Raw genomic sequence first — 56,629 nt, forward strand, 5'->3', positions numbered from 1 at the left:
CCACAGAATGAGAGGCGTGTAGTATGGTGCTCCATCCGTTTCCTCCTGGTTTCCCAGCGTAATATACGGGAAGCCGAAGAGGATGTCCAGCATTTATTTATCGCAGGGGATCAAGCTCCGTCAAAAACGGGTAATGCTCCCCACGTCTCTTCACTCTGATTCGCCGCCATCGTAGAATTTGTGGTACTCAGCATTAAAAGACCCACAAGAATAACCGTTTTCATTTGTAGTACTCCTTTTTATGTGTATTTGTAGCTGCTCAACTTGTTATTGAGCAGTTCACGCGCACGCGCGCGTGAACTGCTCATCCCCCCAAATGGAATATTTCTTCCGAAAACCTCCGGCAAACATCCGAACTCTTCTCCTTGATGACCATGTAGCTACTTCCTCCCGAGTTCGGCCGAGCGGGCGGTGGCCGCGTCGACGGCGCCGATCACCGCGCCGCGGAATCCGCTTTGCTCCAGGGAGGCGAGGCCGGCGATGGTGGTGCCGCCGGGGGAGGTGACCTTCTCCCGGAGGATGGCCGGGTGCTCGCCGCTCTCCATGACGAGCTTCGCCGCGCCGAGGACGGTCTGGGCGGCGAGTCGGGCCGCTACGTCGCGGGGGAGGCCGTTCTTGACCCCGGCGTCGGAGAGCGCTTCGATGAAGGTGAAGACGTAGGCCGGGCCGCTGCCGGAGAGGCCGGTCACCGCGTCCATGAGCTTTTCGTCCACCACGCAGCTCGTCCCGACCAGGTCGAAAATCCCCCGCGCGAAGGAGAGGTCTTCGTCGATGGCGTGGGTGCCGCGGCTCAAGGCGGAGGCGCCGTGCAGGACCAGGGCCGGCGTGTTCGGCATGACCCGGATCACCCGGACCGGCCCGTCGCACGCCTCTTCGATGGCGGCGGCCGTTACCCCTGCCATGATGGAGATGAGGAGCTTCCCGTTGAGGGAGCCGGAACCCATTCCGGCGATAACCCCCCGGAAGAGCTGGGGCTTGACGGCGAGGATGACGGCGTCGCTTTCAGTCACCACGTCGGTATTTTCAGCCCGCGCGTCGACGCCGTAACGGCTCCGCAGTTCCTCCCGCCGGGCCGCCACCGGTTCGGCGACGAAGATGTTCGCCGCCGGCACCCGTCCTGCGAGGAGCCCCTTAATGATCGCCTCCGCCATGTTCCCTCCGCCGATGAACCCGAGTTTCCGACCCTGAAGCATGATATTTCCCCTTCCCTGTAGGCGCCGCGCGCGTTTATTTTCAACAGCCTGCTGATGTATTATGTGGTTTTCACCGTAATAGAGCCGTCCCCCCGAAATGTCAAGCCGGATGATGGCGGCGGGTCGACAAGGGAGCCGTTTTTCCGCTGTGCGGCGAAGCGATTTCGGTGCAAAAACGCCATTGTATGAAAAAGGTGTGACGGCCCGAAAAAATCGTTGACACCCGTATTCCTTTGTATTATAAACCACCCCTTGTGCGCGCGTGGTTAAACAGAAAGTTTAGAAATGCTAAACCAGCCGCCTTACAGAAAGTTTAGAAATGCTAAACTCGTCAAATGACATAAAGTTTAGCATTTCTAAACCCGGAGGAACGCGTGAAGATCGGCGAGCGGTTGAAGCGGCTCAGGATGATCAACTCCCTCACCCAGGAAGAGCTGGCGAGTCGGGCTGACCTCACCAAGGGGTACATCTCCCAGCTGGAAAATGACGCCACCTCTCCCTCCATTGCCACCCTGAAAGACATCCTCGACGTCTTCGGCGTCAGCATGCAGGAGTTCTTCGGCGACCCCATCGGCGAGGACGTGGTGTACGGCAAGGAGGCGCGGGTCCAGCCCTCGGCCGGCGACGAGAAGATCCGGGTGGAGCTCCTGGTCCCCGGCGCCCAGAACCGGGAGATGGACCCGGCGCTGGTGACCCTGGCCCCCGGCGAGGAGATGGACGAGCAGAATTTCCACGAGGGGGAGGAGTTCGGCTTCGTCCTCCTCGGGAAGATCCAGCTCCGGCTGGACGACAAGGTCCATACGGTGAAGAAGGATGAGTGCTTCTATTTCACCTCGGACAAACGCCACACGGTGAAGAACATCGGCAGGGGGCCGGCGAAGATACTGTGGGTCGTGACCCCGCCAACCTTTACGTACTAGAAACGGAGGATTCGAATCCATGAGCAAGGTACTGATAATCGGAGCCGGCGGCGTCGGCCAGGTCGTGGCCCACAAGTGCGCCCAGCGCCGGGACATCTTCAGCGAGATCACCCTGGCCTCCCGGACCAAGGCCAAGTGCGACGCCATCGCCGCCCAACTGAACAACAGCATCGCCACCGCCCGGGTGGATGCCGACAACGTCCCCGAGCTGGCGGCGCTCATAAGGCGTGAGCAGCCGAAGCTCGTCATCAACGTGGCCCTGCCATACCAGGACCTGACCATCATGGACGCCTGCCTGGAGACCGGGGTCGACTATCTCGACACCGCCAACTACGAGCCGCGGGATACCGCCAGGTTCGAGTACTCGTGGCAGTGGGCCTATCAGGACAGCTTCAAGAATGCAGGTCTCATGGCGCTCCTCGGCTCCGGCTTCGATCCCGGCGTGACCAACGTCTACACCGCCCTGGCCGCCAAGAAGTACCTGGACGAGGTGCAGGAGATCGACATCATCGACGCCAACGCCGGGAGCCACGGCCAGCCCTTCGCCACCAACTTCAACCCGGAGATCAACATCCGCGAGGTGACCGCCCCGTGCCGCCACTGGGAGAACGGCCAGTGGGTGGAGACCGGCGCCCTGGCCACCAAGCGTTCCTTCGACTTCCCCGAGGGGATCGGCCCCATGAACATCTACCGGATGTACCACGAGGAGATGGAGTCGATCGTCAAGCACATCCCGACCATCAGGAAGGCCCAGTTCTGGATGACCTTCTCCGACAACTATCTCAAGCACCTGGAGGTGCTGCAGAACGTCGGCATGACCCGCATCGACGAGGTGGAGTTCCAGGGACAGAAGATCGTGCCGCTCCAGTTCCTGAAGGCGGTCCTCCCCGACCCGGGCTCCCTTGGGCCGCTCACCAAGGGGAAGACCTGCATCGGGGTCATCGCCCGGGGGCTGAAGGACGGCAAGCGTCGCCAGGTCTACATCTACAACATCTGCGACCACGAGGCCTGCTTCAAGGAGGTCGGCTCCCAGGCCATCAGCTACACCACCGGCGTGCCGGCGGTGGTCGGCGCCATCATGATGCTGACCGGCAAGTGGCACGCTCCGGGCGTCTGGAACATGGAGCAGTTCGATCCCGAGCCGTTCCTGGAAGTGCTTGGGCCGATGGGGCTGCCCGAAGTGGTTGTTGAAGGGGAATGGCCGGTTTTGTAGGGGCGAACCTCGTGTTCGCCCTTCCATATGCGGAATCGGCTTAAAAGCGGGCGATCACAAGGATCGCCCCTACTGACTGACGTTTCCTGAGGGGAACCAATGATCAAGCGGAGCAATCTCCCGGGTGACATTTTTTCACGCATAGATAATCTGGGCACCTTGTTCGGCCGGGATGAACGGATCATTTTTGCCTATCTCTTCGGAGGTCTGGCAAAAGGGGCGCTGAAACCTCTTTCCGACGTGGATATTGCCGTGTACCTGGCTCCGGGGACGGCGGAGGGGACCGTAAAGATCGAACTGTCCGGCTCCATCTCGGACATTCTGGGTACCGATGAACTCGACCTGGTCATCCTGAATGATGCTCCCTTGAGTCTCGCCGGGAGGATACTCGCCGCCCGGCAGGTCATAACGGACAAGGAGCCGTATCTGCGACACGCCTTCGAGTCCCGCATCATGCGGGAGTTCTTCGATTTCAGGCGCAAGGAGGAGGCAATCCTCCTGAGGAGGTTCGCGTAATGGTTGATGTGGCCCTCGTTCTGCGCAAGCTGGCGTCGCTGGACGATTACCGGAAGCAGATCTCCGAATTTTCCGCGATTACGGTGGACGACTATCGGAGCGACTGGAAGGTCCAGCGCATCGTCGAACGGACTCTGCAGATGATGATCGAGCTCTGCGCCGATATCGCCGGGCATATTATTTCAGACCGTGCATTGAGGACTCCGGAAACCTATGCCGATACCTTCCGCGTTCTTGGGGAAAATGGCATCCTGACGGCAGAGCAGACCGCCGTCATGGAAAAGATGGCCAAGTTCAGGAATATCGTGGTGCACCAGTATGAAACGGTTGACGCGGAGATCGTCGTGCTCATCCTGCGGAAACATCTCGACGACTTCCGGCTTTTCTCCGATGCCATCGCGCGGCATCTCGGCGTAAAGACAACGACATGACCGGCATCGACATCGGCAAAATCCTGAAGCTCGCCCCATCCCCCGCCTACGTGGTGGACCTGGGGCGGCTGCGCCACAACCTCGCCATCCTGGACGAGGTGCAGCGTAGGAGCGGAGCGAAGATCCTCATGGCCCTGAAGGCGTTCGCCATGTGGAGCGTCTTTCCGGTCATCCGGGAGACGTTGCAGGGGGTCTGCGCCAGCTCCCCCTGGGAGGCCCGGCTCGGACGGGAGGAGTTCGGCCGCGAGGTCCACAGCTTCGCCGCCGCCTTCAAGGAGAGCGACGTGGTGGAGCTGCTTGCCACCTCCAACCACCTGGTCTTCAACTCCTTCAACCAGCTGGAGCGCTTTCGGCCCCTCTGGGAGAAGGAGCGGGGGCGTGTGTCGGTGGGGCTGCGCGTGAACCCCGAGCACTCCGAGGGGCACACCGCCATCTACGACCCCTGCGCCCCCAAGTCGCGCCTCGGCATCCCCCGGCGGGAGTTCGAGGGGAAGTCCCTGGAGGGGGTGGAGGGGCTCCACTTCCACACCCTCTGTGAGCAACTCTTCGAGCCCCTGGAGCGGACCGTCCGGGTCTTCGAGGAGAAGTTCGGTGCGTTCCTCCCCGGCATGCGGTGGCTGAACCTCGGCGGCGGGCACCACATCACCCGCGATGGATACGACATCGACGCCCTGGTGGAGCTCATCACGTACTTCAAGGGGAAGTACGGCGTGGAGGTCTACCTGGAGCCGGGGGAGGCCATCGCCATCGGCACCGGCATCCTCGTGGGGGAGGTGCTGGACGTGGTGGAGAACGAGATGGAGATAGCCATCCTCGACGTCTCCGCCACCTGCCACATGCCCGACGTGCTGGAGATGCCCTACCGCCCCGGCATCACCGGCGGCTTCGATCCCGGCGCGAAGGCCCACACCTACCGCCTCGGCGGTCCTTCGTGCCTGGCGGGGGACGTCATCGGCGACTGGTCCTTCGAGAGGCCGCTGAAACCGGGCGACCGGCTCGCCTTCGAGGACATGTCCCACTACACCATGGTGAAGACCACCATGTTCAACGGGATCCAGCACCCGGCCATCTGCACCTTCGAGCCGGAGACGGGGGAGTTGAGGGTGGTGCGGAAGTTCGGGTACGAGGATTTCAGGAGCAGGCTGTCTTAGGGGGGCGATATCTCGACGCCGTGTCCTCGAAACCCTGCCTCAACGTAGCGCTGCTACGCCTCGGCACGGTTTCTGCGGGCCGGCGCCGATCTGGCCGAAATCTCCCGCCCCGTTGGAAAAAGCAGAGAAGTAAAACAAGAAAAATATCGTTACAGCGGCGTCAGATTTGCGATGATTCCGTTGGCGGAGAGGAGGAAGGCCCCGCAGGCGTAGCAGCGCTACGTCGAGGAGCCTGACGACGAGCCGACGGCGGAAGGGCGCAAATATGGCGGCGCGAGGAGAGCATATGGAACGCTGGTCGATCAACGACTCCGCCAAAATCTACAACCTCCCCAACTGGGGCGCCGATCTCTTCTCCATCAACAAGAAGGGGAACGTCTGCGTTCATCCGTCCCCCACGTCGAAGCATTCCATCGACCTGCGGGCCTTGGTGGACGACCTCATCAAGCGCAAGATCAAGCCCCCGATTCTCCTTCGGTTCATGGACGTGCTCCAGGGGCGGATCGCCGCCATCAACCGGGTCTTCAGGAACGCCATCGAGGAGAACGACTACCCGGCCAAATACCAGACCTTCTACCCCATCAAGGTGAACCAACAGCGGCAGGTGGTGGAGGCCATCGCCAAGTTCGGCAAGCGTTACAATATCGGCCTCGAGGTGGGCTCCAAGCCGGAGCTGGTGATCGGCATCTCCTTCGCCACGGGGAACGGCATTCCGATCATCTGCAACGGCTACAAGGACACCGAGTACATCGAGACCGTCCTCTACGCCACCAAGATCGGCTACGACATCACCATCGTGGTGGAAAAGATGTTCGAGCTGGAGAAGATCATCGCCCTCTCCAGGAAGACCGGCATCAAGCCGAAGCTCGGCATCCGGGTGAAGCTTTCCTCCAAGGGGACCGGGAAGTGGGCCACCTCCGGCGGCGAGGATGCCAAGTTCGGCCTGAGGATGTCGGAGATCATCGCCGCCATCGGCCTTCTGGAGCAGAACGACCTCCTCGACCGGGTGAAGCTGATCCACTTCCACATCGGGAGCCAGATCACCAAGATCGACAAGATCAAGAGCGCCCTCATCGAGGGAACCCGCGTCTACGCCGAGATGCGGAAGCTTGGGGTCGGCATCGAGTACGTCGACATCGGTGGGGGGCTGGGGGTCGACTACGACGGCTCCAAGTCGAGCTACTTCTCCAGCGTCAACTACTCCATCGAGGAGTACGCCAACGATGTCATCTACCAGATCAAGAACATCTGCGAGGACGCCGGGGTGGAGTGCCCCAACATCATCTCCGAGTCGGGGCGGGCCACGGCGGCCCACTACTCGGTGCTGGTGACGAACCTCCTCAACACCAACACCGCCAACGTCATGCCCGACTTCGAGGAGACCCTGAACGGCGCCGAGAAGCTGGCCCCCACGGTCAAGAAGCTGGTGGACATCTACAAGAGCATCGACCGCTACTCCCTGCGGGAGGACTACCACGACACGGTCCAGCTCATCCAGGAGGCGGTGAGCCTCTTCAACCTCGGGTACCTGACCCTTAACGAGCGGGCCATGGCCGAGTGGCTCCACGGCAAGATCCTGCGCAAGATCAACGGGATCGTGGAGAAGATCAAGCCGATTCCCGAGGAGCTCCAGAACTTCCAGCTGTCACTGCGGCAGACCTACTTCGCCAACTTCTCGCTTTTCCAGTCGATCCCCGACTCCTGGGCCATCGACCAGCTCTTCCCCATCGTGCCGATCCAGCGGCTTAACCAGAAACCGGACGTCATGGCCTCCATCGCCGACATCACCTGCGACTCCGACGGCGAGATCACCAGCTTCGTCGGCGAGAACGGCCGGACCAAGTACCTGCCGCTCCACAAGATCCGCAAGGACGAGGACTACTTCGTGGGCTTCTTCCTGATCGGCGCCTACCAGGAGATCCTGGGGGACATGCACAACCTCTTCGGCGACACCAACGCCGTGCACGTCACCTTCAACAAGAAGACCGGCTACAAGGTCGACACCGTCATCAACGGCGACGCCACCTGGGAGAGCCTGAAATACGTCCAGTACAAGGGACCGGAGATCCTGAAGCACGTACGCGACAACCTGGAGAAGGACGTGGCCCTGCGGAAAGTCACCATCGAGGAGAGTAGCCACTTCCTGGAGCTCCTCGACCGGACGCTCCTCGGGTACACCTACCTGGGGGAATGATGCGGCCGTGAGGCGGTGAGCGCCTCGCGGGAAAGATTGCGGAAGGTAGAAGCGCCCTTGATGTTCCGGCTTCGGAACGTCAGGGGCGTTTTTGTTGCAACAAGGAGCGGGGAATACCACCAGCCGCGGGCGGTGCCGTCCACATCAATCTTCCGGAGAGTCGGGAGGGTATTCCGGATTCGGCTCGCCGCGGAACGTCCAGTAGAGGAACAGCAGCGACGGGACCAGGACGGCTGCGCCGAAGGGAAGGGCCGCGAAGACCGCGACGAGCGTGGCCCGGGGCGCTGCCGCCGCGGCGAGGGAGAGCTGGCCGATGAGGATGTCGGGATACATCGCGGCGCAGAAACCGGTGATCGTCAGGGCGACGGTCCCGGCGGCGACGACCTGCGCCCAGGCGTAGCGGCGCTGCCAGAGCAGGAGCTGGGTCGTGGTCCCCGAGATCACGGCCAGGGCCACGATGGGTGTCGCCCATGAGGTGAGGAGCCGGGCGGCGAAGAGGGGGGCATCGGCCAGGGCAACGGGAATCTCCACCGCGGTCAGGATGCCGAGGGCGAGACCGCCGATCACGCCCCGTGTTCTGAAGTCGTCCTGCAGCTCCCCTCTGGTGCGCACGGTCATGTAGATTGGCGCCAGATAGGCGCAGACGGCCATCCCCACCACTCCGCCGACCAGGGTGAAGGGGGTGGCCCACGACCACGCCTCGATGTTAACCCGGCCGTCTGCCAGGGTGATCTTCCCTGTCGCCGTGGCGGTTACCGTCATGCCGAGGGCAAAGGGGGTCAGGATGCTCGATATTTCGAACGCTCTCGCGATGAGGGGGACCCCTCTCACCGCCCGCCTGCCGAAGTGGCGGAAGGCGAAGGCCGCACCGCGGAAGTTGATGCCGACCAGGGCGATCACGAGCGGGACCAGCAGGGCGATAAAGAGGGCCGCAAACCCTTTCGGGAATGCGGTGAAGAGGGTGACCACGACGAAGATCAGCCAGATGTGATTCGTTTCCCAGACGGGGCCGATGGCATGGAACAGGTTCTCCCGCTGTTCCCTGGCGCGGGGGCCGGAGGCGAAGGCGGTCCAGATGCCGCCGCCAAAGTCCGCACCGCCGAAGAGCGCATACATGACCAGCCCGAACAGGAGGACCGCGGCTGCGAGGTTCTCAAGGGTTGACATGGCGATCCTCCCCGGTCCAGTCGCTGTCGCCCGCCTCGTGGGTCGGGCGGGGGAGGAGCCACAGGAGGCCCAGGGTGAGAGCGACATAGACCGCCAGGAAGGTGACGAACACGAGACCGATGCCGGCGTTCGGCGTCACCCCTTCGGCGACGCGCATGTGCCCCTGTACGATCCAGGGCTGGCGGCCGAATTCGGTGACGAACCAGCCGCTTTCCAGGGCGATCATCCCGCAGGGGGAGGCGAGGAGGATCCCCCGCAGCGGCCACTTTCCGACAGGAACTTCCCGCCGGCGCCAGCGCAGCCACCAGAACCACCCGGCAGCCGCCGTCATGATGAAGAACGAGCCGACCATCAGGTCGAAGAAGGGGTGAACGAGGCGCGGATCGGGGATGGCATGGGGGGGAAAGGCGTCGAGCCCTTCCACCACTGCGTCGGGGTCGCGGTGGATGAGAACGCTGAGGAGTCGGGGGAGTTCGATGCCGTACAGGACTTTCCCGGACGCGGGGTCGGGCCAGCCGCCGATGATGAGCGGGGCGCCCCTCGTGGTCGTGAAGAGCGCCTCCATTGCCGCCAGTTTGGGCTTCTCGTGCCGGGCGAGAAACCGGGACGCCCAGTCGCCGGAGATGAGCATGAACGGGAGACAGACCCCGGCAATCGCCAACGACAGCGTGAGGGCGCGCCTGTTGAAGTCGGTGATGCGCCCGCGCAGGAGGGCTGCCGCATAGACCCCGGCCGCGGTGAAGCCGGTGGCGACGTATGCGGCGAGCGTGCCGTGAACCGCCTCGTGGGCCCACGCGGGGTTGGCCAGGGCCCGAAGGGGATCGACGTCCGCGAGCCGGCCGTTGACGAGACTGAACCCGGCCGGGGTATTCATCCAGGCGTTGGCGCTGATGACGAAGGCCGCCGAGGCGGCGGCGGCGATCGTGAGGGGGATGGTGGAGAAGAAGAGCATCCGGCGGGAGAGCCGCTGTTCCCCGTAGATGTAAAGGGCAAGAAAGACCGCCTCGGTAAAGAACGCAAACCCTTCCAGCCAGAAGGGGAGGCCGATGAGGGGGCCGCTGAAGGCCATGAACTCCGGCCAGAGAAACCCGAGCTCAAACGAGAGGATAGTGCCGGAAACCGCGCCGATGGCGAAGAGCACTCCGGCAGGGCGCACCCAGCGGCGGGCGATATGGTGGTAGACCTCGTCGCCGGTCCGCAGCGAGAGCGCTTCCGCGATCATCAGCATGAAGGGGAGGCCGACCCCGATCGTCGCATAGATGATGTGGAAGGCGAGCGAAACCCCCATCAGGGCGCGGGAAGAGAGCAGGGAATCCATTCACGCCACGTCTTATCGGTTCTTGAAACGGGACATCATCTTGTCATACTGGGCGGACAAATCTTCCAGTGCCTTTTGCGTTTCGGCCTTCGCATTGTCCCAAGCTTCGCCAGTCGCCGACTTGAGCTTCTCCAGGTTCCTCTCCGCCGCCTCTTTTTTCTCTTTCATAATCATCATTTCCTGGTCGAACTTTTCCTTCGCATCCATTTTCAGGTCGGCAGCCTTCTCTTTCATCTCGTCCATTTTCTGCTCGAGCCCCTTGAGCGTTCCCTCCGCCTGCTGCTGATACGTCTCCTTGTCCATCTTCTGATCATCACCGAACGCCGGAAGGGCGCCCGCGCATATGAGGCAGAGTAATGTCACAACTATCCATGCTCGTTTCATCTTTCATCTCCTTTTCTGGTGTGATAGACCTGCCGAGAGTCAATCAGTTGCAACGATTTATCTCTGCGCCGGTTCTGTTTACTATTGCAAAGAATTGATCCAAGTCAAGGGGACCGACCAGTCCGCGAAAATCGCTTTATCGGGGTTGAAAGTAAATTCTTCCCAATGGTTGTCAATGAGGCAAACGTGTGCGAGGATCATTTTCCGGTGGAAATCGGCAACCCGTCCGGCAATCTCCCCTTCCTCCGGGTGCACGTGGGAAAATGCATCGAATCGGCGCGATCTTAAACGGCCCGAACATAATCTTTACCTTTGCCCCGGGGTGAAGAGTGTGCGATAAGTGAGTCTCAGCCCGGAAAACCACCGGAGCCCTGCTGTGTGGAGCCGGGGCGATTGTGCGGCACACTGTCACATCGGCATGTGCGATCTCAAGGAGGATGCGTGGAAGACCTTAAGGTGAGCGGGCTCGTGCGCCTGGTGGGAGCGGGGGTGAACCTCGTCTATGTGGTGACCGACAACGAGCGGCGGACCGAGCAGATCGCCGTCCAGGCCACCTCGCGGGTGAAGGGGGCGGGTACGCCTTACCTCTGGACCTGCACCGACGGTCTCGTGCGCGACGGGGCCGCGGCGGAGGGGACCGACGATCCGGTGGCGGCCCTCGACTTCGCCATCGCCCAGCCGGGACCCCTGGTCTTCATCTTCAAGGATCTCAGCTGGTTCTGGGGGGACAATCCGTACATCATCCGGAAGGTGAAAGAGTTCGCCCACCGGGGAAGGGGGAAGGTCCTCCTCATCCTCGGCGAGAGCGAAGCGGTCCCTCCGGCGATACGGGAGGAGCTCGTGATCCTCCACCAGGGGCTCCCGACCATCGACGAGATCAAGGCGTTCCTGGAGCAGATGAAGGGGCGCGACCAGTTCCTCGCCCGGTCGTGCGAGGCGGACCCGGGCCTCATCTACGACCTGGTGGTGGCGGCCCAGGGGCTGGACCTGGCGGACATCGAGCGGGGAATGCGGATAGCAAGGGCCGCCGGCGGCATCGGAGGGGGCGCCCTCGTCATGGCGCTCTTCGAGACCAAACGGACGATCATCCGCAAGAGCGGCATCATGGAGTTCGTCATCAACGATGCCTCTTCCGAGCAGGTAGGGGGGATGGAAAACCTCAAGCAGTGGATGGAGCGACGGGAGCGGGCCTTCGGCCTGGAGGGAATCTCCTCGGGGACGAACCTTCCGAAGGGGATCCTGATGATGGGGATCGCCGGCTGCGGCAAGTCCCTCTTCGTCAAGGCGATTGCGGCCACGTGGCGGCTGCCGCTGATACGGCTCGACATGGCGGCGGTCTACGACGGGAGCTACGGCACCCCCGAGTCGAGCCTGCGCAAGGCGTTCAAGACCGCCGAGGCGATCGCGCCGTGCGTCCTCTGGATCGACGAGATCGAGGCGGGGATATCCAGCCAGGGGTTCAAGGCGGAGGGGGGGCCGGCGTCGCGCATCCTCGGCTCGTTCCTCACCTGGATGCAGGAGAAGCGGGCGCCGGTCTTCGTCGCCGCCACCGCCAACGCCATAGAGATGCTTCCGGCCGAGGTGATCCGCAAGGGGCGCTTCGACGAGATCTTCTACGTGGGGCTCCCCGACCCGCCGGCGCGGGAGGAGATCTTCCGCATCCACCTGCAGAAGCAGAAGATCGACCCCGCCGCCATCGACGTGCCGCTCATGGCCGGCTCCACCAAGGGGTTTTCGGGGGCCGAGATCGAGCAGGCGGTGCTGTCGGCCTCCTTCGAGGCCCTTACCGAGAAGCGCGCCGTGACCCAGCAGGATCTCATGGCGGCCATCAGCCGCACCGTCCCTCTTTCGGTCACCATGGCGGAGCAGATCAAGAAGATCGAGGCGTGGGCGTTCAAGCGGGCGGTACCGGCCTCGGGTAAGTTTGCGTAGGGACTCGGGGCTCGGGACTGGCAACAAACCGCGAGCCCCGAGTCCCCAGCCCCGAGGTTTTTCATGCTCAACGGTATTTCCGCCAACGTCCTGATCCTGGGGCTCGTCAGCTTCCTCACCGACGTCTCCAGCGAGATGATCTATCCGCTCCTGCCGCTCTTCCTCACCTCGGTGCTCGGGGCGGGGCCGGCCTTTCTCGGGGTGATCGAGGGGGTGGCCGAGTCGACCGCGGCGCTCCTCAAGCTCGTCTCCGGGATCGCCTCCGACCGGGTGCGGAGCCGCAAGTCCCTGGTCTTCTCCGGCTATGCCCTCTCCTCAGTCGCACGTCCCCTCGTGGCGGCCGCTACCTCTGCCGGGGCGGTGCTCGCCGTGCGCTTCGCCGACCGGGTGGGGAAGGGGATCCGGACCTCGCCGCGGGACGCCCTCATCGCCGATTCCACCGATCCCGCCCTGCGGGGAAAGGCCTACGGCTTCCACCGGGCCATGGACCACGGCGGGGCGCTCGTCGGGCCGCTGGTGGCCACCCTTCTTCTCACCTGGTTCGTGAAGGATCTGCGGACCGTCTTCTGGCTCGCCGCCATCCCCGGGGGGCTGGCGGTACTCCTCGTTGCCGTCCGGGTGCGGGAGACCGAGCGGCGGCAGACCGCCAACGGGAGCTTCCTCGGCTTCGTTCCCCGGGGAAGGCTGCGGCGCTACCTCTTCGTCCTTCTCATCTTCACCCTCGGCAACTCCTCCGACGCCTTCCTGCTCTTGCGGGCGGGGGAACTTGGCGTATCGGTGGCCCGCATTCCGCTCCTCTGGACCTTCTTCCATCTCGTCAAGATGGCTGGCTCCACCCCATTCGGGTCGCTTTCCGACCGGATCGGCCGACGGTGGGTGATCGTCGCCGGCTGGGGGGTCTATGCCCTCTCCTATGCCGGGTTCGCCCTGGCGACGACCGAAGCCGCCTGCTGGCTCCTCTTCGCCGTCTACGGGCTCTTCTACGCCATGACCGAGGGGGTGGAGAAGGCGCTCCTGGCCGATCTCGTGACGCCGCAGGAGCGGGGGGGGGCCTTCGGCTGGTACAACTTCGCCGTCGGCGTCGGGGCACTGCCGGCGAGTCTTCTCTTCGGGTTTCTCTGGGAAAAGGTCGGGCGGGGGGCCGCCTTCGGCTGTGGCGCGCTGCTGGCGGCGGTGGCGGCCCTTCTTCTGCTCACCGTCGTGGGGGAAACGAGGCGGGAGCCCTTTCTTGACAACGGTCCCTGACCCTCTATCATGGAGTGGACGGCCGCGCCGTCCCATTTGCCGTCATTTCCCGTCGAGGAGGAATCATGAAAACCGTTTGCCGTCTGCTGCTGGCCATCTCGCTCGTTACCTCCTTCACTGCCGGTGCCGCCACGGCCGCCGGGGATCCCTGGGTGCTCATCGACGAGGACCCGATGCTCTCCAATTACTTCTACGACCGTACCTCCGTGAAAAAGGGGGACGACGACCTGGTGACGGTCCGGACGAAGGCCGTCTACACCGGGGAAGGAAAGAGCGATGCCCTCGACACCATCGGCCATCCGAAGGGGTTCGAGGATCTGAGCGCCACGGTATTCCTCTATGCAATCAACTGCTCCGGCGACATGAGCCGGTTAGAGAAGGTTACCCACTTCGACAGCAAGGGTGGCACGATCAAGTCGTACGACCTGGCCGGCAAGACCACTTGGGAGCCGATCGAGGCCGACACCCGCATGAGCCTCCTGCGCGACGCCGTCTGCAAGTAGTCTGAAGCCAGGCCCTCCACATCCCTCCTCCTCCTCCCCCTCAGTGAAGGGGAGGAGCCCCCTGAGTGGAAGATTGCTCAACGAGGTTTTGCCCTCTCGGTCAAATGGCTGACTTTTTTCTCTGTTGACGTTTTTTTGACAACACTCCCCCCCTTATTCTCACCGATAAAACCTGCCATTGCCCCTCAGTCCGTCTCTCATTAACATTAAACCTGCCCTGTTATTTCGAGCAGTTCACAAGGCTCAAAAATTAATCTAAAGTCTCCCGACGTCGTTGCCGATGAGTTTTCCAGGCCCGTTGTTTTTCGGGTCTGATATTTGCTCGATTGTCATGCAGGTGAGCCGCGCACGCGTGCGCGGATTTTTTTGGCTGCCGGTGTAAGTAAGCGCTTACATCAGTTGCCCGGCGGAGGCTGCTGATGACAGGTGGCAAGGTGAAAAAGTCACTCGGCCCGTATGATTCCACCCACGAGAGGATTCTGGAGACTGCCCTGGGCCTCTTCTCCACCAAGGGGTACCAGGGGGCGTCGACCCGGGAGATTGCCCAGGAGGCAGGCGTTGCCGAGGTGACCCTTTTCCGGCACTTCCCCTCGAAAGAAAGACTCCTCCAGGAAGTTCTCTCCCGCTTTTCGGTCCTGCCGTCACTCAAGGCGTATATCCCGGCGGCACTGGAACTGCCATACGAAGAAGCCCTTACCGGGATGGCGGACCACCTGTTCGATACCCTGGTCCAGATCAAGGACTGGGTCAGGGTCATGCAGGCCGAGGTGCAGCGCTCGCCGGAGAAGCTCCTGACGGTTTTTCACGGTTTCATCGACGATCTCTTCGATACGTACGCCTCGTTTTTCCGGGAGTTGCAGCAGCGGGGCAACCTTGGCGATTTCGATCCCGAATACGCCGCCCGGGCGTTTCACGGGATCGTTTTCTGCTACTTCAGCATCGAAGAGCTCCTGCACCGCAAGCAGTACAAGGCGAACGACCGGGGGGAGGCGATCCGTCAGTTCATGAGGATCTTCGCCCTCGGCACGGTCAGCCGGCCGGCCGATAGATAAGACGGGTTTCCCCCGCGGCACCGGCCACGGGCACATCTACACGTGATCCACGGAAGGGGGTGAAGTGGCGGCAACGGCCGCGAGCACGGATTCGAGCAGTCTCGTCTGATTTTTCATCTGAAGGAAAGGGGGTCCACTGAATGGGAATCAAAGGGTTCACACGGTTGCTTCTGCTGGCATCCGCCCTGTCGGCATCGAGCGGCTGGGGGGCGGAGATCCATGGCAGAAGCTCAACCCAGCTCCTCTGGTTCAACAACTACTTCAACGACAGGAGGCAGGTTGAACTCGGGGAGTACCTGCGTCTGTCGGTGACGAACCTGGACAAGGAGGGGAAGGCGTCCCTCTACGGTTACGGCCGGGTGACGCAAGACCTCAACAACGGCGACGGGTTCAACTCCCGGCTCTACTACCTCTACGGCGAGTACCGGGATCTCTGGAACAAGGTTGACATCCGGCTGGGGCGGCAGTTCATCAACCAGTCGGCAGGGTCCGCCATCGTCGACGGCGGGCAGATCGACCTCAAGAACGTAGGTCCCGTCGGCCTCTCGGTCTACGGCGGGCGCAACGTCATCTTCGGTTTGGACCACGAGGCGGGCCACGGGGGCGATCTCGCCTTTGGCGCCGCCGCCTACCTGCAGGGGTTCAAGGACACCGACCTCGAGCTGAGCTGGTTCCGCAAGTGGGACCGGTGGGACATCGCCCGCGACACCCTCGGGGCGAGCTTCAAGCAGTACCTGTTCAACAACGTGCGGCTGTACGGCAATACCCGGTACGATCTGGTCTCCGAGACCTTCAGCGAGGTGCTGGCCGGGGTGAAGTACTACCCCTGGAGCAACCTGATCTTCACCGGCGAGTGGTACCAGAGCTATCCGACCTTCGACACCACCTCGATCTACTCGGTCTTCGCCGTTGACCGTTACCAGGAGGCCGTCTTCCGCGCCGACTACACCATCAACGACAGGATCGCCGTCAACGGCGGCTACACCTCCCAGTGGTTCGAAGAGGGGGGGCGTGGCCACATCTATCATCTGGGGTGCAGCGTGCGGCCGGTGGAGCCGCTGCAGCTCAATGTCGAGTATGACAACAACCAGGGATACAACGGCAAGACCAACGGCGTTCTGGTCGATGCATACTATGACGTAACCCGGGCGCTGCAGCTGGCCGGCGGTTTCGGCTACGACGTCTACAAGCGCGACGTCATGAACAACGACGAGATTGCCCGCACCTACTGGCTCGGCGGCAAGTACCGGCTGAGCAAGGGCATGGCCACCTCGCTGCGCGTCGAAAACAACGTGAATGCCCAATACGAGAGCGATACTCAAGGGCGCTTCGTCTTTGACTACGACTTCTAGAAAGGGGGGAAATCCGTGAAAAAATGGTTTATCGCACTCCTGCTCCTGGCGGCGTCGACCTTCTCGGTCCAGATGGCCCTGGCCGACAAGGTGGCGCACAAGGAGTACGCCTCGACCCCCATCGCCGACTGCAACTCGTGCCACAAGGAAGAGGGGGTCGCCCCGAACCACGACGCCGACTGGGTCCGGGGCCACCGGGTCCTGGCCAGCAAGGCGGGTAGCAACTGCGCCCAGTGCCACGTCCAGCAGTTCTGCCTCGACTGCCACCAGGGAGGCGGAATCGACGCCAAGCTGTCGACCCGCAACTACCAGCGCGACTACGTCCCCAAGAGCCACCGGACGGATTTCATCATGATCCATCCGATCAAGGCCCTGGACAATCCCCAGACCTGCACCCGCTGCCACGAGCCTTCCTACTGCAACGAATGCCACAGCCGCTACCCGAAGGGGGCGCTACGGATCAAGTCGCACCTGGGAGGACAGACCTTCATCTGGAACAGCGAACACGCCGCCGAGGCCCGCAGGAACCTCCAGTCCTGCCAGACCTGCCACCCGGACGGGGACGTCTGCATCAAATGTCACGGCACCACGGCGAAAGGTGGGTCGGGGATCAATCCGCACCCGAGGAACTTCAAGGGTGACAACCTGATCCGCAGAAGCGACCGCTCCTGTCGCAAGTGTCACAACCTCTAACACCACTAACCATCAAAGGAGGAAAGCAGCATGAATTTGCGCAACCAAACCGTACTCCTGCTGGGCGCCACCGCACTGTTTGCCCTTGCCGGCTGCGGCAGCAGCAATCGCGAGAGCGCCATTGACCAGCAGACCGCTTCATTCCAGGCCTCGGCCGGGTGTATAAGCTGCCATGCCGGAAACAAAACCTCCCCTGTCACGGGGGCACAGATCACCGACGAGTGGCAGAAGTCGGCCCACAATACTAAGAACGGGGCAGCCTGTGCCGACTGCCATACCAACAGCGGTCACCCGAACGGCGGGAGCATCGTGAAGGCCGTCCAGGATACGCAGTGTGCCACCTGCCATACCACCGTCAAGCTCGGCTCGCCGCACTTTGCCAATTACACCACGAGCCTCGCTTCGCAGTACGTAAGCCAGAGCGACGCCGCGGGCGTTCAGTGCCGCCAGTGCCACAACCCCCACGACACCACCTCCCTGATCCAGTACAACAAGGATTGGGCCGACTCCGGCCACGGCAGCACCACCTACGTCCCGGGCAACGCCAACGCCAGCAGCGTCAACTCCCACTATGCATGGACCACGTCGAGCCGCGACGCCTGCTCCAAATGTCACACCACCACCGGCTACAAGAATTTCACCAACGGCAATGCCGCACCGTACATGAGCAACAACAAGAAGAACGAGACCATCATGTGCTCGGCCTGCCACCAGGATTACAGCTGGAAGCGTCGCAACATCGGCGCCCAGACCCTCGAGTACACTTACAATGCCGCGCCCATCACGCTTCCGGATGCCAAGGACTCCAACCTCTGCCTCGTCTGTCACAGCGGTCGCGGCAACGGGCAGTCCGCCAGGTCTTCGCGTTTTGCCGGTCACCACGCACCGACCGGTGCGGACCTGTTCGCGGAATACACCCACCTCGGCTACGAGTTTGCCGGTCTTGACTACACCAAGAAGTCATACTTCGAGCATGACACCATCGGCATGACCGACGGCTCTGGTCCGTGCGTCAGCTGCCACATGAAGGCGGCGAACAGCCACACCTTCGACGTCGTCACGAAAGATGCCAACGGTGTGATCACCGCCATCAAGTCCCAGGCGGTCTGCGATTCCTGCCACAGCGGCAGTTACGCCATGACGGCTGCGAAGCTTGAGGAAGAGTCTGCCGGCTATCAGGAAGCGGGCACCATCCTCAAGGCCTATCTGGCCAATACGATCGTGAACTACAAGAATGCGGCCATCGTATATTCTTCCAACCCTGCCACGATGTCTGACAATGAGTACGGGGCATACCAGAACTCGCTCTTCCCGTCGGAAGACCCCGGCGGATATGCCCACAACCGTTACTACGTCAAGCGCCTGATCTTCGACTCCATCGACTTCCTGGATAACAGCACGTTCGACGGCACGATCACCATCGATGCCACGACCTATCCGAATGCCGCCGCCTGGTTCGGGGCGCCTGCCGGCACGACGGGCAACTACACGGCTACCCGCCCCTAGTGTCACCGCAACTGGAAGTGCAGCACCCAAAAGCCCCCGCCTCGGCGGGGGCTTTTCCTTTTTCACGACCGCCTGTAGTTGTTAGGGGAGCATCACAGAAAAGCCATTTGAAGCACAAGCAACTGATCGTAACATCCTCTACCAGGATATCGCCCCCCGTTTCGGCGTGAAAAAAGCCCAGGAGCTTGAAAATCTCTTTTTTTATCTGACCTCAAACGTGGCGTCCCTCTATACGTTCAATCGTTTGTCGGCGCTTGTGGGGCTTGCCGACAAGACGGTGAAGGAGTACCTCGCGTATTTTGCCGATGCCTATCTTCTCTTTACCCTCGATTCCTTTGATTTTTCAGTGAAAGAGCAGATCAAGAGCCCGAAGAAAGTCTATGCAATCGATACTGGCATGGCTGTGGCAACGGCTTTCGGCTTTTCGGAAAACATCGGCCATTATCTGGAGAATCTGGTCTATCTTGCCTTGAGGCGCCAGGGACGCGAGGTCTACTACTACAAGACTGTCACCGGCCTCGAGGTTGATTTCGCATGCCGGGAGAAAGGGCGGCTTACCGAACTCATCCAGGTGGCAAGGGACCTGAGGGGCGAGAATGCGAGAAACCGCGAACTCAAAGCCCTTTTCAGAGCCCTTGAGGAGTCGGGATTGGAAACGGGTACGATAGTTACCTATGAAGATGAGGATGAAATCAGTGAAGGGGGAAGAACGGTACGCGTGGTCCCTGCGTACCGCTATCTCTGCGACGTTGAAGTGCCGTCGAATGCTCCCGCCGCACGGGCGAAAGTCCCTTAAGAACATAGTCGTCATCTCCCGACGCAGGGATTCCGACCGCCACTTTTGCATGAGAAAATGCACAGCTTCGTTTGACAAGAGATTCTTTACCTCTACACTTTTTTTCAATCGGGCAGTCGGATTCAAACGCCATTTTGCGCTGTTCCCCGAGTCAACCTCACTACTAGGAGCGTGCCATGAAACACAAGCTGCGGCTCATGACCCTGGCGTTCGCCTCCCTTCCGTCGCTGGCGGCGGCGGCCGACCTCGGTATCGACGCCACCTCCCTGATCCGCCTGGAGGAACGGAGCGTCCCCGGGTTCAAGGACGAGAACGTCGTCCCGGCCACCCAGTTCCTCGGCGTCGACCTCGACAAGTTGGGTGACGGCAACCTCTCGTTCCATCTCCATGGCTGGGGGCGGGTGGATCTGGCCCATCGCAGCACCGACGAAGGGACGACGGACGGCGACCTCTCCTATGCCTACCTCGCCTACCGCTTCCCGAAGGCGGACGGCCTGATCCGTCTCGGCCGGTTCTACGTCTACGAAGGGATAGCGGCCGAGCAGCTGGACGGGGTAAGCGTGCGGGGGGACCTGGCGAAGGGATTCACCGCGTCGCTCTTCGGGGGAGCGCCGGTTCGCCTGGACATTACTGACAGGAACAAGGGAGACTATGTGGTCGGCGGGAGGGTCGGTTTCCGCGTCCCCGGCATCCTGGAGATCGGGGCGTCGGCGCTGCGGGAGGGGAACACCGACACCGGCCAGACCGCCGATCTCAAGAATTACCGGCAGCTGGTGGGTGGGGATATCTGGCTCGCCCCCTTCCGGATGATCGAGGTGCGGGGGCATTCCAGCTATAATACCGCCACCGACGGTTTCGCCGAGCACTCCTACTTGGTCCTGTTCCAGCCGCTCAAGGACCTGTCGATCTCGGCCGAATACAACGACTACCGACTGAAGGACTACTTCGCCTCCACCAATCTTCGCTCCCTCTTCAACCCCGACAAGGGAGAGACCCTCCGCAGTTACGGCGGGAGCGTAACCTACGTGATCGCCAAGCCGGTGGAGGTGAGCGCCGACTACAAGCGGATCAACTATCACGGCGACAGCCATGGCAACACCCATCGCTACGGCGGCGAGGTGCGGCTTACCCTGGCCGACCGGAAAGTCCGGGCGGGGGTCTCCTACCACCGGGCCGACAGCAGCAGGGCCGACGTCAACTCGTACCACGAGGTGCGGGGGTGGGGGCTTTACGACGCCACGGCGTACTTTGCGAGCCTCGACGCCATCGCCCATTTCTACCGCCAGTCCATTGACACGAGGAGCCACGATTACGAGTTCGTCGGCTCCGCCGGCTACCGGATTCTTCCGAACCTCGCCCTTTCGGGGGACATCGCCTATGGCCGCAATCCCCGCCTCGATTCCGAATTGCGGGGGGTCGTGAGGCTCACCTGGAACTTTACCTCCACAAGCAAAGGAGCGGCAAAATGAGACGGATCAAGCTCTTGAGTCTATGCGCAGCGTTTGTGGGTGCGATGGCCCTGACCGCCTGCACCCATGTGATATCCCAGGAGACGAGCCTGCCGTCGTCGCATCCCGAGGCCCTGGGGGAGGGACGTGTCGACTGCTCCGAGTGCCACGAGGACAAGATCAAGGGGGTCCTCAAGCCCTATGCCTCCTTCAGTCACACCCCGGTCTTCGTCAAAAACCACCGCTTCTATGCCGGGGAGGACGGCCGGCTCTGCGGCGTCTGCCACAAGCCTTCCTTCTGCACCGACTGCCACGCCAACGAGCTTGAGATAAAGCCGTCGATCAGGTACGGCAACCGGCCGGACCGGGAGCTCGTCCACCGGGGCGACTACCTGACGCGGCACCGGATCGACGGGAAGATCGACCCGACCAGCTGCTTCAAGTGCCACGGCAGGACCAATAACGAACAGTGCGTTGCATGCCACCGGTAGGAGGGAACCAATGAAACGACTTGCGAGCGTCATTCTTCTCCTCGCTGCCGGGGCCGTGTTCTGGGGATGTTCCAGCAGCAACGACAACTCACCCCTGTTCGATCCGGTCACCGGCAAGCATCCCGCCAACTGGATCGAGAGCCACTGGCTCGAATTCCGGAAGAACAACGACCAGTGCGTGCAGTGCCACGGTTCGTTCACCGTCAGTGCCCAGTCGGGCGGAATCTCGGGGGTGAGCTGCTTCTCCGCCAATATCGGGGCGCAGATCTGTCACGTCGACGGTCCGGCAGGGCACCCCGTCGGATGGGGGGCCGCTTCCCAGCACGGGCGCAGCGGCGCCATGGCGGCACCTGCGGTATCCGCGGGGTTTGCCTATTGCAGCCGCTGTCACGGTTCGCTGTACAGCAACGGGGCGGCCCGCTCCTGCCTCTCGTGCCATACCCGGGCTCCCCACCCCGATGCCCCGTGGCACGGGACGACCGCATCGGGAACGAACCATGTCTTCACCGACCCGGGGAATGCCCCCGAATGCGCCAAGTGCCACCTGAACGGCGCGAACTCGGCGATCCAGCCGACAACCCCGGCCCCGGCCGGGACCGCGCCCGGCTGTTTCAACAGCACCCTCTGCCATGGTACCGACGTTTCGCACCCGACCGGATGGAGCGATCCGAACAGCCCGAACTTCCACGGTCCGACCGCCAAGGCCGCCAGTTCCCCATCGGGCGGATTCGGCTACTGCCAGAGGTGCCACGGGACCAATTACCAGGGGGTGGGGGCGGCCGTGAGCTGCTTCTCCGCCAGCGTCGGGGCCTTCACCTGCCATAACGGCGGCCAGCCGGCCGTCACCCCCCATTCGCCGGCGCCGTGGCATGGGACCCATACCCACACCAATACCGACACCACCAACGCCATTTTCTGCGCCGCCTGCCACACCAACGGCGCCAACTCCACCCGGCAGCCCGCAACGCCGGCAGCGCCGGGGACTCCCGCCGGCTGTTTCAACAACACCCTCTGCCACGCCAACGACGTGTCGCCGCCGCACCCGGTCGGCGGGCTCTATCTGCCGGCTTCGCAGCACGGCGCCGACGCCATCAACAAGAACAACAACGGCAAGGGCCTCAATACCTGCCAACCCTGCCACGCCACTCCCTCAACCGGCGCAAATCCGCGCTTCAACGTGCCCCGTGGCGCCACCCTCACCGCCGGCTGCGAAACCTGTCATACGGCGCTGACGGCCCACCCGACCCCGTGGCTCGTCGGGCGGGGGACGACCCAGGGGGCCACCAACCAGCTCCGTCATTCGGCCCTCGCGTCTCTCGCCACGGCCGGCACGGCGGTCACCAACTACTGCACCCTCTGCCACGGCGCGAACCTGGATGGCGCCGGCGGCGTCGCCCCCTCCTGCGTTTCCGGCACCACCCGCCTCAACATCGCCGGGGTGGGGGCGGTCTGCCACTTCAACGCCGTTGCCGTGAAGGATGTGAGCACCGGCCTCTTCAATATCCAGACGGGGTGCGTGTCGTGCCACGGCAATCCGCCGGTCGGCACCTCCTACCCGAACCGGGACTTCCAGCACGGTGAACACCAGTTCCTCAACGTATCCTGCGCTACCTGTCACAGCGGCGCCGGTTACGCGACCGCCCTGCACGCCAACGGGACGGCGAACGTGGTGCTCTCCGCCACCTTCCAGGCGAAGAGCGGGGGGGTTGCATCGTACAACGCGACGACCGGAGCCTGCAGCAACGTCAGCTGCCACGGCGGGCAGGTGACCCCGCCCTGGCCGACCGGGGTCATCAACGTGAGCACCGACTGCCTCTTGTGCCACGCCTACGGCACGACCCAGTACAACAGCCCCTCCTCGGGACCGTTGACGCACCACGGCTTATTCACCACCACCTGCACCGAATGCCACGACACGACGAAGCTGGCCGTGAACCACTTCACCAACCTCCAGACGACGGCCATGGAGGGGCCGGCATCGGGGACGATCTCCGATGCCCTGAACTACGATCCGGCGACACGGACCTGTCTCTTCACCTGCCACATCGGCAATCAGGTCCATGACCGATCCATGGTCTGGCAGTAACGGACGGACATCTTTCGGATGCCGAGCAAAGGGAAAGGCGAGTTCTTCTCGCCTTTCCCTTTTTGACGGGTCGCCCCGGATGTAATTGGCGACGGGAGAGGAGCGTCATGGGCAAGAATCCGCGTTTCACCCTCCCTTTCAGCGAACTCACCCCCGAGGAGGTCTTCCGGAACCGCCGCACCTTCCTCAAGGCCCTCGGCTTCGCCGGGCTCAATGCCTGGCCGCTCCTGAACGCCTGCACCAACTTCGCGGCGGAGCGGCGCGAGCTCGGCGGTACCCTCGTGAACCTGAAGACGCTGCCGGCGCGCCCGAATCCGGGGTACACCCTCGACCGACCCCTCACCGACCGGGTGGAGGCGGCGAAATACAACAACTTCTACGAATTCACCTCCGGCAAGAATGTCTGGAAATCGGTGGACCGCTTCCTCACCCGCCCGTGGCAGGTGGCGGTCACCGGCATGGTGAAGAAACCGCGGGTGTACGATGTCGAGGAGTTGATCCGCTCCATGCCGCTGGAGGAGCGGAGCTACCGTCACCGCTGCGTGGAGGCATGGGCCATGGCGGTCCCCTGGACCGGTTTCCCCCTGGCGGAACTGGTGCGGCGGGTGGAGCCCCTGGCCGGGGCGACCCATGTCCGGATGCTTTCGTTTCTTCGCAAGGATCAGGCCCCGAACCAGGGAGGGTTCTTCACCACGGACCTCTGGCCCTACCACGAGGGGCTGACCCTGGCCGAGGCGACCAACGAACTGGCGTTTTTCGCCGTGGGGGTTTACGGCAGGGAACTCCCGAAGCAGCACGGGGCGCCGATCCGCCTCGTCACCCCCTGGAAGTACGGCTTCAAGGGGATCAAGTCCATCGTCGAGATCAGTTTCACCGATCGCCAGCCCCCCACCTTCTGGAGCAGCCTGGAGCCGGACGAGTACGGCTTCTGGGCCAACGTGAACCCGGAGGTGGACCACCCCCGCTGGTCCCAGAAAACCGAACGGATGCTCGGCACCGGCGAGCGTCGGCCGACGGTGATCTTCAACGGCTACGGCGAGTACGTCGCCCACCTCTACCGGCCGCCGCGGCGGGAGTACTTTTACTGACCTCTCTTGCCCGTAGCCCATTGCCCTTAGCCTGTCTTATCTGTTAAGATTTCCCGATTCATTTCACCACTTCAGGGAGCAGAGCGTGCGCCACGCAGACAAGCAGTCCGACAGCAGCCTGAGCCCCGCCCTCGCCTCCGATCCCCGCTTCACCGCGGTGGAGCGGACCCTCAAGCAGTACCAGTACCGCCCGGATGCCCTGATCGAGGTGCTTCACGTGGCCCAGGAGGCCTTCGGCTTCCTGAGCGACGAGTTGATGGACCATGTGGCCCGGCAGCTGAAGGTTCCCCTGAGCCGGGTCTACGGCGTGGCCACCTTCTACCATTTCTTCTCCCTGGAGCCCCGGGGCGAGCACTCCTGCGTCGTCTGCACCGGCACCGCCTGCTACGTGAAGCGTTCCGGCGAGATCGTGAAAAGGCTCGAAGGGGAGTTCGACGTGAAGGGGGGGAATACCACCGCCGACGGGAAGCTGACCCTCTCCACCGTCCGCTGTCTCGGTAGCTGCGGCCTGGCGCCGGTGGTGGTCCTGGACGGCGAGATCGCCGGCCGCAGCACCCCCGACTCGGCCGCCGCTGCCGCCCACCGCCTCATCGCGGAGGGGAAGCCGGAGAAGAAGCCAGTGGCCGAACGCCCCCGCCGCCGGGGGAGAAGGGGAGGGACGCCGTGATCCCGGCCGACCTGAGGGTCATGGCGGAACAGGAGCGGGAACGCCAGGAGGGGTTCCGGTGCCGGATCCTGGTCTGCGCCGGCACCCCCTGTCTTTCCGCCGGGGCTGACGCGGTGCTGGAGACCCTTCGCCAAGGGGTCGCGGAGGGGGGGCTCGACGCGGAGATCGAACCGGTCGCCTCCGGATGCATGGGGCCCTGCAGCCGGGGTCCCCTGGTCAAGGTCCGCTCCAGGGGAAAGGAAGTCATCTACGAGCGGGTCACCCCCGAGTCTGCCCGCCAGATCCTCTTCTCCGTCGTCAAGGGGCGCAAGCCGCCGACGGTTTCCCCCCTCCCTCCCGACTTTCCGTTTCTTGCCCGCCAGGAGCGGGTGGTCCTCGCCAACAGCGGCGCCATCAACCCCGAACGGATCGAGGAGTACGTGGCGGCCGGCGGCTACGGGGCGCTCTCCCACGCCCTCCACGAGATGACCCCCGACGACGTCTGCCGCGAGGTTTCGCTCTCCGGCCTGCGGGGGCGGGGAGGGGCCGGCTATCCGACCGGGGTCAAGTGGAGCCTGGCGCGCAAGGCCCCCGGCGAACGGAAGTACGTGGTGGCCAACGGCGACGAGGGGGACCCCGGCGCCTACATGGACCGTTCCATCATGGAGTCGGACCCTCACCGGGTCCTGGAGGGGATGGCGCTTGCCGGCTATGCCATCGGCGCCGAGCAGGGGTTCGTCTACGTCCGGGGGGAGTATCACCTGGCGGGGCGGCGGCTGGAGGGGGCGATCCGCGATGCCGAGCGCAAGGGGCTCCTCGGTAGCCGCGTTCTCGGGAGCAACTTCAACTTCCGGATCGACATCCGCACCGGTGCCGGCGCCTTCGTCTGCGGCGAGGAGACGTCGCTTATGGCCTCCATCATGGGGAAGCGGGGGCAGCCGTGGAACCGTCCTCCCTATCCGGCCCAGAAGGGGCTCTGGGGGAATCCGACCCTCATCAACAACGTGGAGACCTTTGCCGCCGTCCCGGCCGTCGTCGGGCGGGGGGCCGAGTGGTTCGCCGCCATCGGGACCCCCAAGAGCAGGGGAACCAAGGTCTATGCCCTCTGCGGCCAGGTGGAGATCGCCGGCCTCATCGAGGTCCCCATGGGGACCACCCTGCGGGAGGTGGTCTTTGAGATCGGCGGCGGCATCCCGTCGGGGAAGCGGTTCAAGGCGGCCCAGTCGGGGGGACCGTCGGGGGGATGCATCCCGGCCGCGTTCCTCGACACCCCCCTCGATTACGAGAGCATGGAGCGGCTCGGCACCATCATGGGGTCGGGGGGACTGATCATCATGGACGAGACGAGCTGCATGCCCGACGTGGCGTCGTTTTTCCTCGATTTCTGCCGGGACGAGAGTTGCGGCAAGTGCGCCCCGTGCCGGGTCGGGACGGTGGAGATGCACCGGCTGCTGCGCCGGATCACCAGCGGCACCGCCACCATGGACGACCTGGCGAAGCTGGAGGAGCTCTGCGAGCTGGTCGGCACCACGAGCCTCTGCGGCCTCGGCATGACCGCCCCCAACCCGGTGCTGAGCACCCTGCGCTACTTCCGCGACGAGTACGCGGACCACATCCGCCAGCGCCGCTGCGCCGCCGGGGTCTGCGCCATGGCGGAGAGCCCGGCCCCCGGCGCCGGGGGAGAGGCGCTGCTGCACGCCATGGGCGTTCCCGGGGAGGTGGAGTGATGCCGGTCATAACGCTGACGATCAACGACGAACTGGTGAGCGGCCGGCGGGGGGAGTCGCTCCTGGAGGTGATCCGGGAGCACGGCATAACGCTTCCGACCCTCTGCCACATGGAGGGGCTCAGCGAGCGGGGTGGGTGCCGGCTCTGCATCGTGGAGGTGGAGGGGAGCCCCCGCCCCGTGACCGCCTGCACCACCACGGCCCGGGAGGGGATGGTGATCCGGACCCACACCACGCGCCTCATCCGCTACCGCCGGATGATCGTGGAGCTGCTCCTGGCCGAGCGTAACCACTACTGCGCGGTCTGCGTCTCCGTCGGGCACTGCGAGCTCCAGAACGTCGCCGCCTCCCTCGGGGTGGACCACGTCCGCTACGAGTACCTCTCGCCGCGGGTCACCATGGACCTCTCCCACGAGCGCTTCGGGATGGACCACAACCGCTGCATTCTCTGCACCCGCTGCGTGCGGGTCTGCGACGAGGTGGAGGGGGTCCGCACCTGGGACATCGCCCACCGGGGGGTGCGCAGCCGCATCATCGCCGACCTGAACTACCCCTGGGGGGAGAGCGAGACCTGCACCAGCTGCGGCAAGTGCGTCCAGGTCTGCCCCACCGGCGCCCTCTTCACCAAGGGGGCGACGGTGGGTGAGATGGTGAAGGACCCGGGGATGCTGCGGCGGGTGCTGGAAGGGCGCGACCGGAAGGAATGGGAAGGGTGAGGCGATGAACAAGGCAGGAACGACGGATAGGATCAGGTTCGCCACGGTCTGGCTCGGCGGCTGCTCCGGCTGCCACATGAGCTTTCTCGATCTGGACGAGCGGCTCGTGGAGCTTGCCGAGGCGGCGGAGCTGGTCTTCAGCCCCTTCGTCGACACCAAGGAGTTCCCGGAAGGGGTTGACGTGACCCTGGTGGAGGGGGCGGTCACCAACCGCGCCAACCTCGCCATGGCGGAGCGGGTGCGGGAGCGAAGCCGCATTGTGGTGAGCCTCGGCGACTGCGCCGTCACCGGCAACGTCACCAGCCTGCGCAACCTCTTCCCGGTGGAGGCGGTCCTTGCCCCTTTCCGCGCCGAAGACGGCCGGAGCGGGAAGGCGTTTCTCGATTACACGAGCATCCCGGAGCTCCTCCCCCGGGCCCTGCCGCTTCACCAGGTGATTCCGGTGGATGGCTACGTCCCCGGCTGCCCCCCCGATGCCGACCGGATCTGGGAGGCGGTTCGGGCGCTTTTGCGGGGCGAGCCGGTGGCCCTTGCCGAGTCGATGCGCACCTTCGGGTAGGAGAGAGTAACGTTCATGTCCCGCACCATCACCATCGATCCCGTGACCCGCATCGAGGGGCACGCCACCATCACCATCCGGCTCGACGACGCCGGCGACGTGGCCGACGCCCGGTTCCACGTCACCGAGTTCCGCGGCTTCGAGCAGTTCTGCGTCGGCCGGAGCATCTGGGAGATGCCCGGCATCACCGCCCGCATCTGCGGCATCTGCCCGGTGAGCCACTCCATCTCCGCCGCCCGGGCCGGCGACGCCATCCTCGGGGTGAGCATCCCCCCCGCCGCCGCACTGCTGCGCCGGATCGCCAACCTGGCCTCCCTCATCCAGAGCCACGCCCTGAGCTTCTTCCACCTCTCCGCCGCCGATCTCCTCATGGGGATGGCCGGGGAGCCGTCGCGACGCAATCTCATGGGGCTTCTGTCTAGCCGCCCCGAGGTGGCCCGCGGCGGGATCAGGCTGCGCCAGATCGGCCAGCGGATCGTGAGCCTGGTGGCGGGGGAGAGCATCCATCCCTCCTGGGCGGTCCCCGGCGGGGTCCGGGAACCGCTCAGCGCCGCGCACCGGGAGCAGATCGCCCTCCTCCTCCCCGACGGCTTCGCCATCGTCCGCTCGGCCCTCGGCCTCCTGGAAGAGATCTACGACCGCCATGGCGCCGAGATCAGCGCCTTCGGTGACTTCCCCTCCCTCTTCGCCGGCCTCGTCTCCGAGGTGGAGGGGGAGCTGGAGTACTACGACGGGGTGCTCCGTTTCGTGGATGCCGGTGGCACGGTGGTGGAGGAGCTCCCCCCCGCGCATTACGACCTCGCCATCGACGAGCGGGCCGAGCCGTGGAGCTACATGCTCTTCCCCTACTACCGGAGCCGGGTCGGGGAGGCGGATGGCGGGATGTTCCGGGTGGGGCCCCTGGCGCGCCTCAACATCTGCGACGCCGCCGGCACCCCCGAGGCGGAGCGCGAGCTGGTCCGCTTCCGCGACCTGCGGGGACAGGGGCGGACCGTCACCGGGAGCTTCCACTACCACCACGCGCGGCTGATCGAGATCCTCCACGCCCTGGAGCGGATCGGGGAGATGCTCGACGACCCGGAGCTCCTCGACCGCCACGTCCGGAGCGACGCCGGCATCAACCAGGAGCGGGGGGTCGGCTTCTGCGAGGCCCCCCGGGGCGTCCTCTTCCACGACTACGAGGTGGATGCCGACGGCGTCGTCCGGCGGTTGAACCTCCTCATCGCCACCGGCCAGAACAACCTGGCCATGAACCGCACCATCCGGCAGATCGCGGGGACGTTCATCAGGGGGGGGAAGTTCAGCGAGGGGATCCTGAACCGGATCGAGCACGGGATCCGCTGCTACGATCCGTGCCTCTCCTGCGCCACCCACGCCTACGGCCGGATGCCGCTCCGGGTCCTCCTCCTCGCCCCGGACGGAACGGTGCTCGACGAGGCGGCCCGGTCACCCCTCACCCGGCCTTCGGCCACCCTCTCCCCCGGGGAGAGGGTTTGATCTGTCCCCTCTCCCCGGGGGAGAGGGGCGGGGGTGAGGGGGAAAGGCGACATGCCATCGTACTTTTGATCGGATACGGGAACGTGCTGCGGCGTGATGACGGGGCCGGAGTGGCGCTGGCGGGTAGGGTGGCCCGCGGGGCGGGACCTGGAGTGAAGTTGATAGAGACGCAGCAGCTTCTCCCCGAGCTGGCCGAGGAGCTTGCCGCCCCCGGGGTGGCCGCCGCGATTTTCTGCGACGCCCGGCTTGCGGACGCCACGGACGGGGAACCGGTCCGCCTGAGCCGAATTTCGCCGGTCTGCGCAGGGAGCTCCCTTGGACACCATCTTGCCCCCGAAGAACTCCTGGCGCTTGCCGATGGTCTTTACGGCGCGGCTCCGCCGGCCTGGCTTGTGACGGTCGCAGGGCACGATTTCGGCCACGGGGAGGGGTTCAGTACGGAAGTCCGCCACGCCCTTGCCACGGCGGAACAGATGGTGGGCGTGCTGATTGCCGCTGAGAGTGGCGTGGAGCGTCCTATCCCCCCAGCACCACCGGCAGCCGCTCCACGAGCTTGATCTCCTCCGGGGTCACCAGCGCCCGGTAGGCGAGGGGCTCCACGCCGCGGGCCGCCGCCTGGCGCAAAAGCCGGCCGTACTCCGGGTCGATGGTGTCCGCCGGCGCCACCGCAGCGCCGTCTCCCCGCTGCACCACGAAGAAGATCACCCCCCGGTCCCCCTGCCTCACCACCTCCATCAACTCCCGCAGGTGCTTCTGCCCCCGCTCCGTGACGGAGTCGGGAAAGAGCGCCCGCTCCCCCTCCACCAGGGTCACATTCTTCACCTCCACCCAGCAGCGCCCCTTTTTCCCCTCCAGCAGGAGATCGATGCGGCTGCGGGTGCCGTAGGGGACCTCGGGGCGGATCGTCCCGTATCCCTGCAGTTCCGCGACGGTGCCGTCCTCGATCGCCTCCCGCACGAGGCGGTTCGGAAGGGCGGTGTTGATGCCGGCCCAGAAACCGCTGCTTTGGACCAGCTCCCAGGTGTAGGCGAGCTTGCGGGCGGGGTTGTCGCTGCGGGAGAGGTAGACCGGGCTGCCGGGGACGTTGCACCCCTTCATGCTCCCGGAGTTGGGGCAGTGGGCGGTGACGATGGTCCCGTCGTCAAGCTGCACGTCGGCGAGAAACCGCTGATAGCGGCGGATGAGCGTGCCGGGGTAGAGTCGGGCGGGGAGTTTCACGTTCGCTTGGCCTGATGCTTCACAAGAATTCACACGCGCGAGAGGAGGAACTGTCCCACCCAGTTCTTGGAGAACTGGAAGGCGGTCCGGCCACAGCGCTTGGTCTTGTCGTGGGACCACTTGATGGCGTCCTGCTCCAGTTCCTTCGTCCACGGGATTTCCACCTTGCGGTTGCGGGCCTCGCGTTCGACGCAGAGGCGCACCGCCTCGATGTAGCGGTCCTGGGTGAAGACGTGGAACGGGATCCAGAGGCCGAACCGGTCGGAGAGCGAGACCTTCTCCTCCGTCGCCTCGCTCTGCTGGAGCTCGCCGTTGACATACTTGCCCCCCAGTTTGTCGGTCTCGTACTCGGGGAGGAGGTGGCGGCGGTTGGAGGTGACGTAGATCAGGACGTTCTCGGGGGCCGAGTAGACCGAGCCGTCGAGGGCGCTCTTGAGCATCTTGTACCCCAGCTCCCCCACCTCGAAGGTGAGGTCGTCGCAGAGGAGGATGAAGCGGTACGGCTCGTTTTCCACCGCGGCGAAGATCTCGGAGAGGTAGATCAGGTCTTCCTTCTCCACCTGGATCACCCGGAGCCCCTCGGCGGCGTATTCGTTGAGGAGCGCCTTCACCAGCGACGACTTGCCGGTGCCCCGCGACCCCCACAGGAGGGCGTTGTTGGCCGGCAGCCCCTTCAGGAACTGGCGCGTGTTGTTGATCATGATCGCCTTCTGCTCCTCCACCCCGAGCAGCTCGTCGAGCGTGGTGGTGTCGGTCACCCGGACCGGTTCGAGGAAGCCGGAAAAGGAGTGGCGGCGCCAGTTGGCGGCGGAGCAGGAGGCCCAGTCGATCGGCTTGACCGCCCGGGGAAGGAGCATTTCGACGGAGCCGAGCACGCGCTCGAGCTGGGCGACGACTTCGGGTTTCAGGTTGATCATGGTTCTCTCTTTCTGTGAAATGTGAATGGGGGACGGGAGGCCGTCCGCCATAACTGTGATCGTGCTGTGAAGCCGGGGAGGAATGGGGGCGAGGCTTGCAGGGGGTGGAACGGGCGAGAATGGCACGGGCACCGAAATTGGCTGTTTTGTATACGTTATCTCTCCAGTGGCTGTCAAGCCCAAAACCGGCCGCAGGCGCGAAACGAAAAAATTCAGGTTGCTCCTCCGGCTCCCGTGCTAACTGCTTCAGCTTTCAAATTCATGCGCCACCCCGGAGCGACGGTTTTTTTTCAGAAAAATTCCCATCCTTAATTCTCCGCTAAGTTTCTCCTGTTATCGTCTGAATCATGCAGCATGGCTGCAGAAATCAAAACAGGAGGTAACACCAATGAAACGAGCAATCAAGGCAGGAATCACGGTTGTAGCCCTCTCCACGGCCACGGTTGGCGCCCTTGCGGCCCATGCCGCAAAACCGCAGGAAAACGACGCGCTCGTCACCAGCCATGCCACGGTATCGCTGGTCCAGGCGGTCCAGGCAGCGCAGCAGCGGCTCCATGGACAGGCGGTACGGGCGGAACTGGAGTCGAGCAGGAAGGGGTGGGTCTACGATGTCGAGGTGGTTGCCAACGGCACTACCTACGACGTTGCCGTCGATGCGGCCAAGGGTAAGGTGCTCGCCTTCTCCATAGACAAGGCCGACCGTGACGACGGCAACGACAGGGAAGATTAGGCGATTCACCTCTGTTTCCGTGCGGTTCTTGCAACCCGCCGCCCGGGGGGCGCTCCGCCTGTCCGGCGCGGCTGGGTTGCGGAACGCCACGCTCATCAAGGAGAGCCTATGAATGTCACTGTGGAAAAAAGTCTCAGCAAGGTTCCCGAGGCTACGCTGATCTTCTGGATCATCAAGATAGCAGCAACCACGCTGGGTGAAACCGGGGGGGATGCGGTCTCGATGTCGATGAACCTGGGTTATCTGGTTGGAACAGCGATATTTGCGGCACTTTTTGCCGTTGCCGTTACCGTGCAGGTCTCTGCAAGGCGATATCACCCGCTGTTGTACTGGACGACCATCATTGCCACGACAACGGTGGGTACCACCCTGGCCGATTTTGCCGATCGTTCGCTGGGGATCGGCTATGCCGGCGGTACATCAATGCTGTTTGCCCTGTTGATGGCTTCCCTGTTTGTCTGGCATCGCACCATGGGCTCTGTTTCTGTTGATACGGTGCGGACAAAAAAGGCCGAGGTGTTTTATTGGGTGACGATCATGTTTTCCCAGACCCTCGGCACCGCGCTCGGGGACTGGACCGCGGATACGGCCGGACTCGGCTACATGAAAGGGTCCGTTGTTTTCAGCCTCCTGCTGGCGGTTGTCGTTGCCGCATACTACCGGACGCGTATCTCCCGGACGACACTCTTCTGGGCGGCATTCATCCTGACCCGCCCCCTCGGGGCCGTGGTCGGTGACCTGCTTGACAAGCCGGTCACCGCCGGAGGGCTTGCGTTAAGCCGTTACTCGGCATCGGCGGTGCTTCTCGGCGTTATCCTGACAAGTCTGTGCCTGTTTCCGCAGAGGGCGGCACAGAAAAGCCATTGACTGCAAGACGCCTGCGTCCTCCGGCATAAATGTAAAAAGCCCCCGGCCGCGTTGGCAACCGGGGGCTTTTTCATTCAGGCTGTTATTGCTTACAGCCCCAGCTGCTTGAAGAAGTCGTTCCCCTTGTCGTCCACCAGGATGAAGGCCGGGAAGTTCTCCACCTCGATCTTCCAGACCGCTTCCATCCCCAGTTCGGGGAAGTCGATGCACTCGACCTTCTTGATGTTCTCCTCGGCCAGGACCGCGGCCGGGCCGCCGATGGAGCCGAGGTAGAACCCGCCGTATTTCTTGCAGGCGTCGGTCACCTGCTGGCTCCGGTTTCCCTTGGCGATCATGATCATGCTCGCCCCCTTGGACTGGAGGAGGTCGACGTAAGAGTCCATCCGGCCGGCGGTGGTGGGGCCGAAGGAGCCGGAGGGCTTGCCCGGCGGGGTCTTGGCCGGGCCGGCGTAGTAGATCGGGTGCTTGAGGAGGTACTCGGGGACCGGCTTGCCGGCGTCGATGATCTCCTTGAACTTGGCGTGGGCGATGTCGCGGCCGACGACGATGGTGCCGTTCAGGAGCAGTGGTGTCGCCACCGGATACTTGCTGAGCTCGGCGAGGATCGCCTTCATCGGCTGGTTGAGGTCGATCTTGACCCCGTGCTCGTGCTTGCCGCGGTACTGCTCGGGGATGAGGCGCCCCGGGTTGCGGTCGAGCTCTTCGACGAAGAGCCCCTCGCGGGTGATCTTCGCCTTGACGTTGCGGTCGGCGGAACAGGAGACCGCCATCCCCACCGGGCAGGAGGCGCCGTGGCGCGGCAGGCGGATGATGCGGATGTCGTGGGCGAAGTACTTGCCGCCGAACTGGGCGCCGATGCCGAGCTTGTAGGCGGCCTGGAGCATCTTCTCCTCCAGCTCCAGGTCGCGGAACGCCTGGCCGTACTCGTTCCCCTTGGTCGGGAGCTCATCCAGGTACTTGGCGCTGGCGAGCTTCACCGTCTTCATGCACTGGTCGGCCGAGGTGCCCCCGACGACGACGGCGATGTGGTAAGGGGGGCAGGCGGCGGTCCCCAGGTACTTCATCTTGTCGATGATAAACTTCTCCAGCTTCTCGGGGGTGAGGAGCGCCTTGGTTTCCTGGAAGAGCATGGTCTTGTTGGCCGAGCCACCCCCCTTGGCCATGAAGAGGAACTTGTAGGCGTCGCCGTCCACGGCCTGGATGTCGATCTGGGCCGGGAGGTTGGTGCCGGTATTGATCTCCTCGTACATGTCCAGCGCCACGGTCTGGGAGTAGCGGAGGTTTTCCTCGGTGTAGGTCTTGTGGATTCCTTTGGAAAGGAATTCCTCGTCCTTGCCGCCGGTCCAGACCTGTTGTCCCTTCTTGGCGATGACCGTGGCGGTGCCGGTGTCCTGGCAGACCGGGAGCTCGAATTTGGCGGCGATCTCGGCGTTGCGCAGGAAGGCGAGCGCCACCCCCTTGTCGTTCTGGGACGCTTCCGGATCCTGAAGGATCTTGGCCACCGACTCGTTGTGCTCGGGGCGAAGCAGGAAGGAGACGTCGCGCATCGCATCGTTGGCGAGGATGGCGAGCGCCTCGGGGCAGACCCGCAGCACCTCCTTGCCGGCGAACTGCTCGACGGTCACGTGCTTCTCGGAACCCTCGATCTTGCGGTACCGGGTGCTCTCCTTGGCGAGGGGGAAGGGGTCCTGGTAGACGAACGGCTTGGTGGACATCGTCTGCTCTCCTTTCATGGGGGGGATGACGGGATCGTATACTGTATACGGCGAAATCTTATTTAAAAAAACTCAATTTGTCGAGAGGGAAGTTGGCGGATAGTTTCAGAAAACGCTCAACTTCCGGAGGCCGGTGCCGATGAGATACTAACGATTCCCGGGAGGCATGCTCCGCCGGTGCCGCCGGCGCGTACGGGGAGGGATATGGCAGAGATGGAGAACAACGACCGGCATCCCCTGGATGAAACGGGGCGCTACGCCGGGTACGACCGGATCATGGGGAGCATCTCGTGGCTGCTGATCGCGCTTGTCCTGCTGGATATCAAGCTGATGGGGCCGGACGAGCGGAGCGCCATGATCCTCGCCATCTTCTGTTTCTTCCTCCTCGCTTACAACATGGCGGCCCGTTACCTGATCCTGCGGGGGACGTCGAGCCGGGGCAAGACCCTCACCGACCTGATGATTTTCCTCCTCTTCATCGTCGGCGTTTCCTGGTTCACGGGGAAGGCGACGAGCCCCTTCGTATCACTTCTTTACCTGGTGCTGATGGCCACCTTCCTCACCCAGCGGAGGCGGGTCACCTACTTCATGGCGGGGCTCGCCATCTCCTTCTACGTATTGCTGAGCTCGGGGGAGTTCCTCGGACTCTTTGCCAGCAAGGGGGATATGGTGGGGTACCTCCTCCAGCTTTTCCCCTTCCTGCTGATCGCCCACCTGGGCGCGATGCTTTCCGGCGAGGCGGAGCACGCCCGCAAGGAGATCGAGAAGCTCTCCCTCACCGACGAGGTGACGGGGCTCAGCAACATGCGCAACTTCTTCCACCTGGCGGAGGTCCAGGAAAAGCTCGCCAAGCGTTATCACCGGCCGTTCACGATCTGCATGCTCGATGCCGACAACCTGAAAAAGATAAACGACGTCCACGGCCACTTTGCCGGCACCGAGCTGATCCGGCACACGGCCCGCATGATCACGCAGCGTATCCGCTGTACCGACATTGCCGCCCGCTACGGCGGGGACGAGTTCACGATCATGTATGTGGAGGCCGGCAAGCATGATATCGAGGCCGCGGTGCAGCGGCTCATCGCCCAGATGCGCGATACCCCCTTCGAGCACGACGGCAAGAGGCTCATGACGACGCTTTCGGCGGGTATCGCCTCGTATCCCGACGACGGCGTCGATGTGGAGGACGTCATGGCCCGGGCGGACGAGGCGATGTACGTCAGCAAGAGGCGGGGAAAAAACATGGTCACTGTTTACCGGGAGGGGATGGAGAATGGGGATCCGGCGGAAAAAGAGTGCCCGGGAGTTGCGGACCCGTGAATCCTCTGGTAAATGTTAAACGCTTGCCACACAGCTCGGACATCGCACCGTTTATGCTGAAAATGACGGGATAACAACATCACAGGGGAGGAAGACCATGAAGATGCAGGAGCTCAAGGAGATTGCCAAACAGCGGGGTGTCAAGGCCGGAACCATGAAAAAGGCCGAACTGATCAAGACCATCCAGCGCGCCGAGGGGAACACCGACTGCTTCGCCGAAGGGAAGGCGGCCACCTGCAGGCAGGACCAGTGCCTCTGGCGCGAGGACTGCGACTGATCCCGACGCGACAACTTGACTGGTTAGAGTGAAAATAGCCGGCTTTCTGCCGGCTTTTTTCGTGTGCGCCGAGCGCTTCCGGCAGAAAGGGCGCCGCGGTCAAAATCGTTGACCCGGCACTCCATCGCGCGGTATAGTATCCCTCCCGCGAGTTACTTCCACCGCTTCTTCCCAAGGCAGGCCATGTCCGCAGTCGATCTGAGAAAAGTCCCTCCCCAGAGCCTGGAGGCCGAGATGTCGATCCTCGGCGGCATCCTCCTCGACAACGAGGCGATCAACCGGGCGCTGGAGACCATCGAGGCGGACGACCTCTACCGCGAATCGCACCGCAAGATCTTCCGCGCCATGGTGGAGCTCTCCACCCGCAACGAGCCGTGCGACCTCATCACCCTCACCGACATCCTGAAGCGCAAGGGGGAGCTGGAAGAGGTGGGTGGCGGCGCCTATCTCGCCACCCTGGTCGACTACGTCCCCACCGCCGCCAACATCGCCTACTACTGCAAGATCGTGAAGGAGAAGTCGATCACCCGGCGTCTCATCACCGCTGCCACCGACATCGTCACCCGGGGGTACGAGGGGGAGACCGGGATGGAGGAGCTCCTCGACTCCGCCCAGAAGACGATCTTCGAGATCTCGGACAACAAGCTCCGCCCCGCCTTCACCCCGGTCGGCACGATCCTGAAGGACACCTTCAAGCATATCGAGTCTCTCTACGAGAAGAAGCAGGCCGTCACCGGCACTCCCACCGGCTTCTACGACCTGGACGAGATGACCGCCGGCTTCCAGAAGGGGGATCTCATCATCATCGCCGGCCGCCCCTCCATGGGGAAGACCGCCTTCGCCCTGAACATCGCCCAGTACGCCGCGGCCCACGCCGATCCGCCGGCCCCGGCCGCCATCTTCTCGCTGGAGATGAGCAAGGAGTCGCTCGTGATGCGGCTTCTCTGCTCCGAGTCGCGGGTCGACGCGAGCCGGCTGCGGACCGGCCACCTCATCGACACCGACTGGCACAAGCTGACCCACGGCGCCGACAAGCTCTCCAAGGCGCAGATGTTCATCGACGACACCCCGGCGATCCCGGTGATGGAGATGCGGGCCAAGGCCCGGCGCCTCAAGGCGGAGCACGGCCTGGGGCTGATCGTGGTCGACTACCTGCAGCTCATGCGGGGGAGCGCCAACATCGAGTCACGCCAGCAGGAGATCTCGGAGATCTCCCGCTCGCTCAAGGCCCTGGCCAAGGAGCTGGAGGTGCCGGTGGTGGCACTTTCCCAGCTCAACCGCTCTCTGGAGAGCCGTACCGACAAGCGCCCCATCATGAGCGACCTGCGGGAATCGGGGGCCATCGAGCAGGACGCCGACGTGATCATGTTCGTCTACCGCGATGCGGTCTACTGCGACGACTGCAAGAAGCGCGACGGCTCCTGCACCAAAGAGCACGACAAGGACGCCGAGATCATCATCGGCAAGCAGCGTAACGGCCCCATCGGCACCGTGCGTCTTTTGTTCAACGGCCAGTACACCAAGTTCGAGAGCCGGGAGAAGCACCATTCTGACTACTAGGGACTCGGGACTGGGGGCTCGGGGCTGGTGAACGTCATGCCAATTCAGCCCCGAGTCCCGAGTCCCGAGCCCCGAATCACGAGGTTTCCAATGATCCATCCATCCGCCCAGATCAGCCCCACAGCAACGATCGCCCCCGACGTCGAGATCGGCACCAACGTGGTGGTGGGGGACCACTCCTGCGTCGGCGCCGGGACGCGGATCATGGCCAACGCCGTGGTCGGCCCCTGGACGACGATCGGCGAGAACAACACCATCCACTACGGCGCCATCGTCGGCCACGATCCCCAGGATTTCGGCTACAGGGGGGAGGAGAGCTGGACCATCGTCGGCAACGGCAACATCATCCGCGAGTACGCCACCATCCACCGCGGCAACCGCCCGGGGACGAAGACGGTGGTCGGTGACAACAACTTCTTCATGGTCCAGTCCCACGTGGCCCACAACTGCGAGGTGGGGAACAACATCATCCTCGCCGGCGGGGCGCTCCTGGCGGGGCACGTGATCGTGGAGGACCGGGCCATCATCTCGGGGAACTGCGTGGTCCACCAGTTCATCCGGATCGGGAAGTTCGCCATGATGCGGGGGCTCTCCCGCACCTCCCGCGACGTCCCGCCGTTCTGCATCATGGACGACACCCACACGGTGAAGGCCCTGAACCTCGTGGGGCTGCGGCGCAACGGCTTCGACCAGGCCCGCATCCGGGCGCTCAAGAACGCCTTCAAGCTCCTCTTCCTCTCCGGGCTCAACATGCAGAACGCCCTGGCCGAGGCGGAGCGCACCCTCACCGTTACCGACGACGTCCGCTACCTCCTCGACTTCGTCAAGGGGGCGAAACGGGGGGTCTGCTTCGGTCGAGGCCTGATTGTGGACGTATCGGACGAGAAGGAGTAGGGGCGAATCTCGTATTCGCCCTGTCCGCAGTGGCAGGATGGGCGATCACAGGGATCGCCCCTACAAACCCAGATATCGAGGTATGAACCCATGACCCCATACAACCCCCTGCGACAACTCCCAGAGCCCGCCGGCTACGGCAAAGGCGACGTCTTCGTCCTCTTCGGCGAGCTCTTCGGCCGCGGCTACGCCAACGGCATCGTCGACGAGGCCAAAAAGGCCGGCATGACCGTCATCGGCGCCACCGTGGGCCGCCGCGACAACAACGGCCCCTTGCGTCCCCTGACCCCCGAGGAGCTGGCCGAGGCCGAGGCGAACCTGGGGGGAAAGATCATCAACGTCCCGCTGGAGGCGGGGTTCGACCTGGAGCCCGCCGCCGACGGCTTTACCCCTGCCGACCGGCTCAAGGGGGTGAAGCCTGATTCAGTGGCCGAGACGAGGCTCGACATGGGGGCCATCGGGGAGTCGCGGCTGAAGGGAATCGCCCGCTTCCGCGCCAACCTCGCCTCCTTCGCGGCGGAACTGGAGGGACTCGTCCCCGCCGGAGCGAATCTCCTCGTGGCCCACACCATGGCCGGCGGCATCCCCCGGGCCCGCACCCTCATGCCGCTCCTGAACCGGGTCTTCAAGGGGCAGGAGGACCGCTATCTCTCTTCGGAGGTCTTCTGGAACTCCGATGTGGGGCGGCTCTGTTCCCTCTCCTTCGACGAGGTGACCGCCGACACCTTCGATGCCCTGATCGCCGCCACGGCCCCCCTCCGCGGCCGGGTGGAAGGGGTGGGGGGAAAGGTCGCCTATACCGCCTACGGGTACCACGGCTGCGGTGTCCTGGTGGACGGGGAGTACCGCTGGCAGTCGTACACCCCCTACCTCCAGGGATGGGCCAAGATCCGGCTCGAACAGGTGGCCGAAAAGGCGTGGCGTGGAGGGGTGAGGGTTACGGTCTACAACTCCCCCGAGATCCAGACCAACTCCAGCGCCCTCTTCCTCGGGGTGGAAATCTCCCTCTATCCGCTCCTCGCCGCCCTGAAGAAGGAAGGGGGCGGCGCGGCGGCCGAGGCGATCTGGCACGCCTGCCGGGGGCTTCTCGCTGAGGGAGCGACCCTCGAAACGCTATTGGCGAGGGCCGACGCCTACCTCGGCGCGCCGCTCATGGCGCAGTTCGGCCGGTTCGAGGAGTGGCCCCACCACAACACGCCGGAGCAGGCGGCATTCATGCTCTCCACCTCCGACGAGCTCATGGCGATGAGCGCCGACCCGAAGAACGTCGTCTGCGCGGAGCTTTCCCGGGCGGTCTTCCAGGCGGTGGGACGCCTGATGTTCGACAACTCCTGGGCGCCGGAGGCGCCGGTCGTCTGGCTGAGCCATGACGTCATCGCGCGGCGGCTCATCGCCTGATCGCCGACCTTTTCGGTCACCTGGCGGACGTTTTTCCGTCCCCGGGCGGCCGGCTCCGGTACGCTCTCTCCGCGGGAAACCGCTCGTAACGCTGTTGTTACCTGACTGATGTTGTTTTGTTGAACTACGGCATGCCGATTGCATCGTTCAGGACAAACGACATCAGCTCAGTGATACACGATAATACTAAACCATCCGCGAGGATGGGACGGAAAGCCCACAGGGTCTCACCGAGACAGCCGGGTTGCCGAAATGTCACACGACATTATTCGGCCCCGGCTTTTTTGTTGCCGCCGGTGCCTGAAGGAGGCGGGCCATGGGGGCTCTCCGCAGGTATTATCGAGGTGTGGTGGCAGGGGTGGTGCTGGGATGCATGGTGCTGGCGGCGGGCGCCGCCGGCGCGCAGGAGAGGGGGGCGATGCCGGTGGTGACCCTCACCCGTTCCGTCCAGCAAGAGGTGGTGGGTGGCCCCGGAATCCCGCCCAGGGCCAAGGGAAAGGGGATTGCCGGAGTTCTGGCGGCCAACAGCGACGGGGACGTGAGCATGGTGTTTCGCGGCGGGGTTTCGGTGGATGTCAGCTACAACGACTATCTCCCCCAGGAGGTCCCGAAGGAGCAGTTGCGGCGGATCACGCAGCAGGTCGATCCCCTCGTGAACGGCGTCGCCGTCAAGGTGGCGATCCCGTTCTGAGGTCAACCGACACGAAATCCGCACGAAAAAAGCCGCCCCGGCCGGGACGGCTTTTTTCATATTTTCATATCACTTCGTGGTACGGGAAAAATCAGCGCACCAGCTTCGACAGCTTCTTGAACTCCTCGGTGCCGGCCACGCGCAAAAGCTGGAAGAGTGCCGCCTCGGTGGAGGTGACGACGGCGCCGGCGGCGGCCGCTGCATTGATCCCCACCTTCCAGTTCCCCTTCTTCCGGCTCATGACCGCATCCTTGACGAGGTGCACGTGGTAGCCCCGCTCCCGCAGCTCCAGCACCGTCTGGAGGACGCAGACGTGGGTCTCCATCCCGGTGACGATGACCTGCTTGCGCCCCAGTTCCGCCAGGCGGTTCAGGAACGCCTGGTCGCCGCAGCAGCTGAAGGCCATCTTCTCGTAGGCGTTTCCTTCGAGCTTCTCCCTGAGCTCCGGCACGGTGCAGCCGAGCCCCTTCACGTACTGCTCGGTGGCGATGACCGGGATGCCGAGCTCCCGGGCCGCCTCCAGGAGGATGCCGGTGTTGCGGGTCAGCTGGGCGAGCACCTCCTGGTCCATGGCGAGGCAGAGCTTCTCCTGCACGTCGATCACCACCAGCACCGCCTGATTCCTGTCGAGAAAGAACGTCTCCATCACTCCCATCCGTTGATTCCTCCTTTCTAATTTACGGCCGTACGTTCGGTCACTCTTTCCGCAGTTCGATCCCCAGTTCCTGGATCTTCTTCCGGAGCGTGTTGCGGTTGATGCCGAGGATGTCGGCGGCCTTCACCTGGTTGCCGCGGGTCTTTTCGAGGACGAAGCGGACCAGGGGGCGCTCGATCTGCCTCAGGACCAGGTTGTAGATGTCGCCGGTCTCCATCTTGTCGAGGTTGGTGAGACTCACCCGCAGCTTCATGTCGACGAGGGCCTCCAGGGAGAGCTCGTCGGTTGCCGCCGGCTCTCCGCCGCGCTGGACCCGGAGCCCCGGAAAGTCCGCCGGGGTCAGGAGCGGATCGGAGGAGAGGATCACCGCCCGCTTGATGGTGTTTTCCAACTCCCGGACGTTCCCCGGCCAGCCGTAGGAGGTGAGGAGCGTCATCGCCTCGGGAGAGCAGGTCCGGGCCGCCACCTCCAGCTCGGCGCAGGTTTTCTTGAGGAAGTACTCCACCAGCAGCGGGATGTCCTCTTTGCGCTCCCGCAGCGGCACAAGCTGGAGCGGCACCACGTTGAGGCGGTAGAAGAGGTCCTCCCGGAACTGCTTCTTCCGCGCCAGCTCCTCCAGGTCCTGGTTGGTGGCGGCCACGATCCGGACATCCACGGAGATGTTCTGACTCCCGCCGGTGCGGGTCACCTCCTTCTCCTGGAGGACCCGCAGGATCTTCGCCTGGAGGTCGAGGGGCATGTCGCCGATCTCGTCGAGAAAGATGGTGCCGCCGTTGGCCTGCTCGAACTTGCCGAGCTTGCGCTCGGTGGCCCCGGTGAAGGCCCCCTTCTCGAAGCCGAAGAGCTCGCTCTCCAGGAGTTCCTTCGGAATGGCGGCGCAGTTGAGGGCGATGAACGGCTTGCCGATCCGCTTGGAGTTGAAGTGGATCGCCCGGGCGATGAGCTCCTTGCCGGTCCCCGATTCCCCCCGGACGAGGACGGTGATGTCGCTCGGCGCCACCTTGCCGATGGTCTTGTAGATCTCCCGCATGGCCGGCGAGTTGCCGATGATGTTCTTCTCCAGGAGGTAGCGCTCCTTCAGCTCCTCCTTCAGGACCGACATCTGGGAGGTGAGCTCCCGTGCCTTGCTCACCTTCTCGATGATGGCGTCGATCACGTCCAGGTCGAAGGGCTTGGTGATGTAGTCGTAGGCGCCGCGTTTCATCGCCTCCACCGCGTTCTTCATGGAGGCCTCGGCGGTCATGATCACCATGAGGAGATCGCTCTTGAGCTCCCTGGCCCGGTCCAGGAGTTCGAGCCCGGAGAGGCCCGGCATCTTGATGTCGAGGATCGCCAGGTCGTAGGGGTTCGACTGGATGAGGCGCAGCGCCTCCTCGCCGTCGCGGGCAAGATCCACGGTGAACCCCTTCTTGCGCAGGGCCTTGGAAAGGACCCAGCGCATGCTCTCTTCGTCGTCGGCTACGAGAATTCGGTTAAGTAACATGAAAACCTCTCGAAGAGGGACCAGGGGCTCGGGACTGGCGACTAGTAAGTTCATGAATTTACTAGCCCCGAGTCCCCAGCCCCCAGCCCCTGATTTACTGAATCAAAGGCACCATCACCGTAAAGGTCGTTCCCTTGCCGGGGTCCGACTCCACCTTGATCATCCCTCGGTGCTCGGAAACGATCTTCTGGCAGATGGCGAGGCCGAGCCCCGTTCCCTTTGCCTTGGTGGTGAAGAACGGGGTGAAGAGCTGTTCCAGCTGCTCCTTCGGGATGCCGGGGCCGTCGTCGCTCACCTCCACGGCCACCATGCGGGAACGGCGCTCCCCCTTCTGGGTCAGGCTGTAGTCGGAGATGACGCGGCTCGTGATCCGGACGAGGCCGCCGTCATCCACCGCCTCCACTGCGTTCTTGATCAGGTTCAGGAAGAGCTGGGTCAGGAGCCCCTCGTCGACCAGGATCGGCGGGATGCTCGGGTCGAACTGCTGCAGGAAGCTGATCTTGCGCCCCTCGGTGGCCCGCTTCTGAAGGGTAACGATGTCGCCGAGGACCTTGTGGAGGTTCACCGGCGCAAGGGTCAGCCGCCGGGGCGAGGCAAGGGCCAGGAGCTCCTCCACGATCCGGTTGACCCGTTCCACTTCCCTGACCATGATCCGGACATTGTCCCGGAGCTCGCTCTCCTCCGGAAGTTCCAGGTCCAGGAGCTGGGCCGCCCCCTTGATCCCCCCCAGGGGGTTCTTGATCTCGTGGGCGAGCCCCGCCGCCAGGGTCCCGAGGGTCGAAAGCCGGTCGGCGTGGCGCACCGCGTCCTCCAGGTCCCGGATGCTCGTCAGGTCCCGCAGGATAAGGATCGTGCCGGTCATCTCGCCGCTGGCGAGCATGAGGGGGCAGGTGGTGGCGGAGACCGGCGTAAGGTGCTTGGCCTTGCGGATGACGATGTTCTCGTGGTCCGAGATGCTCATGCCGGTGGCGGCGGTCTTTTCCGCCATCTCCCGGAGGATCTCCACGTCACGGAACAGGGCCGAAAAGAGGTTTCCCTGGGCCTGGCGGCGGGATATGCCGGTGATCTCCTCCGCCGCCGGGTTCATGAGCGCGACGCGCCCTGTCGTGTCGATGACGATCACGCCGTCGCCGACGCTGTCGATGATGTTGGCGTAAAACTCCTGGGTCTTTTCTTCCTGGGTCATGGCGCCTCCGGGGTGAAGAAGCGGCGAAGCGCTTCGAGCAGGGCGCCTTTGCCCTCGATGGTGTTGATATCCTTGCGGAACCGGGCCGCGCCGGGGACCCCGTGGGAGTACCAGGAGAGGTGCTTGCGCATCTCCATCAGCGCCACCCGTTCGCCGGCCGTCTCGATGAAGAGCTCCAGGTGCCGCAGCGCCACCCGGAGCCGCTCGTCGGGCGAAGGCGTCGTCTCCCCGCGCCCCGCCAGGAGGTCGAGGGCCTGACGGAAGATCCACGGGTTGCCGAGGGCGCCCCGGGCCACCATCACTCCGTCGCAGTCGGTATCTTCCAGCATGGCGACGACGTCGGCGGCGGTGAAGAGGTCGCCGCTCCCGATGACCGGGACCCCGACGGCCCGTTTCAGTTCGGCGATATGGGTCCAGTCGGCGCGCCCCTCGAACATCTGCGAGCGGCTCCGGGGGTGGAGGGTGATGGCGTCGCATCCCTCTCCCTCGGCGATGCGGGCGATCTCCAGGAAGTTCGGTTCGCCGCAGCTCCAGCCGCTCCTGATCTTCACCGTGAGGGGGAGCCGTGTTGCCCGCCGCACGGCCCGCACGATCTCCCGGACCTTCGCCGGCTCCCGCAGCAGGGCGCTTCCGGCGCCGGTGCCGACCACCTTCTTGACCGGACACCCCATGTTGATGTCGATGAGGTCGGCGTCGGCCTCCACAAGCCGCGCCCCTTCGGCCACCGTCTCCGGCGCGTCGCCGAAAAGCTGGACGCCCAGGGGGCGGTCCGCGGCGATGCTCCGCACCAGGTCGAAGCTCTTCTGGCCGTCGCGCACGAGGCCGTTGACGCTCACCATTTCGGTGAAGCAGAGGGCGGCACCCTGTTCCCGTGCCAGGAGCCTCATGGGAAGGTTGGTGATGCCCGCCATGGGGGCGAGAACAAGATTGTTTTCCAGGGCCAGGGAGCCGATGGCAAGGGGCTTGAGCATGGTATCGCGTATCGATTGAACCGGTTGCTTAAAATTTGGGCATAGTAGCATGGGGGGTGAAAAACGCAAGAGAAATCTTCACCGCTTCGTAACCATGGAACAGGGCGGAAAAACAGGAGAATTGACTTTTGAGGCGGGGGGGATTACCCTGCGGGCGTCGATCTCGCGGAAAACGGGGGGGGTATGGAAATCTTCGGCGGTTTCATGGTGATGATGTCGATTCTCGGGCTGTTTCTGGCCGTGATCTGGTTCGTCATGCCGTTCGTGGTCTTTGCCGTGAAGGGGAGGGTGGAGCGGGCGGTCATCCTCCTGGAGTCGGTGGACCAGCGGCTCGCCCGCCTGGAGGAGCGTCTTGCCGCCGCCGAAGCGGACAGTGGAAAAGCCGGCTCCCCTTCGGACTCCCCTGCAACAGAGAGGGGATAGGTCCGCCGTCTCACTTTCCCGCCATCCTCCTCATGGCCTCCCGGACCCCCCCTTCCAGCGCATCCCCCATGGTTCGCACCACGTAGCGGCAGAAGCATTCCACCACCTGCGGATCGAAGTGACTCCCGGCGCAGGCCCGCAGCTCGGCGAGGGCTTCGCCGATGCCATACCCTTTCTTGTAGGGGCGTTCCGAGACCATGGCGTCGAAGGAGTCGGCAACCGCCACGATCCGGGCCGACAGCGGAATCTCCTCACCCTTGAGCCCGTGGGGGTAGCCGCTGCCGTCAAACCGTTCGTGGTGATGGAGAATGGCCGGCAGCACATCGCGCAACTGCTCGATGGGGGCCAGGATGGCGACCCCCTTCTCGGGGTGGGAGCGCAGCGGCGGGAACTCGTCTTCCGAGAGAATGGCCGGTTTCTCCAGGACCGCCTCGATCACCCCGATCTTGCCGATATCGTGGAGGAGCCCGCCGAGCCTGACCCGCTCCACCATCTCTTCCGGAAGCCCCATTTCGGTGGCGATGCGGGCGGAGATGCGCATGACCCGCTCGGAATGACCCTTGGTCCAGGGACTCTTAGCGTCGATGGCGTTGGCGAGGCTCGCCACGGTGTTGATGAAGAGGTTCCGCATGTCCTCGTAGAGCCGGGCGTTCTCCAGGGCCACCGCCATCTGGGAGGCGATCTTCTCAATGGTGAAGGTCTCCTGCCGCGCAAACTTCCCCGGGTCGGTGTCGCCCAGGAGAAGGACCCCCGTCACTTCGTCGCGTGCTATCAGGGGAACGGCGAGGAGCGATCTGATGCCGGTGGAGAAGAGGGTCCGGTCGACCGTCCCGAGGTTTCTGGATCTTGCCAGATAGGCAACGCAGGTGCTCTTGCCGCTTCGGCGGGCGTTCCAGGCGGCGCATCTCCCCCGGGGAAGCCGGGCACCGGCCTGCAGGGATTCGGGGACCGGAAACTCTTCGGCGCGGGAGGCCATGACCACGAGATCTCCACCTTCGGTCTGGAGGATCGATACGAACTCGCAGCGGGTGATCCGCTCGATCTGCCCGATGGCGGTCTCCATGATCCGTTCGCGGGAGAGTGACGACGATATCGCCTTGTTGATCTCGTCCAGGGTGAGGATCACGTCGATCCGCCCCGCAAGGTCGAGGGCCATGTCGAGGGATTCGTCGAAGATCTGGATGTGGGAGACCACCAGGGCGGCGTGGCCGACCAGGTCGCGGATCACGGCCACCTCCTCTTCGGAGAAGGCCGGCAGTTCGCGGGTGCGGGCAACGAATACCGCACCGATCACCTGGTTGCGGGCCACCATCGGCACGGCGAGCAGGGTCAGGTTGGCGAGAAGGGAACGGAACTGGGGGGGGATCAGTTCCGAGGTGCCGGGGTCGGTCAGGACGAGATGCTGCTTCTTGCGGAGCATCCCCTTGAGGAGGGGGATCTTGTCCGGTACCAGCGGCATCTGCCGGAAGACCGGGACGAAACGGGGGGGGAGGCCGTAACTGCGGGCCGGTGCAAAGTCCCGGCGCTCCCGGTCGAAGAAGTAGACGGCGATCCACCGGCTCTTGACAATCCTCTTGAGCAGCCGGGCGAGGCCTTTCACCACCTCGTCCACGTCGGCCAAGCCGCTCAGCCGTTCGCTTCCCTCGATGACCGCATTGAATGTGTTGATCATGACTTCACCCTTTCCCAGTTTGCCATAATACGGCCATATGTCTTGCCAAAAAAAGGTTTTTTTATTACTATCCCCAAATCCGGCCCGGCGGTGAATCTCCTCATCCCGGGCCGATTGCGGCAAGGGGTGGCAGCTGGTGCGGGGGATGCGTGCCTAAGATTTTCAGGAGGAATGTGAATGGGGTTATTGGATGGCAAGAAGGCGATAATTTTCGGGATCGCCAATGAGAAAAGCATCGCGTGGGCCATTGCCCAGGCGTTTCATCGCGAGGGAGCGGAGCTGGCGGTCACCTATGCCAACGACACGGTGGCCAAGCGGGTCTTCCCCCTGGCCGAGGCTGTCGGGGCGAAGCTCGTGCTCCCCTGCGACGTACGAAACGACGACGATCTGAAGCAGGTGTTCGCCGAGGTGGAGAAGGCGTGGGGGGGGCTCGACATCCTCGTCCACTCGGTCGCCTTCGCCAACAAGGAGGAGCTCAAGGGCTCTTTCCTCAACACAACCCGCGAGGGGTTCTCCCTGGCCATGGACATCAGCGCCTACTCCCTGATCGCCATGATGAAGGAAGCCTACCCCCTCATGAAGGGACGCGATGCGAGCGTCCTGGCGCTCACCTACTATGGCGGCCAGAAGGTGTTTCCGAACTACAACGTCATGGGGGTGGCGAAGGCGGCCCTCGAGATGAGCGTCCGTTATCTGGCGGAATCGGTCGGGTGCGACGGCATCCGCGTGAACGCCGTTTCCGCCGGGCCGCTGAAGACCCTGGCGTCGGCGGGGGTGGGCGGTTTCAACCAGATCGCCGGCTACGTGGAGCAGAAGGCCCCGCTGCGCCGAAACATCACCCAGGACGAGGTGGCGGGCTCCGCGCTCTATCTCGCAAGCTCGCTCTCAAGCGGCGTCACCGGCGAGATCCACTTCGTCGACAGCGGCTACAACATCATCGGGCTGTAGGAAAACCGGGACCAGGGACCGGGGACCGGTAAGGTTCGGACAAGGCACGAACTGTCCGGACGGGCGGAGAACTGGATATCAAACAACTGCACGGCAACCTCATCGGGCTCAAACCGAGCCAGACGGCCGCCCTGGAGCGACTCTACCGGCGCCGCGTCCCCCCCGACGAACTCATCACCCCTGAGCTCGCGGGACGGATGGTGGAGCTCTCCCGGGAGATCCGGCGGCAGATCGGCGTCCTCGTCGACCGCCACGGGGCCGTGGAATACGTGATCGTCGGCGACGAGAAGGGGCTCTTCATCCCCGAGCTCTCCGACTACCCCCTGGGGCGCCGGCTCCTGCGGGGGCTGCGCTTCATCCATACCCACCTGAAGGGGGAGTCCTTCTCGGAGGACGACCTGACCGACCTGGCGCTGCTGCGCTTCGACATCATGGCGATCATCCAGATGCACCCGGACGACCGCCGTCTCTCGATTCAGACCGCCGCCCTCGTCCCGGATGACCATACCGGCCATCCGTACCGGGTGGAGCCGTCCCAGCCCCTCGCCCCGTTCCGGATGGACTTCGGCTCCTTCGTCTCCTCCCTCGAACAGTCCCTCGAAACCGCGGTCTCCACCGAGGCGCGGGAGGTGAAGGGTGGAGGGGAGCGGGCGATCCTCATCTCGGTCACCAAGCAGGCGCGGGAGGAGGCGGAGGACTCCCTGGAGGAGCTGAAGGAGCTCGCCCGGACCGCCGGCGTCGCCGTCCTCGATACGGTCATTCAGCGCCCCCGGCAGTTCAACCCCCGCTACCTGATGGGGGAGGGGAAGATGCGGGAGGTGGTGATCCGGGCGCTCCAGCTCGGGGCAACGCTCCTCGTCTTCGACCAGGAGCTTCTTCCCGCCCAGGTCCGCTCCATCTCGGAGATGACGGAACTCAAGGTCATCGACCGCAGCCAGCTGATCCTCGACATCTTCGCCCGCAGGGCAACGAGCCTCGACGGCAAGGTGCAGGTGGAGCTCGCCCAGCTGAAGTACATCCTCCCCCGGCTCACGGGGCGCGGGGTGCAGATGTCGCGTCTCATGGGGGGGATCGGCGGCCGTGGTCCCGGGGAGACGAAGCTGGAGATCGACCGGCGGCGGATCCGCGACCGGATCGCCAAGCTGGAGCGGGAGCTCGACGAGCTTTCCCGCGGGCGTCAGCAGCGGCGCCAGCGGCGGGTCAGGGCGGGGCTTCCCATCGTCTCCATCGTCGGGTACACCAATGCCGGCAAGTCGACGTTGCTAAACGCCCTGACGCAGAGCGAGGTCTTCACCGAAAACCTCCTCTTCGCCACCCTCGACACCTCGACCCGCCGGCTCCGTTTCCCCCGGGAGCGGGAGGTGATCATCACCGACACGGTGGGGTTCATCCGCTCGCTCCCCAAGTCGCTCATGGGGGCCTTCAAGGCGACCCTGGAGGAGCTGCAGGACGCCGATCTGCTCCTCCATCTCGTCGACTGCTCCAATCCCCGGCTCGAAGAGCAGATCCACCAGGTGGAGACCATCCTCGGGGAGCTGAAGCTCGCCGACAAGCCGCGCCTCGTGGTCTTCAACAAGGCCGACCTCCTTCCGGAGCTGAAGCGGAAAAACCCCCTCGCCCACATGAAAGTGCGCCAGCTTGCCCGGCGCCATGGGGCCATCGAGGTCTCGGCCCGGGAACCGGCGACCCTCGATCCTCTGCTGCGGGAGATGGAAAACCGCTTCTGGGCGGGGGAGACGGCGCCCTGGGAGCCCCTTCCGGAGGATACCGGCGAACCGCCGGATACCCCCTGACCTTGACAGCCTCCCCCGATTTCTCTATACTGCGGCTTCCGTCCGGCACCGACTTCCCACATCCGGCCACCGGCCATGCGCGGAAGGTTCCCTCCATGAAAAATGCGCTTCTTCTGATCATCATAACGATTGCACTCTCCACCCCTGCCTTTGCCTCCGAAGCCCAGCTCGCGCCGCTCAGGGAGCTGGCAGCGGCCGGTGCCGGCTCCGCGCTCCCCGATCTTGCCGGGATCGTGCCGAAAGGGGAGAAGGGGCGCATCCGCGTCGCCTCGCTGGCGGACGAGTCCAAGCCGCGGGCGATCCCCGACTCCACCGCTTCGGAGCTTGTATCCTCCGATCTCCTGAACGATGTTGCCGACGAATTCGAGTTGAAGCTTCCGGAGCAAGAGCTTCCCGACTCCGACATCCCCCTCACCCTCAACAGCAAGGTCGAGTATTTCATCAGCTATTTCCAGACGGTGGGGCGCAAGGCGTTCACCCGCTGGCTCTCCCGCTCCGAGCGCTACGTTCCGATGATGCGGGAGGTGCTCAGCAAGAATGGGCTCCCCGAGGATCTCGTCTACCTGGCTATGATCGAAAGCGGGTTCACCCCCCGCGCCGTGTCGGTGGCCAATGCCGTGGGCCCCTGGCAGTTCATATCGGGAACCGGCAAGCGTTACTCGCTCAGGATCGACCCGTGGATCGACGAGCGCCGCGATCCCCTCAAGTCGACGGTGGCGGCCGCCATGTACCTGAAGGAGCTCTACGCACTCTTCAACAACAACTGGTACCTGGCGGCAGCCGGTTACAACGCCGGTGAGAACAAGATCCTGCGGGCCATAGACATGTACAACACCCGCGATTTCTGGGAGCTCTCCAAGGGATCGTACCTCAAGCGCGAAACGAAGGATTACGTGCCGAAGCTCCTGGCTGCGGCCATTATCGCCAAGGAGCCGACCAAATACGGTTTCGCCGACGTGGCGTACCTCCCCCCCGTCGAGTTCGAGACGGTCACGATTCCGTCGCGCACCGACCTGGAGGTCGTAGCTAAACTGTGCGGTGTGAGCCACCACTCCCTGAAGGAGCTGAATCCGGAGCTGCGGCGCTGGTGCACCCCTCCCGATTACCCCGATTATGAGCTCAAGGTCCCCAAGGGGACGAAGAAACTCTTCGAGGAGGGGTACGCCAAAATCTCCGAGGACCAGCGTTACCGGGAGAGGATCGTTTACGCCCGCCACCGGGTCAGGAAGAGGGAGACCCTCGCGGCGATCGCGCGTCGTTACGGGACCACCGCCCAGGCCCTGGCGGAGGTGAACAGGATCCCGGTCGGGAAGAAACTCCGGAAGCGGACGATCCTCGTGCCGGTTCCGGCAGCCCCCGGAGAGCAGGAGGCGGTGAGGGTCGCCAGGGCCGCCCCCCCGCGCAAGGAGAGCTCCCGGGAGTTCCACAAGTACTACACCGTGAAGAGGGGAGACACCATCACCTCCCTTGCGAAGCGGTTCAACATCTCCTCCCGCATCCTGGCGGCGTGGAACAACCTGAAGGGAAAACTGGCGCTTCGTCCCGGCAAGCGTATCATCGTCGCCAAGTACGTCGAGAAAAGGGGGGCGATGGTTCCCGTGCCGAACGGGGACGAGAACGGCTAGCCGCTCCGCCGTCCCGGAATACCCCCCATGCCGGCTACGCCCTTCGCCCGACGGGAACACGATTCACCTTGAGCCGACTGAAACGAAAGGAACACCGATACCATGTATAACTTCCTGATCTCCGGCGGCATCGCCCTCGCCGCCATCCTTGTCATCATCCTTTCCGCAGGCGCTTCCTCCTGGTGGTGGGCAATCCTCGTCGGCATCGTCCTCTTCGGGGGATCGTTCCTGCTAATCTCCCGCATCATCATGAAGAAGGTCCTGGAGGTGATGGAGACCGCAAACCGTGACCTCCAGGCGCAGCGCGTGGAGAAGTCGATCCGCGAGCTGAAGGAAGCGTTCCGTTACGCCAAGTGGCAGATGTACGTCGGGGGACAGATCAACGCCCAGATCGGCATGATCTACTATCTCAAGCGCGATTTCAGCAACGCCTTCCCGTACCTGGAGAAATCGTTCAACAAGAACTGGGTCGCCATGGGGATGCTCGCCATCACCTACATGAAGCGCAACAAGCGCGACAAGATGAAGGAGACCTTCGAGAAGGCGGTGCAGTGGAGCCCGAAGGAGTCGCTCCTCTGGGCGCTCTACGCCTACTGCTGGACCGAGTGCGAGGACTTCGGGCAGGCCAGGGATGTCCTGGAGCGGGGTCTCAAGAAACTCCCCGGGGACGAGAAGCTGAAGGCGAACCTCGAATCGCTCCAGGCCTCGAAGAAGATGAAGATGAAGGTGTACGGCGACATGTGGCTGCAGTTCCACCTGGAGCGCCAGAGCGTTGTCATGAAGCAGCAGGCCGCCGCCATGGGCGGCATGAAGCGGCGGATCGTCCGGAAGTAGGCGCAGGGGGCTGCACAGGGGACTTACGGGAGAAAGGGACGGCGCCGTCCCTTTTTTCGTTGGTGCGGGGAGTGGATGGCAGATCTCCTGAAAACACTCACCGTCCTCGCCGTGGTGGTCTGGCTGCTGCGGCGCAGGATCTATCTCGGGACGGTCATGGCCGCCGGGTCCCTCCTGCTGGCCCTCCTCTACCTGACGCCGCCGCTGCGCTTTCTCTCCGGCGTCTGGAGCGCCCTGGCCTCCCCCAAATCGCTGGAGATGACCGCCACCCTTGTCTTCACCATGATCATGGAGAATATCCTCCGCACCACGGGGACCCTGAAGCGGATGGTGGAGAGCCTCTCGGAGCTCCTCCCCGACGCCCGCCTCGTCATGGCGGCCATGCCGGCCATGATCGGGATGCTCCCTTCCCCCGGGGGGGCGGTGTTTTCCGCCCCGATGGTCCACGAGGCGTCGGCCCGCCTCTCGCTCCCCGCCGACCAGAAGGCGATGATCAACTACTGGTACCGGCACATCTGGGAGTACGTCTCCCCCCTCTACCCCGGCATCATCCTCGTGGCCGGCCTCTGCCACATCCCCTACCAGAGGATCGTCCTTGCGAACGCCCCCTTTGCCCTGTCGGTGGTTTTCTGGGGGGCGTTCTTCTGCTTCGCCGGCATCGGGGCGGCGCCGGCCACAGCGGGAAAGGGGACCGGCAGGGGACGGGCGCTTCGGACGTTCCTGGCAACCATCGCCCCGATCATGACGACGCTCGTCCTCGTGGTGATGTTCCGGGTGAACCCGGTGATCGCCATGGGGGGCGTCACGCTCCTCCTCTACGCCGGGCACCGCTATGCGCCGGCGGCAATCCTGACGTCGCTGCGGGAGAGCGTGTCGCTCAAGGCGCTCTTTCTCGTCTTCGGGATCATGATCTTCCAGGAGACCCTCCGGGTGACGGGGGCGCTGGACGGCGTCTCCCGTTTCTTTGCCGCCAGCGGCCTCCCGGTGCTTCTCATCATCACCGTCATCCCGTTTCTGGCCGGCCTCATGACCGGCCTCACCATCGCCTTCGTCGGCATTACCTTCCCGATCCTCATGCCGCTCATGGGGGGGGATCCCCCGTCGCTCGGGCTCCTCTCCCTTGCCTTCGGGAGCGGTTTCGCCGGGGTGATGCTCTCGCCGGTCCACCTCTGCCTGGTGCTGACCCGGGAGTACTTCGGCGCCGACATGACGAGGGTCTACCATCGCCTCTGGATTCCCCAGGCCCTCGTGCTTGCGGCGGCGGCGGTGCCGGTGTATATTTTCTCGTAGCCGACGGTTCGCGAAACTGCACGGTTTGCGACATTCTTCGGGATCAAGGAGGATTTTAATGTTGAAACGTCTAACTTCAGCACTGCTCGTCGCGTGCGTCTCTTTCGCCCTTTCCGGCTGTCTCGTCAAGCAGAGCACCTATCTGAAAAAGGCGGAGGAGGCCGATACACTTTCAAAGGATCTTTCGTCGCTCCAGGAGAAATATCAGGCCCTCTCCGCCGAGAACGCCTCGCTGAAGACGCAGCTGGCGAAGCTGACCGACGAGGCGGCGGGGGTTGCGAAGGAAAAGGAGAAGCTTGCCGCCGACAACAGGGAGCTGGAGAAGGTCCTGAAGGCCAAGTCCGACAGTCTCTCCCAGACGATATCCGACCTGCGGCAGAAGGTTGCCGACCTGGAGGAGGAGAACGGGCGCCTCAAGTCCGAGATCGCGGCGACCCAGAAGGCGAAGGAGGAAAAGGTCAAGGAGGTAAGCAAGACCTACGAGGATCTCCTCGACAAGATGAAGAGCGAGATATCCCAGGGGCAGGTCACCATCTCCGAGCTCAAGGGGAAGCTTACGGTCAACATGGTCGACGCCATCCTCTTCGATTCCGGCAGGGCCGAGGTGAAGCCGGAGGGGCTCCAGGTCCTCCAGAAGGTGGTCGACATCCTCAAGGATGTGAAGGACAAGGCGATCCGGATCGAGGGGCACACCGACAACGTCCAGATCGTCGGCAACCTGACGAAGAAGTTCCCGACCAACTGGGAGCTCTCGGCGGCCCGGGCCATCAACGTCACCCGTTTCCTCCAGAGCCGGGGGATTGATCCCCATGTCCTCGCGGCGGTGGCCTACGGCGAGTTCAAGCCGGTGGCCGACAACTCCACCGAGGAGGGAAAGGCCAGGAATCGACGGATCGAGATCATCCTCGTCCCGAAGGAAGCCCCCTAGACGTCATGAAGAAAAAAACCGACAAAACCGAAAAGCCCGGGAAGAAGGGAGAGGATTTTCGCAGCACCCCCTTTTCGACCCTGAAGGGGTTCCGGGCCGAGCCGTCCCGCCGGGAGGAGCCGAAGAAAGAACCCGTTTCACCCCCTCCTGCTCCGGAACCTGACGATGCCGCCCTGTTTCTCCGGGCGGTGAGCGGCGCGAAGCCGCTTGCTCCCCGGGCATCCGCCCCCCCGAAGAAGGAGACCTCGCGGCCGGCCCCGGCGCCCGCCGTCGACGAAGGGGAGCAGCAGGAATTTCTAGCCGCGCTCAAGAAGCTCAAGCTCGACGTCTCGTTCCGCGAGGGGGTTCCCGCCGCCGGCGGGCCTGTGCGGCCGCTGCCGGTGAATCGCCTGCGCGAGCTGAAGAAGGGGACGATCCGGATCGTCAGGGAGCTCGATCTCCACGGTCTGACGCGGGACGAGGCGCTGCAGGCGCTGGAGCGCTTCGTTGCCGGCGCCCACCGCCATGGGGAGAAGGCTGTGCTCATCATCACCGGCAAGGGGAACAACTCCCCCGGCGAGCCGGTGCTGCAGGGGGCGGTGGTCGGCTGGCTCCGGGAGAAGGGGAAGGGGATGGTGGCCGAATTCGCCCCCGCACCCAGCGACCTGGGAGGAAGCGGGGCGCTGGTGGTATTCCTGAGACGCCCCGCCCGGAAGGAAGGATAATCCCATGTTCGGCTTCCTGCGGCGGAAAAAACGCGAACCGATCGTCTTCGAGAACCCCGCAGCCGCGTTCCGCTATGCCTGCGAGCATCTCGACAATAAAGTCCTGCTGGAGGCGGTCATCCCGGCACTGGTGGAGGAACGGGGACGGATCGGCTCCGAGGGGGAGCGCTACTTTCTCCTTCGCCTGGCGAACCGCACCGGGGGGCGGGTGATCGAGGCGTGCACCCTCAAGGAGGCGACCGACTTTCCCACCGTGGGGGACCTGGTCGGTTTCAAGGTGGTCCGGGTCGATCCGGAACTTCCCGAGCCCTTCGATCTGCTCGGCTTCATCGCCTACCGCCTGGGAACGGTCTACGTCCCCGGGAAGGGGTGGCCGGTGGAGCGGAACTACGTCCCGGAGAACATCAAACCGACCCTCCGGCTGTAGCCCTTGCGGCCTCGGTCCCATCCAATCCCATTTCCCGGATTTTTTCCATGATCAAGCTGCTGATCGACAATCCTCTCCTGCTTCTCTTTCTCGTGGCCGCCGTCGGCTACCCCCTCGGCCGGATCCGCATCCGCGGTTCGAGCCTCGGTGTCGCGTCGGTGCTCTTCGTCGGCCTTGCCATCGGCTCGATCCATCCCGAGCTGAAGCTCCCCGAGATCGTCTACGTCCTGGGGCTCGCCCTCTTCGTCTACACCATCGGGCTCTCCAGCGGCCCGGCAT

The 56,629-nt window shown here is 64.0% G+C and carries 54 protein-coding genes and 1 riboswitch (1 of these 55 cut by a window edge); of the genes, 42 read left to right on the forward strand and 12 right to left on the reverse strand.

Annotated features, from left to right (window positions below; genetic code table 11):
• Positions 1-380: 380 nt before the first annotated feature.
• Positions 381-1,193, reverse strand: a complete 813-nt coding sequence (proC, locus tag M6689_RS03675) for a pyrroline-5-carboxylate reductase (protein ID WP_298267971.1) — start codon at positions 1,191-1,193, stop codon at positions 381-383.
• Between the two features lie 374 nt (positions 1,194-1,567).
• Between proC and M6689_RS03680 the strand changes: the two genes are divergently transcribed.
• From M6689_RS03680 to speA, 6 genes are all read left to right on the forward strand, one after another.
• A complete protein-coding gene (locus M6689_RS03680) occupies positions 1,568-2,113 on the forward strand; it encodes an XRE family transcriptional regulator (RefSeq protein ID WP_298267973.1) in 546 nt (181 codons plus the stop codon).
• A 19-nt stretch (positions 2,114-2,132) separates the two neighbouring features.
• Positions 2,133-3,326 carry a saccharopine dehydrogenase family protein gene (locus M6689_RS03685; RefSeq protein WP_298267975.1) on the forward strand — a complete coding sequence of 398 codons (1,194 nt, stop codon included), beginning with the start codon at positions 2,133-2,135 and terminating at the stop codon, positions 3,324-3,326.
• Between the two features lie 99 nt (positions 3,327-3,425).
• Entirely contained in the window at positions 3,426-3,842 is a 417-nt protein-coding gene (locus M6689_RS03690) for a nucleotidyltransferase domain-containing protein (RefSeq protein WP_298267977.1), read from the forward strand.
• Positions 3,842-4,273: a DUF86 domain-containing protein gene (locus tag M6689_RS03695; protein WP_298267979.1), complete on the forward strand. Its 432-nt coding sequence runs from the start codon at positions 3,842-3,844 to the stop codon at positions 4,271-4,273. The genes M6689_RS03690 and M6689_RS03695 overlap by 1 nt, the downstream gene beginning before the upstream one ends.
• Positions 4,270-5,424: a carboxynorspermidine decarboxylase gene (nspC, locus tag M6689_RS03700; protein WP_298267981.1), complete on the forward strand. Its 1,155-nt coding sequence runs from the start codon at positions 4,270-4,272 to the stop codon at positions 5,422-5,424. The genes M6689_RS03695 and nspC overlap by 4 nt, the downstream gene beginning before the upstream one ends.
• A gap of 286 nt (positions 5,425-5,710) precedes the next feature.
• The gene (speA, locus tag M6689_RS03705) at positions 5,711-7,618 is read left to right on the forward strand and encodes an arginine decarboxylase (protein ID WP_298267983.1); all 1,908 of its coding nucleotides are present in this window, start codon (positions 5,711-5,713) and stop codon (positions 7,616-7,618) included.
• 144 nt (positions 7,619-7,762) lie between these two features.
• On the opposite strand, the gene M6689_RS03710 is transcribed toward speA, so the two are convergent.
• Genes M6689_RS03710 through M6689_RS03720 form a run of 3 tightly spaced genes read right to left on the reverse strand, consistent with a single transcriptional unit; the run spans position 7,763 to position 10,487 of the window.
• Positions 7,763-8,785, reverse strand: a complete 1,023-nt coding sequence (locus M6689_RS03710; protein WP_298267984.1) for a cytochrome d ubiquinol oxidase subunit II — start codon at positions 8,783-8,785, stop codon at positions 7,763-7,765.
• Positions 8,772-10,103, reverse strand: coding sequence for a cytochrome ubiquinol oxidase subunit I (locus tag M6689_RS03715; RefSeq protein WP_298267986.1), 1,332 nt, complete (start codon positions 10,101-10,103; stop codon positions 8,772-8,774). The genes M6689_RS03710 and M6689_RS03715 overlap by 14 nt, the downstream gene beginning before the upstream one ends.
• 12 nt (positions 10,104-10,115) lie before the next feature.
• A complete protein-coding gene (locus tag M6689_RS03720; RefSeq protein WP_298267988.1) occupies positions 10,116-10,487 on the reverse strand; it encodes a hypothetical protein in 372 nt (123 codons plus the stop codon).
• 441 nt (positions 10,488-10,928) lie between these two features.
• Between M6689_RS03720 and M6689_RS03725 the strand changes: the two genes are divergently transcribed.
• The 18 genes from M6689_RS03725 (at position 10,929) to M6689_RS03810 (ending at position 30,381) form a co-directional block, all read left to right on the forward strand.
• Complete coding sequence (locus M6689_RS03725) at positions 10,929-12,419, forward strand: AAA family ATPase (RefSeq protein ID WP_298267990.1); 1,491 nt, start codon at positions 10,929-10,931, stop codon at positions 12,417-12,419.
• 63 nt (positions 12,420-12,482) lie between these two features.
• Entirely contained in the window at positions 12,483-13,664 is a 1,182-nt protein-coding gene (locus tag M6689_RS03730) for an MFS transporter (RefSeq protein WP_298267992.1), read from the forward strand.
• Between the two features lie 65 nt (positions 13,665-13,729).
• Positions 13,730-14,167, forward strand: a complete 438-nt coding sequence (locus M6689_RS03735; RefSeq protein WP_298267994.1) for a surface-adhesin E family protein — start codon at positions 13,730-13,732, stop codon at positions 14,165-14,167.
• A gap of 419 nt (positions 14,168-14,586) precedes the next feature.
• A complete protein-coding gene (locus M6689_RS03740; protein ID WP_298267996.1) occupies positions 14,587-15,219 on the forward strand; it encodes a TetR/AcrR family transcriptional regulator in 633 nt (210 codons plus the stop codon).
• 140 nt (positions 15,220-15,359) lie between these two features.
• Positions 15,360-16,571, forward strand: coding sequence for a hypothetical protein (locus tag M6689_RS03745; RefSeq protein ID WP_298267998.1), 1,212 nt, complete (start codon positions 15,360-15,362; stop codon positions 16,569-16,571).
• 15 nt (positions 16,572-16,586) lie between these two features.
• Positions 16,587-17,264, forward strand: a complete 678-nt coding sequence (locus M6689_RS03750; protein WP_298268000.1) for a cytochrome C — start codon at positions 16,587-16,589, stop codon at positions 17,262-17,264.
• A gap of 30 nt (positions 17,265-17,294) precedes the next feature.
• On the forward strand, positions 17,295-18,770 hold the full coding sequence (locus tag M6689_RS03755) for a cytochrome c3 family protein (RefSeq protein WP_298268003.1): 1,476 nt from the start codon (positions 17,295-17,297) through the stop codon (positions 18,768-18,770).
• 148 nt (positions 18,771-18,918) lie between these two features.
• On the forward strand, positions 18,919-19,566 hold the full coding sequence (locus M6689_RS03760; RefSeq protein WP_298268112.1) for a DUF4143 domain-containing protein: 648 nt from the start codon (positions 18,919-18,921) through the stop codon (positions 19,564-19,566).
• A gap of 176 nt (positions 19,567-19,742) precedes the next feature.
• Positions 19,743-21,035 (forward strand): hypothetical protein, encoded by a 1,293-nt coding sequence (locus tag M6689_RS03765; RefSeq protein ID WP_298268005.1) that lies wholly within the window; start codon positions 19,743-19,745, stop codon positions 21,033-21,035.
• Entirely contained in the window at positions 21,032-21,505 is a 474-nt protein-coding gene (locus M6689_RS03770; RefSeq protein ID WP_298268006.1) for a cytochrome C, read from the forward strand. Before M6689_RS03765 ends, M6689_RS03770 begins: the two co-directional genes overlap by 4 nt.
• Before the next feature lie 10 nt (positions 21,506-21,515).
• On the forward strand, positions 21,516-23,591 hold the full coding sequence (locus M6689_RS03775) for a CxxxxCH/CxxCH domain-containing protein (RefSeq protein WP_298268008.1): 2,076 nt from the start codon (positions 21,516-21,518) through the stop codon (positions 23,589-23,591).
• A gap of 107 nt (positions 23,592-23,698) precedes the next feature.
• Positions 23,699-24,679: a protein-methionine-sulfoxide reductase catalytic subunit MsrP gene (gene msrP / locus M6689_RS03780; protein ID WP_298268010.1), complete on the forward strand. Its 981-nt coding sequence runs from the start codon at positions 23,699-23,701 to the stop codon at positions 24,677-24,679.
• 85 nt (positions 24,680-24,764) lie between these two features.
• Positions 24,765-25,346: a bidirectional hydrogenase complex protein HoxE gene (hoxE, locus tag M6689_RS03785; protein ID WP_298268012.1), complete on the forward strand. Its 582-nt coding sequence runs from the start codon at positions 24,765-24,767 to the stop codon at positions 25,344-25,346.
• Positions 25,343-27,052, forward strand: coding sequence for a NuoF family protein (locus M6689_RS03790; protein WP_298268014.1), 1,710 nt, complete (start codon positions 25,343-25,345; stop codon positions 27,050-27,052). Before hoxE ends, M6689_RS03790 begins: the two co-directional genes overlap by 4 nt.
• Positions 27,052-27,768: a bidirectional hydrogenase complex protein HoxU gene (gene hoxU / locus M6689_RS03795; RefSeq protein ID WP_298268016.1), complete on the forward strand. Its 717-nt coding sequence runs from the start codon at positions 27,052-27,054 to the stop codon at positions 27,766-27,768. Before M6689_RS03790 ends, hoxU begins: the two co-directional genes overlap by 1 nt.
• A gap of 4 nt (positions 27,769-27,772) precedes the next feature.
• A complete protein-coding gene (locus M6689_RS03800; protein ID WP_298268019.1) occupies positions 27,773-28,327 on the forward strand; it encodes an NADP oxidoreductase in 555 nt (184 codons plus the stop codon).
• 15 nt (positions 28,328-28,342) lie between these two features.
• A complete protein-coding gene (locus M6689_RS03805; protein ID WP_298268021.1) occupies positions 28,343-29,824 on the forward strand; it encodes a Ni/Fe hydrogenase subunit alpha in 1,482 nt (493 codons plus the stop codon).
• 83 nt (positions 29,825-29,907) lie between these two features.
• Positions 29,908-30,381, forward strand: coding sequence for a hydrogenase (locus tag M6689_RS03810; RefSeq protein WP_366949723.1), 474 nt, complete (start codon positions 29,908-29,910; stop codon positions 30,379-30,381).
• Here the strand turns inward: M6689_RS03810 and sfsA are convergent.
• Both sfsA and M6689_RS03820 read right to left on the reverse strand, forming a co-directional pair.
• A complete protein-coding gene (gene sfsA / locus M6689_RS03815; RefSeq protein WP_298268024.1) occupies positions 30,341-31,042 on the reverse strand; it encodes a DNA/RNA nuclease SfsA in 702 nt (233 codons plus the stop codon). The two genes, M6689_RS03810 and sfsA, sit on opposite strands and share 41 nt — an antisense overlap.
• Positions 31,043-31,071: 29 nt before the next feature.
• A complete protein-coding gene (locus tag M6689_RS03820; protein WP_298268027.1) occupies positions 31,072-31,959 on the reverse strand; it encodes an ATP-binding protein in 888 nt (295 codons plus the stop codon).
• Between the two features lie 388 nt (positions 31,960-32,347).
• On the opposite strand from M6689_RS03820, the gene M6689_RS03825 reads away from it, so the two are divergent.
• Together M6689_RS03825 and M6689_RS03830 are read left to right on the forward strand one after the other, a co-directional pair.
• Positions 32,348-32,689 carry a PepSY domain-containing protein gene (locus M6689_RS03825; RefSeq protein WP_298268029.1) on the forward strand — a complete coding sequence of 114 codons (342 nt, stop codon included), beginning with the start codon at positions 32,348-32,350 and terminating at the stop codon, positions 32,687-32,689.
• 108 nt (positions 32,690-32,797) lie between these two features.
• Positions 32,798-33,556: a hypothetical protein gene (locus M6689_RS03830; RefSeq protein ID WP_298268032.1), complete on the forward strand. Its 759-nt coding sequence runs from the start codon at positions 32,798-32,800 to the stop codon at positions 33,554-33,556.
• 89 nt (positions 33,557-33,645) lie between these two features.
• On the opposite strand, the gene M6689_RS03835 is transcribed toward M6689_RS03830, so the two are convergent.
• On the reverse strand, positions 33,646-35,271 hold the full coding sequence (locus tag M6689_RS03835; protein WP_298268035.1) for a fumarate hydratase: 1,626 nt from the start codon (positions 35,269-35,271) through the stop codon (positions 33,646-33,648).
• Between the two features lie 204 nt (positions 35,272-35,475).
• Here M6689_RS03835 and M6689_RS03840 point away from each other — a divergent pair, with 204 nt between their 5' ends.
• The 6 genes from M6689_RS03840 to M6689_RS03865 all read left to right on the forward strand — a co-directional run bounded on the left by M6689_RS03840 (position 35,476) and on the right by M6689_RS03865 (position 41,411).
• Positions 35,476-36,591: a GGDEF domain-containing protein gene (locus M6689_RS03840; protein ID WP_298268038.1), complete on the forward strand. Its 1,116-nt coding sequence runs from the start codon at positions 35,476-35,478 to the stop codon at positions 36,589-36,591.
• Between the two features lie 97 nt (positions 36,592-36,688).
• The gene (locus M6689_RS03845; protein WP_298268041.1) at positions 36,689-36,868 is read left to right on the forward strand and encodes a Rho termination factor N-terminal domain-containing protein; all 180 of its coding nucleotides are present in this window, start codon (positions 36,689-36,691) and stop codon (positions 36,866-36,868) included.
• A gap of 183 nt (positions 36,869-37,051) precedes the next feature.
• Entirely contained in the window at positions 37,052-38,428 is a 1,377-nt protein-coding gene (gene dnaB / locus M6689_RS03850; RefSeq protein WP_298268043.1) for a replicative DNA helicase, read from the forward strand.
• Between the two features lie 90 nt (positions 38,429-38,518).
• Positions 38,519-39,322 (forward strand): acyl-ACP--UDP-N-acetylglucosamine O-acyltransferase, encoded by an 804-nt coding sequence (gene lpxA, locus M6689_RS03855; RefSeq protein WP_298268045.1) that lies wholly within the window; start codon positions 38,519-38,521, stop codon positions 39,320-39,322.
• 90 nt (positions 39,323-39,412) lie between these two features.
• Positions 39,413-40,720 (forward strand): hypothetical protein, encoded by a 1,308-nt coding sequence (locus M6689_RS03860; RefSeq protein ID WP_298268047.1) that lies wholly within the window; start codon positions 39,413-39,415, stop codon positions 40,718-40,720.
• A gap of 175 nt (positions 40,721-40,895) precedes the next feature.
• A riboswitch (cyclic di-GMP riboswitch) is annotated at positions 40,896-40,972 on the forward strand.
• A gap of 64 nt (positions 40,973-41,036) precedes the next feature.
• Positions 41,037-41,411 (forward strand): hypothetical protein, encoded by a 375-nt coding sequence (locus M6689_RS03865; RefSeq protein WP_298268049.1) that lies wholly within the window; start codon positions 41,037-41,039, stop codon positions 41,409-41,411.
• Positions 41,412-41,502: 91 nt separating this feature from the next.
• On the opposite strand, the gene M6689_RS03870 is transcribed toward M6689_RS03865, so the two are convergent.
• The 4 genes from M6689_RS03870 to dusB all read right to left on the reverse strand — a co-directional run bounded on the left by M6689_RS03870 (position 41,503) and on the right by dusB (position 45,706).
• Positions 41,503-42,066, reverse strand: a complete 564-nt coding sequence (locus tag M6689_RS03870; RefSeq protein ID WP_298268051.1) for a hydrolase — start codon at positions 42,064-42,066, stop codon at positions 41,503-41,505.
• Between the two features lie 40 nt (positions 42,067-42,106).
• A complete protein-coding gene (locus tag M6689_RS03875) occupies positions 42,107-43,549 on the reverse strand; it encodes a sigma-54 dependent transcriptional regulator (protein ID WP_298268053.1) in 1,443 nt (480 codons plus the stop codon).
• Between the two features lie 94 nt (positions 43,550-43,643).
• The gene (locus tag M6689_RS03880) at positions 43,644-44,735 is read right to left on the reverse strand and encodes an ATP-binding protein (RefSeq protein WP_298268055.1); all 1,092 of its coding nucleotides are present in this window, start codon (positions 44,733-44,735) and stop codon (positions 43,644-43,646) included.
• Positions 44,732-45,706, reverse strand: a complete 975-nt coding sequence (gene dusB, locus M6689_RS03885) for a tRNA dihydrouridine synthase DusB (RefSeq protein WP_298268059.1) — start codon at positions 45,704-45,706, stop codon at positions 44,732-44,734. The genes M6689_RS03880 and dusB overlap by 4 nt, the downstream gene beginning before the upstream one ends.
• A 183-nt stretch (positions 45,707-45,889) precedes the next feature.
• Between dusB and M6689_RS03890 the strand changes: the two genes are divergently transcribed.
• Positions 45,890-46,129, forward strand: coding sequence for a hypothetical protein (locus M6689_RS03890; RefSeq protein ID WP_298268062.1), 240 nt, complete (start codon positions 45,890-45,892; stop codon positions 46,127-46,129).
• Positions 46,130-46,139: 10 nt separating this feature from the next.
• On the opposite strand, the gene M6689_RS03895 is transcribed toward M6689_RS03890, so the two are convergent.
• Complete coding sequence (locus M6689_RS03895) at positions 46,140-47,801, reverse strand: HD domain-containing phosphohydrolase (RefSeq protein WP_298268064.1); 1,662 nt, start codon at positions 47,799-47,801, stop codon at positions 46,140-46,142.
• Positions 47,802-47,978: 177 nt separating this feature from the next.
• Between M6689_RS03895 and M6689_RS03900 the strand changes: the two genes are divergently transcribed.
• From M6689_RS03900 to M6689_RS03940, 9 genes are all read left to right on the forward strand, one after another.
• Complete coding sequence (locus M6689_RS03900; protein WP_298268067.1) at positions 47,979-48,749, forward strand: enoyl-ACP reductase; 771 nt, start codon at positions 47,979-47,981, stop codon at positions 48,747-48,749.
• Between the two features lie 197 nt (positions 48,750-48,946).
• Positions 48,947-50,542: a GTPase HflX gene (gene hflX, locus M6689_RS03905; RefSeq protein WP_298268070.1), complete on the forward strand. Its 1,596-nt coding sequence runs from the start codon at positions 48,947-48,949 to the stop codon at positions 50,540-50,542.
• Positions 50,543-50,637: 95 nt separating this feature from the next.
• Positions 50,638-52,167, forward strand: a complete 1,530-nt coding sequence (locus tag M6689_RS03910; RefSeq protein WP_298268072.1) for a lytic transglycosylase domain-containing protein — start codon at positions 50,638-50,640, stop codon at positions 52,165-52,167.
• A 102-nt stretch (positions 52,168-52,269) separates the two neighbouring features.
• Positions 52,270-53,001 (forward strand): hypothetical protein, encoded by a 732-nt coding sequence (locus M6689_RS03915; protein ID WP_298268074.1) that lies wholly within the window; start codon positions 52,270-52,272, stop codon positions 52,999-53,001.
• 75 nt (positions 53,002-53,076) lie between these two features.
• Positions 53,077-54,291, forward strand: coding sequence for a DUF401 family protein (locus M6689_RS03920; RefSeq protein WP_298268076.1), 1,215 nt, complete (start codon positions 53,077-53,079; stop codon positions 54,289-54,291).
• Positions 54,292-54,349: 58 nt separating this feature from the next.
• Positions 54,350-55,219: an OmpA family protein gene (locus M6689_RS03925; RefSeq protein ID WP_298268079.1), complete on the forward strand. Its 870-nt coding sequence runs from the start codon at positions 54,350-54,352 to the stop codon at positions 55,217-55,219.
• Between the two features lie 5 nt (positions 55,220-55,224).
• The gene (locus tag M6689_RS03930) at positions 55,225-55,923 is read left to right on the forward strand and encodes a Smr/MutS family protein (RefSeq protein ID WP_298268081.1); all 699 of its coding nucleotides are present in this window, start codon (positions 55,225-55,227) and stop codon (positions 55,921-55,923) included.
• A gap of 4 nt (positions 55,924-55,927) precedes the next feature.
• Positions 55,928-56,350, forward strand: a complete 423-nt coding sequence (locus M6689_RS03935) for a hypothetical protein (protein ID WP_298268084.1) — start codon at positions 55,928-55,930, stop codon at positions 56,348-56,350.
• A gap of 47 nt (positions 56,351-56,397) precedes the next feature.
• Positions 56,398-56,629, forward strand: partial view of an aspartate:alanine exchanger family transporter gene (locus M6689_RS03940; RefSeq protein ID WP_298268086.1) — the 5' end (the start) only. It continues 1,409 nt past the right edge of the window; the window shows 232 of its 1,641 coding nt (coding positions 1-232); the start codon lies at positions 56,398-56,400; its stop codon lies beyond the right edge, outside the window.

The organism is Geobacter sp. (assembly GCF_027327745.1).
Classification (GTDB): domain Bacteria; phylum Desulfobacterota; class Desulfuromonadia; order Geobacterales; family Geobacteraceae; genus Geobacter.

What these genes read in the sequence shown, in the direction of transcription:
- M6689_RS03685 (WP_298267975.1), top strand. Translation starts at nt 2,133, where the DNA reads ATGAGCAAGGTACTGATAATCGGAGCCGGCGGCGTCGGCCAGGTCGTG.
- dusB (WP_298268059.1), bottom strand. Translation starts at nt 45,706, where the DNA reads ATGCTCAAGCCCCTTGCCATCGGCTCCCTGGCCCTGGAAAACAATCTT.
- hflX (WP_298268070.1), top strand. Translation starts at nt 48,947, where the DNA reads ATGGTGGAGCTCTCCCGGGAGATCCGGCGGCAGATCGGCGTCCTCGTC.
- M6689_RS03865 (WP_298268049.1), top strand. Translation starts at nt 41,037, where the DNA reads ATGGGGGCTCTCCGCAGGTATTATCGAGGTGTGGTGGCAGGGGTGGTG.
- M6689_RS03740 (WP_298267996.1), top strand. Translation starts at nt 14,587, where the DNA reads ATGACAGGTGGCAAGGTGAAAAAGTCACTCGGCCCGTATGATTCCACC.
- M6689_RS03840 (WP_298268038.1), top strand. Translation starts at nt 35,476, where the DNA reads ATGGCAGAGATGGAGAACAACGACCGGCATCCCCTGGATGAAACGGGG.
- M6689_RS03890 (WP_298268062.1), top strand. Translation starts at nt 45,890, where the DNA reads ATGGAAATCTTCGGCGGTTTCATGGTGATGATGTCGATTCTCGGGCTG.
- M6689_RS03755 (WP_298268003.1), top strand. Translation starts at nt 17,295, where the DNA reads ATGAATTTGCGCAACCAAACCGTACTCCTGCTGGGCGCCACCGCACTG.
- M6689_RS03820 (WP_298268027.1), bottom strand. Translation starts at nt 31,959, where the DNA reads ATGATCAACCTGAAACCCGAAGTCGTCGCCCAGCTCGAGCGCGTGCTC.
- M6689_RS03730 (WP_298267992.1), top strand. Translation starts at nt 12,483, where the DNA reads ATGCTCAACGGTATTTCCGCCAACGTCCTGATCCTGGGGCTCGTCAGC.
- M6689_RS03805 (WP_298268021.1), top strand. Translation starts at nt 28,343, where the DNA reads ATGTCCCGCACCATCACCATCGATCCCGTGACCCGCATCGAGGGGCAC.
- M6689_RS03835 (WP_298268035.1), bottom strand. Translation starts at nt 35,271, where the DNA reads ATGTCCACCAAGCCGTTCGTCTACCAGGACCCCTTCCCCCTCGCCAAG.
- dnaB (WP_298268043.1), top strand. Translation starts at nt 37,052, where the DNA reads ATGTCCGCAGTCGATCTGAGAAAAGTCCCTCCCCAGAGCCTGGAGGCC.
- msrP (WP_298268010.1), top strand. Translation starts at nt 23,699, where the DNA reads ATGGGCAAGAATCCGCGTTTCACCCTCCCTTTCAGCGAACTCACCCCC.
- M6689_RS03900 (WP_298268067.1), top strand. Translation starts at nt 47,979, where the DNA reads ATGGGGTTATTGGATGGCAAGAAGGCGATAATTTTCGGGATCGCCAAT.
- M6689_RS03690 (WP_298267977.1), top strand. Translation starts at nt 3,426, where the DNA reads ATGATCAAGCGGAGCAATCTCCCGGGTGACATTTTTTCACGCATAGAT.
- M6689_RS03800 (WP_298268019.1), top strand. Translation starts at nt 27,773, where the DNA reads ATGAACAAGGCAGGAACGACGGATAGGATCAGGTTCGCCACGGTCTGG.
- speA (WP_298267983.1), top strand. Translation starts at nt 5,711, where the DNA reads ATGGAACGCTGGTCGATCAACGACTCCGCCAAAATCTACAACCTCCCC.
- M6689_RS03920 (WP_298268076.1), top strand. Translation starts at nt 53,077, where the DNA reads ATGGCAGATCTCCTGAAAACACTCACCGTCCTCGCCGTGGTGGTCTGG.
- M6689_RS03715 (WP_298267986.1), bottom strand. Translation starts at nt 10,103, where the DNA reads ATGGATTCCCTGCTCTCTTCCCGCGCCCTGATGGGGGTTTCGCTCGCC.
- M6689_RS03765 (WP_298268005.1), top strand. Translation starts at nt 19,743, where the DNA reads ATGAAACACAAGCTGCGGCTCATGACCCTGGCGTTCGCCTCCCTTCCG.
- M6689_RS03710 (WP_298267984.1), bottom strand. Translation starts at nt 8,785, where the DNA reads ATGTCAACCCTTGAGAACCTCGCAGCCGCGGTCCTCCTGTTCGGGCTG.
- M6689_RS03880 (WP_298268055.1), bottom strand. Translation starts at nt 44,735, where the DNA reads ATGACCCAGGAAGAAAAGACCCAGGAGTTTTACGCCAACATCATCGAC.
- M6689_RS03925 (WP_298268079.1), top strand. Translation starts at nt 54,350, where the DNA reads ATGTTGAAACGTCTAACTTCAGCACTGCTCGTCGCGTGCGTCTCTTTC.
- nspC (WP_298267981.1), top strand. Translation starts at nt 4,270, where the DNA reads ATGACCGGCATCGACATCGGCAAAATCCTGAAGCTCGCCCCATCCCCC.
- M6689_RS03875 (WP_298268053.1), bottom strand. Translation starts at nt 43,549, where the DNA reads ATGTTACTTAACCGAATTCTCGTAGCCGACGACGAAGAGAGCATGCGC.
- M6689_RS03895 (WP_298268064.1), bottom strand. Translation starts at nt 47,801, where the DNA reads ATGATCAACACATTCAATGCGGTCATCGAGGGAAGCGAACGGCTGAGC.
- M6689_RS03695 (WP_298267979.1), top strand. Translation starts at nt 3,842, where the DNA reads ATGGTTGATGTGGCCCTCGTTCTGCGCAAGCTGGCGTCGCTGGACGAT.
- M6689_RS03930 (WP_298268081.1), top strand. Translation starts at nt 55,225, where the DNA reads ATGAAGAAAAAAACCGACAAAACCGAAAAGCCCGGGAAGAAGGGAGAG.
- M6689_RS03935 (WP_298268084.1), top strand. Translation starts at nt 55,928, where the DNA reads ATGTTCGGCTTCCTGCGGCGGAAAAAACGCGAACCGATCGTCTTCGAG.
- M6689_RS03825 (WP_298268029.1), top strand. Translation starts at nt 32,348, where the DNA reads ATGAAACGAGCAATCAAGGCAGGAATCACGGTTGTAGCCCTCTCCACG.
- M6689_RS03770 (WP_298268006.1), top strand. Translation starts at nt 21,032, where the DNA reads ATGAGACGGATCAAGCTCTTGAGTCTATGCGCAGCGTTTGTGGGTGCG.
- lpxA (WP_298268045.1), top strand. Translation starts at nt 38,519, where the DNA reads ATGATCCATCCATCCGCCCAGATCAGCCCCACAGCAACGATCGCCCCC.
- hoxU (WP_298268016.1), top strand. Translation starts at nt 27,052, where the DNA reads ATGCCGGTCATAACGCTGACGATCAACGACGAACTGGTGAGCGGCCGG.
- M6689_RS03745 (WP_298267998.1), top strand. Translation starts at nt 15,360, where the DNA reads ATGGGAATCAAAGGGTTCACACGGTTGCTTCTGCTGGCATCCGCCCTG.
- M6689_RS03830 (WP_298268032.1), top strand. Translation starts at nt 32,798, where the DNA reads ATGAATGTCACTGTGGAAAAAAGTCTCAGCAAGGTTCCCGAGGCTACG.
- M6689_RS03775 (WP_298268008.1), top strand. Translation starts at nt 21,516, where the DNA reads ATGAAACGACTTGCGAGCGTCATTCTTCTCCTCGCTGCCGGGGCCGTG.
- M6689_RS03720 (WP_298267988.1), bottom strand. Translation starts at nt 10,487, where the DNA reads ATGAAACGAGCATGGATAGTTGTGACATTACTCTGCCTCATATGCGCG.
- M6689_RS03845 (WP_298268041.1), top strand. Translation starts at nt 36,689, where the DNA reads ATGAAGATGCAGGAGCTCAAGGAGATTGCCAAACAGCGGGGTGTCAAG.
- M6689_RS03870 (WP_298268051.1), bottom strand. Translation starts at nt 42,066, where the DNA reads ATGGGAGTGATGGAGACGTTCTTTCTCGACAGGAATCAGGCGGTGCTG.
- M6689_RS03915 (WP_298268074.1), top strand. Translation starts at nt 52,270, where the DNA reads ATGTATAACTTCCTGATCTCCGGCGGCATCGCCCTCGCCGCCATCCTT.
- M6689_RS03735 (WP_298267994.1), top strand. Translation starts at nt 13,730, where the DNA reads ATGAAAACCGTTTGCCGTCTGCTGCTGGCCATCTCGCTCGTTACCTCC.
- M6689_RS03860 (WP_298268047.1), top strand. Translation starts at nt 39,413, where the DNA reads ATGACCCCATACAACCCCCTGCGACAACTCCCAGAGCCCGCCGGCTAC.
- proC (WP_298267971.1), bottom strand. Translation starts at nt 1,193, where the DNA reads ATGCTTCAGGGTCGGAAACTCGGGTTCATCGGCGGAGGGAACATGGCG.
- M6689_RS03910 (WP_298268072.1), top strand. Translation starts at nt 50,638, where the DNA reads ATGAAAAATGCGCTTCTTCTGATCATCATAACGATTGCACTCTCCACC.